This is a genomic window from Streptomyces sp. NPDC088350 (genome assembly GCF_044753545.1).
GTDB lineage: Bacteria > Actinomycetota > Actinomycetes > Streptomycetales > Streptomycetaceae > Streptomyces.
Window position 1 is genome coordinate 106418 of the sequence record NZ_JBIVNL010000016.1, and the last position, 56101, is coordinate 162518.

The following is a 56101-nucleotide window of genomic DNA, read 5'->3' on the forward strand; positions in this document are numbered from 1 at the left end:
CCCGCGCGGCCGGGGGGGCCCCCCGCGGCGGGGGGTCCCCCGGGCCCCCCCCGGGGCCCCCCCCCCCCCGGGGGGGGGGCCCCCCCCGGCCCCCCCCCCCCCCCCCGGGCGCCACGTTTCTGCTGAGACGGGGAGCGGCTCAGTTCTCCTCGTGGGAGACCGCGCGACGCGCGTCCGCGTCCAGCACTCCCCAGCTGATCAGCTGCTCGGTGAGGACCGAGGGCGACTGGTCGTAGATGACGGCGAGTGTGCGCAGGTCGTCCTGGCGGATCGAGAGCACCTTGCCGTTGTAGTCGCCGCGCTGGGACTGGATCGTGGCCGCGTACCGCTGCAGCGGGCCGGCCTTCTCGGCGGGCACGTGGGCCAGCCGCTCCAGGTCCAGGACCAGCTTCGGCGGCGGCTCGGCGGCCCCGCCCGGCGTGGTGCCCGGCAGCAGCTCCTGCACCGGAACCCCGTAGAAGTCCGCCAGCTCGGCGAGGCGCTGCACGGTGACGGCGCGGTCGCCGCGCTCGTACGACCCGACCACGACCGCCTTCCAGCGTCCCTGGGACTTCTCCTCGACACCGTGGAGGGATAGGCCCTGCTGGGTGCGGATGGCCCGGAGCTTGGCCCCGAGCTGTTTGGCGTATTCGCTGGACATATAGCTCCCCGGACACTGTGTCGACGCGGCAACAGTGTTTCCGCGCCGCGCGGCTGGTAACTCACTGTGAGGTTACGCAGCGTTACACTTCCGCGTCAAGCCGAATGGTCCGCACCGGCACTTCCGCGGCAGCGGTGGCCGATTACTCCATAGGGGTGATCAGGGACGTCGTCCCGGCCTGCTACCGTGGATGGCGCAAATCCGACGTCCTTTAAGGTCCGTCCCGTGAGGCGGAGAAGGAGGTCCGTTTCTTATGGACACCCAGCAGTACGAGTCCGATGCCCGGCCGGTTCTCGAAGCCCCCGACATCGCGCGGGTCCTGACCCGCATCGCCCACGAGATCGTCGAGCGCGCCAAGGGCGCCGACGACGTGGTGCTCCTCGGCATCCCGACCCGGGGTGTCTTCCTCGCCCAGCGGCTCGCCGTCAAGCTGGAGGAGATCACCGACCGCAAGATCCCGGTCGGCTCCCTCGACATCACCATGTACCGCGACGATCTGCGCATGCACCCGCCGCGCGCGCTGGCCCGCACTGACATCCCCGGTGACGGGATCGACGGCCGCCTCGTCGTCCTCGTCGACGACGTGCTCTTCTCCGGCCGCACCATCCGCGCCGCCCTGGACGCCCTGAACGACATCGGGCGCCCCCGCGCCGTGCAGCTCGCGGTCCTGGTCGACAGAGGCCACCGCGAACTGCCCATCCGCGCCGACTACGTCGGCAAGAACCTCCCCACGTCGCTGCGGGAGACGGTCAAGGTCCAGCTCGCCGAGGAGGACGGTCGCGACACCGTGCTGCTCGGCGCCAAGCAGACCCCGTAGCGGGCCGAGGGGCGTACGCCGGCTCGGCGTGCCCCCGTCTGCCCGGAATCTCCCTCTTTCGCGAACTGCCCTACGGAGCCTGACAGATGCAGCGTCATCTCATCTCGGCCGCCGACCTCACCCGCGACGACGCCGTCCTGATCCTCGACACCGCCGAGGAGATGGCCAGGGTCGCCGACCGGCCGATCAAGAAACTGCCGACCCTGCGCGGCCGTACCGTCGTCAACCTCTTTTTCGAGGACTCCACGCGCACGCGTATCTCCTTCGAGGCCGCCGAGAAGCGCCTCTCCGCCGACGTGATCAACTTCACCGCCAAGGGGTCGAGCGTCTCCAAGGGTGAGTCCCTGAAGGACACCGCGCAGACCCTGGAGGCCATGGGCGTCGACGCGGTCGTCATCCGGCACGGCGCCTCCGGGGCGCCGTACCGGCTCGCCACCTCCGGGTGGATCGACGCGGCCGTCATCAACGCCGGTGACGGCACCCACCAGCACCCGACGCAGGCCCTGTTGGACGCGTTCACCATGCGCCGCCGCCTGGTCGGCCGGGACGCCGGGCTCGGGCAGGACCTGGCCGGCAAGCGGATCACCCTCGTCGGCGACATCCTGCACAGCCGCGTCGCCCGTTCGAACGTCGACCTGCTGCACACCCTCGGCGCCGAGGTCACCCTCGTCGCCCCGCCCACCCTGGTGCCGGTCGGCGTCGAGGCGTGGCCCTGCGAGGTCTCCTACGACCTCGACAGCACGCTCTCCAAGTCCGACGCGGTGATGCTGCTGCGCGTGCAGCGCGAGCGCATGAACGCGGCGTTCTTCCCGACCGAGCGCGAGTACTCGCGGCGCTACGGCCTCGACGGGGACCGCATGGCGAAGATGCCCGAGCACGCCATCGTGATGCACCCCGGGCCGATGGTCCGGGGCATGGAGATCACCGCCGAGGTCGCCGACTCGGACCGCTGCACCGTCGTCGAGCAGGTCGCAAACGGAGTGTCCATCCGGATGGCCGTGCTCTATCTGCTTCTGGGCGGCAACGAACCCGCCGTCAGCCACGCCCGCATCGAGGAGAAGTAAGTCACATGAGCAAGATCCTGATCCGTGGTGCGAAGATCCTCGGCGGCGAGCCGCAGGACGTGCTGATCGACGGTTCGCAGATCGCGGCCGTGGGCGTCGGTCTGAGTGCCGAAGGTGCCGACATCGTCGAGGCCGACGGCAAGGTGCTGCTGCCCGGTCTCGTCGACCTGCACACCCACCTCCGCGAGCCCGGCCGCGAGGACTCCGAGACCGTCCTGACCGGTACCCGTGCCGCCGCGAGCGGCGGTTACACGGCCGTGTTCGCCATGGCCAACACCTTCCCCGTCGCGGACACCGCCGGTGTCGTCGAGCAGGTCTACCGGCTCGGCCAGGAGCACGGCTACTGCGATGTGCAGCCCATCGGCGCCGTCACCGTCGGCCTGGAGGGCAAGAAGCTCGCCGAGCTGGGCGCCATGCACGAGTCGGCCGCGGGCGTCACCGTCTTCTCGGACGACGGCAAGTGCGTCGACGACGCGGTGATCATGCGCCGCGCCCTGGAGTACGTAAAGGCATTCGGGGGAGTCGTCGCCCAGCACGCGCAGGAGCCGCGCCTCACCGAGGGCGCCCAGATGAACGAGGGCGTCGTCTCGGCCGAACTCGGGCTCGGGGGCTGGCCGGCGGTGGCCGAAGAATCGATCATCGCCCGGGATGTCCTGCTCGCCGAGCACGTCGGCTCCCGCGTCCACATCTGCCACCTCTCGACCGCAGGGTCCGTCGAGATCGTCCGCTGGGCCAAGTCCCGGGGCATCGACGTCACCGCCGAGGTCACCCCGCACCACCTCCTCCTCACGGATGAGCTGGTGCGCTCCTACAACCCGGTCTACAAGGTCAACCCGCCGCTGCGCACCGAGCGCGATGTGCTGGCCCTCCGGGAGGCGCTCGCCGACGGCACGATCGACATCGTCGCCACCGACCACGCCCCGCACCCGCACGAGGACAAGGACTGCGAGTGGGCCGCCGCCGCCATGGGGATGGTCGGCCTGGAGACCGCGTTGTCAGTGGTGCAGGAGACCATGGTGGACACCGGGCTCCTCACCTGGGCCGGGGTCGCCGAGCGCATGTCCGCCAAGCCCGCCGAGATCGGGCGGGCGGTCGGGCACGGCCGTCCCGTCTCGGCTGGTGAGCCCGCCAACCTCACGCTCGTCGACACGGAATACCGTGGGTCGGTGGACCCCGCGGGCTTCGCTTCGCGCAGTCGCAACACCCCGTACGAGGGGCGTGAGCTGCCGGGCCGTGTGACGCACACCTGGCTCCGGGGCAAGGCCACGCTCGTCGACGGGAAGCTCACGTGACACCACTGCAACTGACCCACCTCGCGGCCGGGGAGAAGTCCGCCCCGGTGACCGACTGGGCGGCCCGTATCGGCTGGGTCGTCGGCCTGGCCCTGTTCATCGCGCTCCTCTACTGGCTGATGCGCGAGGGCTGGAAGTGGCGCGGCACGCTCCAGGGCGACCTGCCGGACCTTCCCACCGCGCCGACCGACCCCGGTCCGGCGAGACTGACGATGAGTGGCCGCTACCACGGCTCCACCACCGCCGGGCAGTGGCTCGACCGCATCGTGGCGCACGGCCTGGGCACCCGCAGCCGGGTCGAGCTGACCCTGACGGAGGCCGGCCTGGATGTCGTACGACCGGGAGCCACCGACTTCTTCATCCCGGCCGGGGCGCTGCGCGAGGCGCTGCTCGGCAAGGGCATCGCCGGGAAGGTCCTCAGCGAGGGCGGCCTGCTGATAGTGACGTGGGCGCACGGCGACCGGCTGATCGACTCCGGGTTCCGCTCGGACTACGCGGCGGAGCACACGGAGTGGGTCGACACCCTGAACAGCATGATCAACAAGAGTCTCGAAACGATCGACACGGAAGGCGCACGATGACCACCTCCATCCAGGGAGCAGCCTCGAAGAGGCAAAAGGCAGTTCCCGCCGTACTCGTCCTGGAGGACGGCCGGATCTTCCGCGGCCGTGCCTACGGGGCCGTGGGGGTGACCTTCGGCGAGGCCGTGTTCTCCACCGGCATGACCGGCTACCAGGAGACCCTGACCGACCCGTCGTACCACCGCCAAGTCGTCGTCATGACCGCCCCGCACGTGGGCAACACCGGCGTCAACGACGAGGACCCCGAGTCGGCCCGCATCTGGGTGGCCGGTTACGTGGTGCGCGACCCCGCGCGCGTGCCGTCCAACTGGCGCTCCCGCCGCTCCCTCGACGAGGAACTGCGCAACCAGGGTGTCGTCGGGATCTCCGGCATCGACACGCGCGCGTTGACCCGTCATCTGCGCGAGCGCGGCGCGATGCGCGTCGGCATCTTCTCCGGCAACGCGCTGCCCGACGACGGCACCATGCTCGCCGAGGTGCGCCAGGCCCCCGAGATGGCGGGCGCCGACCTGTCCGCGGAGGTCGCCACCAAGGAGACGTACATCGTCCCCGCGATCGGTGAGAAGAAGTACACCGTCGCCGCCGTCGACCTCGGCATCAAGGGCATGACCCCGCACCGCATGGCCGAGCGCGGCATCGAGGTGCACGTGCTGCCGGCCACGGCCACCGTTGAGGACGTCTACGCCGTCCAGCCCGACGGTGTGTTCTTCTCCAACGGCCCCGGCGACCCCGCCACCGCCGACCACCCGGTCGCCGTCATGCGGGCAGTCCTGGAGCGCGGCACCCCGCTCTTCGGGATCTGCTTCGGCAACCAGATCCTGGGCCGCGCACTCGGCTTCGGCACGTACAAGCTGAAGTACGGCCACCGGGGCATCAACCAGCCCGTGCAGGACCGTACGACGGGCAAGGTCGAGGTCACCGCGCACAACCACGGCTTCGCCGTCGACGCGCCCCTCGACAAGGTCTCCGACACGCCCTACGGCCGCGCCGAGGTCTCGCACGTCTGCCTGAACGACCAGGTCGTCGAGGGGCTGCGGCTGCTCGACCGGCCGGCGTTCAGCGTCCAGTACCACCCCGAAGCGGCGGCGGGCCCGCACGACGCCGCCTACCTGTTCGACCGCTTCACGTCTTTGATGGACACAGCTCTGATGGACACAGCTCTGATGGAGGGCCAGCGTGCCTAAGCGCTCCGATATCCAGTCCGTCCTGGTCATCGGCTCCGGCCCGATCGTCATCGGCCAGGCCGCCGAGTTCGACTACTCCGGCACCCAGGCGTGCCGCATCCTGCGCGCCGAGGGCCTCCGCGTCATCCTGGTCAACTCCAACCCGGCGACGATCATGACCGACCCGGAGATCGCCGACGCCACCTACGTCGAGCCGATCACCCCGGACTTCGTCGAGAAGATCATCGCCAAGGAGCGCCCGGATGCCCTGCTGCCCACCCTTGGTGGTCAGACGGCGCTCAACACCGCGATCTCGCTGCACGAGGCGGGCACCCTGGAGAAGTACGGCGTCGAGCTGATCGGCGCCAACGTCGAGGCCATCAACAAGGGCGAGGACCGCGACCTCTTCAAGGGCGTCGTCGAGGCCGTGCGCCAGAAGATCGGGCACGGCGAGTCCGCCCGCTCGGTGATCTGCCACTCCATGGACGACGTGATCGGGGGCGTCGAGACGCTCGGCGGCTACCCGGTCGTCGTCCGCCCCTCCTTCACCATGGGCGGCGCGGGCTCCGGCTTCGCGCACGACGAGGAGGAGCTGCGCCGCATCGCCGGCCAGGGCCTGACCCTCTCGCCGACCACCGAGGTGCTCCTGGAGGAGTCCATCCTCGGCTGGAAGGAGTACGAGCTGGAGCTGATGCGCGACAGGAACGACAACGTCGTGGTCGTCTGCTCCATCGAGAACTTCGACCCCATGGGCGTGCACACCGGCGACTCGATCACCGTCGCCCCGGCGATGACGCTGACCGACCGCGAGTACCAGACCCTCCGTGACATCGGCATCGCGATCATCCGCGAGGTCGGCGTCGACACCGGCGGCTGCAACATCCAGTTCGCGATCGACCCGGTCGACGGCCGGGTGATCGTCATCGAGATGAACCCGCGCGTGTCCCGCTCCTCGGCGCTCGCCTCCAAGGCGACCGGCTTCCCGATCGCCAAGATCGCCGCCAAGCTGGCCGTCGGCTACACCCTCGACGAGATCCCGAACGACATCACGCGCGAGACCCCGGCCTCCTTCGAGCCGACCCTCGACTACGTGGTCGTGAAGGCCCCGCGTTTCGCCTTCGAGAAGTTCCCGAGCGCCGACTCGACCCTCACCACCACCATGAAGTCGGTCGGCGAGGCCATGGCCATCGGCCGCAACTTCACCGAGGCCTTCCAGAAGGCGCTGCGCTCCCTGGAGAAGAAGGGCAGCCAGTTCACGTTCGTCGGCGAGCCCGGCGACAAGGCCCAGCTGCTGGAGGAGGCCGTACGGCCCACCGACGGCCGGATCAACACCGTCATGCAGGCCATCCGCGCGGGCGCCACCCAGGAGGAGGTCTTCGAGTACACGAAGATCGACCCCTGGTTCGTCGACCAGCTCTTCCTCATCAAGGAGATCGCGGACGAGCTGGCCGCCGCCGACAAGCTGGACCCGGAGCTGCTCGCCGAGGCCAAGCGGCACGGCTTCTCGGACCAGCAGATCGGCGAGATCCGCGGTCTGCGCGAGGACGTCGTCCGCGAGGTCCGGCACGCGCTCGGCATCCGCCCGGTCTACAAGACGGTCGACACCTGCGCCGCCGAGTTCGCCGCGAAGACCCCGTACTTCTACTCGTCCTACGACGAGGAGAACGAGGTCGCCCCGCGCGAGAAGCCCGCGGTCATCATCCTGGGGTCGGGCCCCAACCGCATCGGCCAGGGCATCGAGTTCGACTACTCCTGCGTGCACGCCTCCTTCGCGCTCAGCGACGCGGGCTACGAGACCGTGATGGTCAACTGCAACCCCGAGACCGTCTCCACGGACTACGACACCTCCGACCGCCTGTACTTCGAGCCGCTCACGCTCGAGGACGTGCTGGAGATCGTCCACGCGGAGTCCCTGGCCGGTCCGATCGCGGGCGTGATCGTGCAGCTCGGCGGCCAGACCCCGCTGGGCCTGGCGCAGGCACTGAAGGACAACGGCGTGCCGATCGTGGGCACGCCCCCCGAGGCGATCCACGCCGCCGAGGACCGCGGCGCCTTCGGCCAGGTCCTCGCGGAGGCGGGCCTCCCGGCCCCCAAGCACGGCACCGCGACCACTTTCGTGGGCGCCAAGGCCATCGCCGACGAGATCGGCTACCCGGTCCTCGTCCGCCCGTCCTACGTCCTCGGCGGACGCGGCATGGAGATCGTCTACGACGAGACCCGGCTGGCGTCCTACATCGCCGAGTCGACCGAGATCAGCCCGTCCCGGCCGGTCCTGGTCGACCGCTTCCTGGACGACGCCATCGAGATCGACGTCGACGCCCTCTACGACGGCCAGGAGCTCTACCTCGGCGGTGTCATGGAGCACATCGAGGAGGCCGGCATCCACTCCGGCGACTCGGCCTGTGCCCTGCCGCCGATCACCCTGGGCGGCTTCGACATCAAGCGCCTGCGGGCCTCGACGGAGGCCATCGCCAAGGGAGTCGGCGTCCGCGGACTGATCAACATCCAGTTCGCGATGGCCGGCGACATCCTCTACGTCCTGGAGGCCAACCCGCGCGCGTCCCGCACGGTCCCCTTCACCTCGAAGGCGACCGCCGTGCCGCTCGCGAAGGCCGCCGCCCGCATCTCGCTGGGCGCGACCGTCGCCGAACTGCGCGCCGAGGGGCTGCTCCCGGCCCACGGCGACGGCGGCGAACTCCCGCTGGACGCGCCGATCTCCGTCAAGGAGGCCGTCATGCCGTGGTCGCGCTTCCGCGACATCCACGGGCGTGGCGTCGATACCGTCCTCGGTCCGGAGATGCGCTCCACCGGCGAGGTCATGGGCATCGACTCCGTCTTCGGCACGGCGTACGCCAAGTCCCAGGCGGGCGCCTACGGCCCGCTGCCCACCAAGGGCCGCGCTTTCATCTCGGTCGCCAACCGCGACAAGCGCTCGATGATCTTCCCCGCACGCGAACTGGTCGCCCACGGCTTCGAGTTGCTCGCCACCTCCGGCACCGCCGAGGTCCTCAGGCGCAACGGCCTCAACGCGACGGTCGTCCGCAAGCAGTCCGAGGGCACCGGCCCGAACGGCGAGAAGACCATCGTCCAGCTCATCCACGACGGCGAGGTCGACCTCATCGTCAACACCCCGTACGGCACCGGAGGCCGCCTCGACGGCTACGAGATCCGTACGGCGGCTGTGGCGCGGTCCGTCCCGTGCCTGACCACGGTCCAGGCGCTCGCCGCCGCCGTCCAGGGCATCGACGCCCTCAACCACGGTGACGTGGGCGTGCGTTCACTCCAGGAACACGCCCAGCACCTGACCGCGGCCCGCGACTAGCAGCCAAGAGGGGGACACCGGAAACGGTGTCCCCCTCTTCATGAGGACACCATGTACAAGATCTTCTTCACTCTCGTCTTCAAGCACATGGACCCCGAGAAGGCCCACCACCTCGCCTTCCGCTGGATCCGGCTCGCCGTCCGCATCCCCGTACTGCGCACGTTCGTCGCCGCCGCCCTCGCCCCCCGGTTCGAGGAGTTGCGCACGGAGGCCTTCGGGCTACGGATGCACGGCCCGTTCGGGCTCGCCGCCGGCTTCGACAAGAACGCGGTCGCGATCGACGGCATGTCGATGCTCGGCTTCGACCACGTCGAGATCGGCACGGTCACGGGGGAGCCGCAGCCCGGCAACCCCAAGAAGCGGCTGTTCCGCCTGGTGCCGGACCGGGCGCTGATCAACCGCATGGGCTTCAACAACGAGGGCTCCGCGGCCGTGGCGGCCCGGCTGGCGGCCCGTGAGGCGGTCTTCCGGACCGTCGTGGGCGTCAACATCGGCAAGACCAAGGTCGTACCCGAGGAGGAGGCCGTCGGCGACTACGTGAAGTCGACCGAGCGACTCGCCCGGCACGCCGACTACTTGGTCGTCAATGTGTCGTCGCCCAACACGCCCGGGCTGCGCAACCTCCAGGCGACCGAGGCACTGCGCCCGCTGCTGACCGCCGTGCGCGAGGCCGCCGACCGCGCGGTGACCGACCGCCGCGTCCCGCTGCTCGTGAAGATCGCCCCGGACCTCGCCGACGAGGACGTGGACGCCGTCGCCGACCTCGCCGTGGAACTCGGCCTGGACGGCATCATCGCCACGAACACGACCATCGCGCGCGATGGACTCGGTCTGACCTCCGAACCGTCCCTCGTCAAGGAGACCGGCGGACTGTCCGGGGCGCCTCTGAAGGCTCGCTCCCTGGAGGTACTGCGCCGCCTCTACGCGCGCGTGGGCGACCGCATCACCCTCGTGGGCGTCGGCGGCATCGAGAACGCCGAGGACGCCTGGCAGCGCATCCTCGCCGGCGCCACCCTCGTGCAGGGCTACAGCGCCTTCGTCTACGAAGGTCCCTTCTGGGGCCGCGCCCTCCACAAGGGCCTCGCCGCACGTCTGCGCACGAGCCCCTACGCCACCCTCGCCGACGCGGTCGGCGCCGACGCAAGGAAGCCGGTATGAGCCCTCTCGAACCCTTCGGCGCACGTCTTCGCCACGCGATGGACGAGCGCGGTCCGCTCTGCGTCGGCATCGACCCCCATGCCTCGCTGCTCACCGAGTGGGGACTGAACGACGACGTCGCCGGGCTGGAGCGGTTCAGCCGCACGGTCGTCGAGGCGCTGGCCGACCGGGTCGCCGTCCTCAAGCCGCAGAGTGCCTTCTTCGAGCGCTTCGGCTCGCGCGGGATCGCCGTCCTGGAGAAGTCCGTCGAGGAGGCGCGGGCGGCCGGCGCGCTGGTCGTGATGGACGCCAAGCGCGGCGACATCGGCTCGACCATGGCCGCGTACGCCGAGTCCTTCCTCCGGAAGGACTCCCCGCTGTTCTCCGACGCGCTGACCGTCTCGCCCTATCTCGGCTACGGCTCGCTCGCCCCGGCGATCGCACTGGCCCGTGAGAGCGGCGCCGGGCTCTTCGTGCTCGCGCTGACCTCGAACCCGGAGGGCGGCGAGGTGCAGCACGCGGTCCGCGCGGACGGCCGGAACGTCGGAGCGACCATGCTGGCCCACCTCGCTGCCGAGAACGCGGGGGAGGAGCCCCTGGGGTCCTTCGGTGCCGTCGTCGGCGCCACCCTGGGCGACCTGTCGTCGTACGACCTCGCCGTCAACGGTCCGATCCTCGCGCCGGGCATCGGGGCTCAGGGGGCCACTCCGGCCGATCTTCCCGGGGTCTTCGGGTCGGTGCTGCGCAATGTCGTTCCGAACGTCAGCCGGGGTGTTCTACGTCACGGTCCCGACGTGGGAGCGCTCCAGGCGGCCTCGGATCGCTTCGCGGAGGAGATCCGCGTCGCCTTTGCGACCGTCTGAGGTGTTCGAACGGGTCGATCGAGTCCTCCGATGAGTGGCTCGACGGGCGGCTCCGGAGCGACTTGAGTCTGAATACATCCTCAAATCCGGGGCGTTATGTCGGAAATGTCCGGCCTGGCGCAGGCTGACCAGGACTTTTCCTCTGTTCTCGCTGACTCTGGCCTCCTTGGCCGCTAGTCTCCGAGCAGAGTCAACGGGCAAGCGTGTTGCTCGTAGCTCCCCAGGTGTGGGGCGACTAGGTTCCTCACCGGTCCGTATCCGACAGTTCGACATCCGAGGTGACGTAGGCGTGGCTCTTCCGCCCCTTACCCCTGAACAGCGCGCAGCCGCGCTCGAAAAGGCCGCCGCGGCTCGCCGGGAGCGGGCCGAGGTCAAGAATCGACTCAAGCACTCCGGCGCCTCCCTGCATGACGTGATCAAGCAGGGCCAGGAGAACGACGTCATCGGCAAGATGAAGGTCTCCGCGCTGCTTGAGTCCCTGCCGGGCGTGGGCAAGGTCCGCGCCAAGCAGATCATGGAGCGACTCGGCATCTCCGAGAGCCGCCGAGTGCGTGGCCTCGGCTCCAACCAGATCGCTTCCCTGGAGCGTGAGTTCGGCAGCACTGGTTCCTGAGTCCGGGTACTCCGGACCGGGAGTCCCGGGCACACCGGGATTGCTGGAATAATCACTGCATGGCTGCAACATTCCGGGGGACGACCCCCGAGCCCCCGGACGTACGTCCGCGGCTGACCGTGCTCTCCGGCCCCTCTGGGGTCGGCAAGAGCACGGTCGTCGCCCATATGCGCAAGGAACACCCCGAGGTGTGGCTCTCGGTGTCGGCGACGACCCGCAGGCCCCGCCCCGGCGAGAAGCACGGGGTCCACTACTTCTTCGTCTCCGACGAGGAGATGGACAAGCTGATCGCCAACGGCGAGCTGCTGGAGTGGGCCGAATTCGCCGGCAACCGCTACGGCACGCCGCGTGACGCCGTGCTCGAGCACCTGGAGTCCGGTGTGCCGGTCCTGCTGGAGATCGACCTCCAGGGTGCCCGTCAGGTCCGCGAGTCGATGTCCGAGGCCCACTCGGTGTTCCTGGCTCCTCCCTCCTGGGAGGAGCTGGTGCGCCGGCTCACCGGACGGGGCACCGAGCCGCCCGAGGTGATCGAGCGCCGCCTGGACGCGGCCAAGGTCGAGCTGGCGGCGGAGCCCGAGTTCGACGCGACCCTGGTCAACACCTCCGTCGAGGACGTAGCGCGCGAGCTGCTAGCCTTGATGGAAGTTGTGTGATCGTTTTTCCGATCTCATCCCATCTTTCGGAAGGCAGAGCGTGTCCTCTTCCATCACCGCTCCCGAGGGCATCATCAACCCTCCGATCGACGAGCTCCTCGAGGCCACCGACTCGAAGTACAGCCTCGTGATCTACGCCGCCAAGCGTGCCCGTCAGATCAACGCGTACTACTCGCAGCTCGGCGAGGGCCTGCTCGAGTACGTCGGTCCGCTCGTCGACACGCACGTCCACGAGAAGCCGCTCTCCATCGCCCTGCGCGAGATCAACGCGGGTCTGCTGACCTCCGAGGCCGTCGAGGGCCCCGCGACCTGAGACGCGGCAGCTTCATCCACAGGCTCAGCTTTGTCCACAGGCCCGGCAGCGACTGTCGGGCCTGTGGTGTGTCATGGAGTCGTACGGGTCGCACGAGTCGCATTCACGTTTCCGAACTCGGGGAGAGACGGTGGACAAGCCCAAGGTCGTTCTGGGAGTCAGTGGTGGCATCGCCGCGTACAAGGCGTGTGAACTGCTGCGCAGACTGACGGAGTCGGGCCACGACGTCCGTGTCGTCCCCACCGCGTCCGCCCTGCACTTCGTCGGCGCGGCCACCTGGTCCGCGCTCTCCGGGCACCCCGTCTCGACCGAGGTGTGGGACGACGTCCACGAGGTCCCGCACGTGCGCATCGGTCAGGGCGCCGACCTGGTGGTCGTGGCCCCCGCGACGGCGGACACGCTCGCGAAGGCGGCCCACGGCCTCGCCGACGACCTCCTCACCAACACCCTCCTCACCGCCCGCTGTCCGGTCGTCTTCGCGCCCGCCATGCACACCGAGATGTGGGAACACCCGGCCACCCAGGAGAACGTGGCGACGCTGCGCCGCCGGGGTGCCGTGGTGATCGAACCGGCCGTCGGCCGGCTGACCGGCGTCGACACCGGCAAGGGCCGCCTGCCCGACCCCGCCGAGATCTTCGAGGTCTGCCGCCGGGTGCTCGCGCGGGGCGTCACCGAACCCGACCTCAAGGGCCGGCACGTCGTCGTCAGCGCCGGCGGCACCCGCGAGCCCCTCGACCCGGTCCGCTTCCTCGGCAACCGCTCCTCCGGCAAGCAGGGCTACGCCCTGGCGCGCACCGCCGCCGCCCGGGGCGCCCGCGTCACACTGATCGCGGCGAACACGGGACTGCCGGACCCGGCCGGTGTGGACGTCGTCCCGGTCGGGACCGCCGTACAGCTGCGGGAGGCGGTGCTGAAGGCCGCCGCGGACGCGGACGCGGTCGTCATGGCCGCGGCGGTCGCGGACTTCCGCCCGGCCCAGTACGTGGCCGGGAAGATCAAGAAGAAGGGCGACAAGGAACCCGACCCCATCGTCCTGGTGCGAAATCCGGACATCCTCGCGGAGATCTCCGCCGACCGGGCCCGTCCCGGACAGGTCGTCGTCGGGTTCGCCGCCGAGACGGACGACGTCCTCGCCAACGGCCGCGAGAAGCTGGCACGCAAGGGGTGCGATCTGCTGGTGGTGAACGAGGTGGGGGAGCGCAAGACATTCGGTTCCGAGGAGAACGAGGCGGTCGTGCTGGGTGCCGACGGCAGTGAGACCGCCGTGCCCCACGGTCCGAAGGAAGCCCTGGCCGAGACGGTGTGGGACCTGGTGGCACACCGTCTGGCCTGATTTGTTTCAGCCATTTGTCAGTTCGCCGAAACCTCACATTGGTGCGTGGCGGCTCTGGCCAACGGCACTCGGCATTCGGCAAAATGCGCGTGCCGCAGGTCACAGCGGTTCCCGAGAGACGAGACAGGGGGACCGTCTGGCGACCGCGACCGATAAACTGTTCTCGGACGACGTCGGGCGCAGCTCCCGTCCCGTCCGCCAATGATCAGCCAGCAGCCGCTGCAACCTCAGGGAGCGTTGTGTCCCGTCGCCTTTTCACCTCGGAGTCCGTGACCGAAGGTCACCCCGACAAGATCGCTGACCAGATCAGCGACACCATTCTCGATGCGCTTCTGCGGGAGGACCCGACATCCCGGGTCGCCGTCGAGACGCTGATCACGACCGGCCTGGTGCACGTGGCCGGCGAGGTCACCACCAAGACCTACGCGCCCATCGCGCAGCTCGTCCGCGACAAGATCCTGGAGATCGGCTACGACTCCTCGAAGAAGGGCTTCGACGGCGCCTCCTGCGGCGTCTCGGTGTCCATCGGCGCGCAGTCCCCGGACATCGCGCAGGGCGTCGACACGGCGTACGAGAAGCGGGTCGAGGGTGCCGCCGCAGGTGAAGAAGGGGACGAGCTCGACAAGCAGGGCGCGGGCGACCAGGGCCTGATGTTCGGCTACGCGACGGACGAGACGCCGACGCTGATGCCGCTCCCGATCTTCCTGGCGCACCGCCTCGCCAAGCGCCTCTCCGAGGTCCGCAAGAACGGGACCATCCCGTACCTGCGCCCCGATGGCAAGACCCAGGTCACCATCGAGTACGACGGCGACAAGGCCGTCCGCCTCGACACGGTCGTCGTCTCCTCGCAGCACGCGTCGGACATCGACCTGGAGTCGCTGCTCGCCCCCGACATCCGCGAGTTCGTGGTCGAGGCCGAGCTGAAGGCGCTGGTCGAGGACGGCATCAAGCTCGACACCGACGGCTACCGCCTCCTGGTCAACCCGACCGGCCGCTTCGAGATCGGCGGCCCGATGGGCGACGCCGGTCTGACCGGCCGCAAGATCATCATCGACACGTACGGCGGCATGGCCCGCCACGGCGGCGGCGCCTTCTCCGGCAAGGACCCGTCCAAGGTGGACCGCTCCGCCGCCTACGCGATGCGCTGGGTCGCGAAGAACGTGGTGGCCGCGGGTCTCGCCTCGCGCTGCGAGGTCCAGGTCGCGTACGCGATCGGCAAGGCCGAGCCGGTGGGCCTGTTCGTCGAGACCTTCGGCACGGCCAAGGTCGACACGGACAAGATCGAGAAGGCGATCGACGAGGTCTTCGACCTCCGCCCGGCCGCCATCATCCGCGACCTCGACCTGCTCCGCCCGATCTACGCCCAGACCGCCGCGTACGGTCACTTCGGCCGTGAGATCCCCGACTTCACGTGGGAGCGCACAGACCGCGTGGACGCGCTGCGGAAGGCCGCGGGGCTGTAACCCGCGTTTGTCGTCGCGAGGCCCGGTTTCCCTTCGGGGGAGCCGGGCCTCGCCGTTTCGTCAGGGCGCGGGTTCGTCACCCGGGGACGGGGCCGAGTCGTCAGGCGGCTCCTGTGGGGCGTGGCCGAAGCGGCGCCTGATCTCGTCGACGGCATCGGTCTTGCCGTGCACCGACGCGAGGTTGATCAGACGTTCCGCGAACAGGTCGGCATCCGGATCGGCGACGGAGAAACCGAACCACTCCAGCAGCGAGTCGACGGACAGACCCTCGCCCGAGCCGTTGCCGGACGCCGTCGCGTCCCCGCTGTCGTACGGCTGCCGCCGGTCGGCCGATGCGCGGCAGTCCGGGACGCCGTCCGCGAAGACGGTCCTCGGCGGGGACACCAGGTGCTCGAACGGTGGCGCGACCGGCTCGTTCTTGGCCGCGGCGGAGAGCTGCGCGAGCAGACCGATCCGGTCGACCGCGCCCTCCACCTCCTTCTCGTTGCGGGAGAGCCACCACACCACGGCGCTGCCCGTGTCCTTGTCGAACAGCATCCGTGAGGCGTCCGCGAAGGTCTCGGTCCCCTCAAGGGAGAACGAGCACGGATCGTCCGTGTGCATGCTCAGCACCGAGGCGGCGCCGACGGTGATCAGCCCGCGGCGGGTCACGGGCTGGAACGAACTCGAACCGTCCTTGCGCAAGTGCATCAGCCACACCTCGTCGTCGTTTCCGGGGGCGGGCAGAGGTGGTTCGGAGGGCCGGACGGGCACGAGCCGGCTGAGCGCGCCGTCGGCACCCAGCTCGGTGTCGCACAGCCGGGCCAGTTCGGGCGTCGGGCGCTTGATTCCCCGTTCCACCTTGCTCAGTTGGCTCTTGCTGTAGTGCACGCGCTGTCCCAGTTGGTGCAGGGAGAGCCGGGCGGCGAGGCGCCTCCTGCGCAGTTCCGGCCCGAAGTCGTGCGACTGCTCCGGCACTTCGACCTCCGTCGCTCCTCGGCCGTCAGCCGATGAGCGCCGCGATTCAGCGTGGGGCAGCCGGCTGGGCCGAACAAGGCGAAACGGGCGTTTCCCGTTTCCTCATCCGGAGCGAAGCCGAGGTGAACTGCCTTGTCGAGTAAGCGGTTTCGGCCAGGGGCGGTCGCAAGTCGGCGGCTGCCGGGCCCTGTTCGGGCGAGTCAGCGGCGGACGCGGCGGCGCGACACGAGGCGCGCCGCCGCTGTGATGGCCGCGATCACCGCCGTCGAGTGCGCGTAGGCGCGGGTGTCGCTGGTGACGGTCGCCTGGAAGCCGTGCAGGGCCCAGTGGCCCGGGGTGGCGGGGGCGACCGCGGAGAGCCAGTGGGGGAGGACGGCGAGGGGGACCAGGAAGCCGCTGAGGCAGGTGATCGTGAGGGCGCCGATGTCGGAGGCGGCGGCCAACTGGCCCTGACTGCGGGCGTGTACGCCGAGGGCGAGGCCGCAGGAGGTGAGGCAGGCCGCCCACAGGAGGGCCGGCACGGGTACGCGCCAGGTGCCGGCGCCGAGGGGGAAGGATCCCGCGGGCCCAGCGGCTGCTGTCCACCTTCATGCTCGGGTTCGCGGCCTCCGAGGCCGGGGGACGGTTCCGCGACAGCGACCCGGACGAGGACATGGCCGTCGCGGAACAGCTCGTCGTCCGGCTCCGCGCCGAGGGCTGGACGACCGTGCGTACGGCGGTCGGCGGCCGTTGTCAGTCGCGTTTGGTAAGAATGCAGGCGTGAGCAGCGAGAACGGGGAACGGGGCGGCGGCGCGGAGGGTGCGCCGCCCGAGCAGCTTGCGCTGATCCGGGAGAGCGTGCGGCAGGCGAAGGTGCCGAAGGCCAAGCCGCGCACGTGGCGGGGGGCCGCGCTGGCCGGGGAGTTGCCCGTCGCGCGGGTGCTGGTCGACAAAGGCGTGCTGCATCTCGACCGGTACTTCGACTACGCCGTGCCCGAGGAACTCGACGCCGACGCGCAGCCCGGGGTGCGGGTGCGGGTGCGGTTCGGGGCCGGGCGGCACCGGGTGCGGGACGGGCGGCGCGAGGGCGGGGGGCTGATCGACGGGTTCCTGATCGAGCGGCTGGCCGAGTCGGACTACTCCGGGCCGCTCGCCGCGCTGGCCCAGGTCGTGTCGCCGGAACCGGTGCTGAGCGCGGAACTGCTCGGGCTGGCCCGGGCCGTCGCCGACCGGTATGCCGGAAGCCTCGCCGATGTGCTGCAACTGGCCGTGCCGCCGCGCAGCGCGCGCGCCGAGCAGAAGCCGTCGCCCGCGCCGCTGCCGCCGCCAGGGGTGCCGGATGTGGGGTCCTGGGCGCGCTATGAACGCGGGGCCGGGTTCCTGGAGGCGCTGGCTTCGGGGGGCGCGCCGCGCGCGGTGTGGAACGCGCTGCCGGGACCCGAGTGGAGCGAGGAGATCGCGCGGGCCGTCGCCGCGACGCTCGCCTCCGGGCGCGGGGCGCTCGTCGTCGTACCGGACGGGCGGGCCGCCGGGCGGGTCGACGCCGCGTTGACGGCGCTGCTGGGTGAGGGGCGGCATGCGCTGCTCACCGCCGACGCCGGGCCCGAGAAGCGGTACCGGCAGTGGCTGGCCGTGCGGCGGGGGTCCGTGCGCGCGGTGGTCGGGACGCGGGCCGCGATGTTCGCGCCCGTTCAGGACCTCGGGCTCGTCGTGATCTGGGACGACGGGGACGACAGCCACAGCGAGCAGCACGCGCCGCAGCCGCATGCGCGGGAGGTGCTGCTGCTGCGGGCCGCGCTGGACAAGTGCGGTTTCCTGCTGGGGAGTTGGAGCTGCACGGTGGAGGCCGCGCAGCTTGTGGAGAGCGGTTGGGCGCGGCCGTTGGTCGCTTCGCGCGAGCAGGTGCGGGGGGCCGCTCCGCTCGTACGGACCGTGGGGGACGGGGACTTGGCGCGGGACGAGGCCGCTCGGGCCGCGCGGTTGCCGACGCTGGCCTGGCAGGCCGTGCGGGAGGGGCTGAAGCACGGGCCTGTGCTCGTGCAGGTGCCTCGGCGGGGGTATGTGCCGCGGATGGCCTGTGCCCAGTGCCGGGCCGCCGCGCGGTGTCGGCACTGTGCGGGGCCCTTGGAGGGGCAGGACGCGGGGGTGTTGCGGTGTGGGTGGTGCGGGGTCGAGGAGGCCGCTTGGCACTGTCCCGAGTGCGGTGGGTTTCGGTTGCGGGCTCAGGTGGTGGGGGCGCGGCGGACGGCTGAGGAACTCGGGCGGGCGTTTCCTGCGGTGCCGGTGCGGACGTCCGGGCGGGAGCAGGTGCTCGACACGGTGCCGGGGACCCCTGCGTTGGTCGTGAGTACGCCGGGGGCCGAGCCTGTTGCCGACGGTGGGTATGCGGCGGCGTTGCTGCTGGACGGGTGGGCGATGCTCGGGCGGCCCGATCTGCGGGCCGGGGAGGACGCGTTGCGGCGGTGGATCGCGGCGAGTTCGTTGGTGCGGCCGCAGGGGGGTGGGGGGACCGTGGTCGTGGTCGCGGAACCCACCTTGCGGCCTGTGCAGGCGTTGGTGCGGTGGGATCCCGTGGGGCATGCGGTGCGGGAGCTGGCGGAGCGGGCGGAGTTGGGGTTTCCGCCGGTGTCCCGGATGGCTGCGGTTGCCGGGGCGGCGGAGGCGGTCGCGGAGTTTCTCGCCGCCGTTGAACTGCCTTCTGACGCCGAGGTGTTGGGGCCTGTGCCGGTGCCTGCTGCTTTGGTGGGGGGGCCTCGGCGGGTGGGGGGGCCGCCGGTGGGGGAGCGGTGGGAGCGGGCGTTGATTCGGGTGCGGCCGGGGAGTGGGAGTGCGTTGGCTGCCGCGTTGAAGGCTGCGCAGGCTGCTCGGATGGCTCGGGGTGGGGGGGATGTGGTGCGGGTGCGTGTCGATCCGCCGGACATCGGGTGAGGCCTCGGCCTTCGGCCTCGGCTCGTCTCCCACCCGCGCACCGCGCGTCAACGTCCGTTGAGAAGTGGACCTTTGCCGTCGGGATTCCCGCCGTTGGCGGCGGCCGGCGGTGAGTGGTTCGGACATACAGCTGCCTCCCGGTCGTCGTCCGGGAGGCAGACAAGGTTCGGTTCGGTTGTGGGGTCAGCCGTTGCGCGGGCCAGGGAAAGCCGTGGGCCTGGCCTCGTCGCGGAGGGTGGGGCTGCCTGCTGTGGGCTGGGTCGGCATGGAGCGGGCCGCCGGGACCGTCGGCAGGGCGGGCATCGTGGGGAGGCCCGTGTTCACGGTGACCGGGCGGGAGGTCGCCGCCTCGGTCGTGCGCTCGGCGTCGGCCGCGGCCTGGGTCGCGGCGCGGCGCGCGCCGTAGCGGCGGTGGACGGCCTGCTTGGTGACCCCGAGGGCCGAGCCCACCGCGTCCCACGAGAAACCGAGTGAGCGGTCGAAGTCCACGGCGGCCGTGACCAGGGTCTCGACACTGTCCCGCAGTTCCTGCGCGAGGCGGACCGTCGGGGCGGGAGCGCGTCCGTAGACGACGAAGCCCGTGGACGGGCCGGAGCGGCGCGGGCGGTAGACGTTGCCCAGCTGGGCGGTGAGCGTGCGCAGTGCGTCCACCTGCCGGCGGACCCGCTCGATGTCCCGCACCAGCAAGTGCAGGCTGGCCCGAGCCTGGGCGTCGTGGGTTGCGTGGTCGGCCATGAACAAGCCTCTCGAACCGGCGTTGAAAAGGATCGGGCCGCGCGAATGCGGCCCATAGTGGTCAACTCTTTCTTGACCAACGCGTGCGCGCTCCGCTGGTCACGCGAAGGGGGCGTAAGGGCATATGCGTACGCCCCCGGTGAACCGGTGTGCGCTGACGGCGTCGGCGAGTTGACGGACACGACCTGGTGCCGGGACGCGCCATAGACTGGTGCGCTGCCCGTCCACCTCCGCCCGAGAGGCCCGAACCCTCCCATGAAGCTCGTCTTCGCCGGTACCCCCGAGGTCGCCGTTCCCGCCCTGGACGCCCTGATCGCCTCCGGGCGGCACGAGGTGGCCGCCGTCGTCACGCGGCCCGACGCGCCGGCCGGGCGTGGGCGCAGGCTGGTGGCGAGTCCCGTCGCCGAGCGGGCCGAGGAGGCGGGCATCGAGGTGCTGAAGCCCGTCAAACCGCGCGACCCGGAGTTCCTGGAGCGGCTGCGGGAGATCGCACCCGACTGCTGTCCCGTCGTCGCCTACGGCGCCCTGCTGCCGCGCGTCGCTCTCGACATCCCCGCCCACGGCTGGGTCAACCTGCACTTCTCGCTGCTCCCCGCCTGGCGCGGCGCAGCCCCCGTGCAGCACTCCGTCATGTCCGGTGACGAGATCACCGGCGCCTCCACCTTCCTCATCGAGGAAGGACTCGACTCCGGGCCCGTCTACGGCACCGTCACCGAGGAGATCCGCCCCACCGACACCAGCGGCGACCTGCTCACCCGGCTCGCGTTCGCCGGCTCGGGCCTGCTCGCCGCGACCATGGACGGCATCGAGGACGGCACCCTGAAGGCCGTACCGCAGCCGAACGACGGCATCACCCTCGCCCCGAAGATCAACGTCGAGGACGCGGAGGTGACGTGGGCGGCTCCCGCTCTGCGCGTGGACCGGGTGGTGCGTGGGTGCACGCCCGCGCCCGGGGCCTGGACCGTCTTCCGGGGCGAGCGGCTCAAGCTCATTCACGTCGTGCCCGTGCCGGAGCGGACCGACCTCGCGCCCGGGGAGCTGTCCGTCGGCAAGAACAACGTGTACGTGGGCACCGGTTCGTACGCCGTCGAGCTGCTGTGGGTGCAGGCGCAGGGCAAGAAGCCGATGCGGGCGGCGGACTGGGCGCGCGGGGCACGGATCGGTGCCGGGGAGACCGTAGGGGCCCTCGGGACTCCCGGGGCGTGACGTCCCGCGCGCGGGTGCGCCGGTGCGACGTAGGCTGTGTGCACATATCGGCCAGAAATCCGGAGCACCTTTTTCGTGAGCGAGCAGTCCCCGCGACCCCGTAAGCCCGGCAAGCCCTACCGTCGGCCGCAGAAGGACCCCGTCCGCATCCTCGCCTTCGAGGCGCTGAGGGCCGTGGACGAGCGGGACGCGTACGCCAACCTCGTCCTGCCCCCCTTGCTGCGGAAGGCGCGCGAGAAGGGCGACTTCGACGCCCGGGACGCGGCCCTCGCCACCGAGCTGGTCTACGGGACGCTGCGCCGGCAGGGGACGTACGACGCGATCATCGCCTCGTGCGTCGACCGGCCGCTCCGTGAGGTCGACCCGCCGGTGCTGGACGTGCTCAGCCTCGGCGTGCACCAGCTGCTCGGTACCCGGATCCCGAGCCACGCGGCCGTGTCCGCCTCCGTGGAACTCGCCCGGGTCGTCCTCGGCGACGGACGGGCCAAGTTCGTCAACGCCGTGCTGCGGAAGGTCGCGCGGGACGACCTCGACACCTGGATCGAACGGGTCGCGCCGCCCTACGACGACGACCCCGAGGACAACCTCGCCATCGTGCACTCGCACCCGCGCTGGGTCGTCTCCGCGCTGTGGGACTCGCTCGGCGGCCCACGTGCCGGTATCGAGGACCTGTTGGAGGCCGACAACGAACGGCCCGAGGTGACCCTGGTCGCCCGGCCCGGCCGGTCCACCACCGAGGAGCTGCTCCGCGAGGAGGCCGCGGTGCCGGGGCGCTGGTCGCCGTACGCCGTGCGGCTCAGCGAGGGCGGCGAGCCCGGGGCCGTGGCGGCCGTGAAGGAGGGCCGGGCGGGCGTCCAGGACGAGGGCAGCCAGCTGGTCGCGCTCGCCCTCGCGAACGCGCCCCTCGACGGGCCGGACGAGAAGTGGCTCGACGGGTGTGCGGGCCCCGGGGGCAAGGCCGCGCTTCTCGCCGCCTTGGCCGCCGAGCGCGGGGCGATGCTCCTCGCCTCCGAGAAGCAGCCGCACCGGGCCGGACTCGTGGCGAAGGCGCTCGCCGGGAACCCCGGGCCGTACCAGGTCGTCACCGCCGACGGGACCCGGCCGCCGTGGCGGCCCGGCAGCTTCGACCGCGTCCTGATGGACGTGCCCTGCACCGGACTCGGCGCGCTGCGCCGTCGCCCCGAGGCCCGCTGGCGGCGCCGCCCGGAGGACCTCGAAGGATTCGCACCCCTCCAGCGCGACCTGCTGCGCACCGCCCTCGAATCCGTGCGCGTCGGCGGTGTGGTGGGCTACGCGACCTGCTCACCGCACCTCGCCGAGACCCGCGCCGTCGTCGACGACGTGCTCAAGCAGTACCCGCACACCGAACTGATCGACGCCCGGCCGCTGTTGCCGGACGTCCCGGCACTCGGTGAGGGTCCCGACGTACAGCTGTGGCCGCATCTGCACGGGACCGACGCGATGTATCTGGCGCTGATCCGCCGGACCGGGTGACCTGCGGTCCGCGGTGGTCGGAGTCTCGGCAACGGGCCGGTCGGGTCGTACCTGACGAGGTCCTGCGCGAGCCGCCGGCCGAGAGGCGCGGTGGTCCGGCGCGGTGGTCCGAGGAGGGACTGCCGTCGGGCCGTCGGCGCTGCGCTCCGCTCCGATGACGGACTGCCGACCGCCGGGGTGGTGCGGAGGTTCCGGGGGCTGCTGATCGCCGGGGTGGCGCAGCGCGCAGCGCGCAGCGGCCTGCCGACCGCTGCGGTGGTGCAGCACGCTGCGGCCTGCGGCCTGCGGCCTGCGGCCTGCGGCCTGCGGCCTGCTGACCGCCTGAGCGACTGCCCGCCGGGCCGACCGACCGACTGCCTGTCTGCCTGCCTGCCGGGCCGACCGACTGGCTGCCTGCCCGGCGCCTGCGCCCGCCCGCGCCTGCCCGCCTGCCCGCCTGCCTGCCCGGCGCCCGCCCGCCCGCCCGCCCGGCGCCCGCCCGTCTGCCTGCCCGGCGCCCGCCTGCCCGCCTGCCTGCCCGGCGCCCGCCCGCCCGCCCGCCCGGCGCCCGCCTGCCCGCCTGCCTGCCCGGCGCCCGCCCGCCCGCCCGGCGCCCGCCCGTCTGCCTGCCCGGCGCCCGCCTGCCCGTCTGCCTGCCCGGCGCCCGCGCCCCGCCGCCCGCTCGGTCTCGCCCCCGGTCCTACGGACCTCGTGGACGGCCCCAGTCGGGCAAGCCGCCCCTCCTCTTGCCTGAGGTGCCTGCACCCCCCCCGCCCACTCCGACCCGGCCGTCACACCACGCGCCGGAGTGCCTCCGCCGTGAGATCGGCGAGCCTCGGATATCCGTCCACGGCCATGATCAGGTCCGTCTCCGCGAGGAGTGAGCGCAGGACGTGCACGATGCCGTCCGTGCCGCCGAGGGCGAGGCCGTAGGCGTACGGGCGGCCGATGCCCACGGCGGTGGCGCCCAGAGCGATCGCCTTGACGATGTCGGCGCCGCTGCGGACGCCCGAGTCGAACAGGACCGGGAGGCCGTCCGCCGCCTCGACCACGGCCGGGAGCGCGTCGAGGGCGGGGAGGCCGCCGTTGGCCTGGCGGCCGCCGTGGTTCGAGCAGTAGACGCCGTCCACGCCGCCGTCCTTGGCCCGGCGTACGTCCTCGGGGTGGCAGATGCCCTTGATGATGAGGGGGAGCGTGGTGAGGGAGCGCAGCCAGGGCAGGTCGTCCCAGGTGAGAGGGTTGCCGAAGAGCTGGGTCCAGAGCAGGATCGCGGACTGGGGGTCCTCCTCCGGGGTGCGGGCGAGGCGGGCGCGGAAGACCGGGTCGCCGGTGTAGTTGGCGAGGCAATGGCCGCGCAGCTGGGGGAAGTTGGCGGTGGACAGGTCGCGGGGGCGCCAGCCGGTGACCCAGGTGTCCAGGGTGACCACGATGCCCTTGTAGCCGGCCTGCTCGGCCCGGTGGACGAGGCTCGCGGCGAGGTCGCGGTCGGTGGGGGTGTACAGCTGGAAGAGGCCCGGGGTGTCCCCGAACTCGGCGGCGACCTCCTCCAGCGGGTCGACCGTCAGCGTGGAGGCCACCATCGGCACGCCGGTGCGCGCGGCGGCCCGTGCGGTCGCCAGGTCGCCGTGCCCGTCCTGGGCGCAGAGACCGATGACACCGACCGGTGCCATGAACACGGGGGACGGCAGCCGCATCCCGAACAGGTCGACGGACAGGTCGCGTTCGGCCGCGCCGACGAACATACGGGGGACCAGACCCCAGTGGTCGAAGGCGGTCACGTTGGCCCGCTGGGTACGTTCGTCACCGGCGCCGCCCGCGACGTACGACCACACGGAGGGCGGCAGCGCCGAGCGCGACCGGTCCTCCAGCTCCGCGAAGGCCATCGGGAAGGGCGGGACGATGCCGCCGAGCCCGTTCAGGTAGATCTCGTTCTGATAGGCGCCGAAGGGTTGTCCCATGGCATCTCATCTCCCTCTTCGCTCGCGCACGCGGCCTGAGGGAGATCGTCGCCGCTCGACGCGGGTGAGCGCTGCCGAACCTCACTGAAGTACGGGATTTTCACATCGGGCCCGCCTCTTCCACACCGCCCCACTCAGCGCCCCGAAGGGGCGCGGGGAACTGCGCGCCCAGCCACAGCGGACCCGCACCAGCCACAGCGGACCCGCACCAGGCAAAGCACCGCATCCTCGACGGACCGATGCGGCCAACCCCTGGAGGGCATGGCAGGCTTGGGGCATGGCCGTGCAGATCAACCCCAGCATCCTGTCCGCCGACTTTGCCCGTCTCGCCGAGGAGGCGAAGGCGGTGGAGGTCGCCGACTGGCTCCACGTCGACGTCATGGACAACCACTTCGTCCCGAACCTCACGCTCGGTGTGCCGGTCGTAGAGTCACTGGCGCGGGCGACGGACATTCCGCTGGACTGCCATCTGATGATCGAGGACGCCGATCGCTGGGCGCCCCAGTACGTCGAGGCGGGTGCCTCCTCCGTCACCTTCCACGTGGAGGCGGCCGGCGCGCCGGTGCGGCTCGCCCGGGAGATCCGGGCCAAGGGCGCCCGCGCCTCCATGGCGCTGAAGCCCGCGACGCCCATCGAGCCGTACGAGGATCTGCTGCCCGAGCTCGACATGCTGCTGATCATGACCGTGGAGCCGGGCTTCGGCGGTCAGCCGTTCCTCGACATCATGCTGCCGAAGATCCGCCGTACCCGTGAGTTGATCAGGAAGCACGGGCTGGAGCTGTGGCTGCAGGTCGACGGCGGAGTTTCGGCCTCCACGATCGAGCGCTGCGCGGAGGCCGGCGCGGACGTGTTCGTCGCCGGTTCGGCGGTGTACGGGGCATCCGACCCGGCCCAGGCGGTACGTGCACTGCGCACGCAGGCGGAGACGGCCACCGGCAAGGCATCCTGGGCGTGCGACCACTGAGCGGCAGGTATGTGAACGGCGGCCATCAAGGCTGATCAAGTACGCCGGATCTGCGAGGATGAACGGCGAACCCAGAGTGTGAACAGCAGTGAGGAGAACGCCGTGTCGGGTATGTCGGCGGGCCGGTCAGCCATGCGGATGGGACCCGCAGAGCTGGTGCAGGCGGCGGCCATGGCCCGCCGCTTCTACCTCGAGGGCAAGTCCAAGATCCAGATCGCGGAGGAGTTCGGCGTCAGCCGCTTCAAGGTGGCCCGGGTCCTGGAGACCGCCCTCGAACGGGATCTCGTACGCATCGAGATCCGAGTACCGGCCGAGCTGGACGCGGAGCGCTCGGACGCGCTGCGCGCCCGGTACGGCCTGAGGCACGCCGTCGTGGTCGAGTCCCCGGCCGAGGTCAGCGAGGAGTCGCCCGACCCCGAGAACCTCGGGGAGGTCGCGGCCGACCTGCTCGGCGAGCTGGTCAACGAGGGCGATGTGCTCGGCCTCGCGTGGGGCCGGTCCACCATCCACATGGCGGCGGCCCTCGACCGGCTGCCGCCCTGCACGGTGGTCCAGCTGACGGGTGTGTACGACGCCGGGACCGCCGAGCGCGGCTCGGTCGAGGCCGTACGGCGGGCCGCGCAGGTGTCGGGCGGCGACGCCCACCCCATCTACGCGCCGATGCTGCTGCCGGACGCCGCCACCGCGGAGGCGCTGCGCCACCAGACGGGGATCGCCCGGGCCTTCGAGTACTTCGACAAGGTCACGGTCGCCTGTGTCTCCATCGGCTCCTGGGAGCCGGGCATCTCGACGGTCTACGACATGCTCAGCGACGAGGAGCGGGCGCACTACTCGTCCCTCGGTGTCGCCGCCGAGACGTCCGCGCACCTCTTCGACGCCGAGGGCCGCCGGGTCGGCCGGGACCTGGGCGAGCGGTGCATCACCGTCAAGGCGGACCAGCTGCGCCGTATCCCCGAGGTCGTCGCGATCGCGGGCGGGCAGCGGAAGGCGGCGGCGATCGACGCGGTGCTGCGGTCCGGTCTGGTCACCAGCCTGGTGACGGACACCGCGGCGGCGGACTATCTGATGACGGCCGGGGCGTCGCCGAAGTCGGCGCTCAGCCGGACGGACCCCGACGGGATCTGAAGGGATCCGAGGGGCCCTGACAGCAGGTCATGAAGGGGCGGCCGTGGCAGCATCGGGCGCATGCTGCTGCGGTCCGTCTCCCGAGTGCTCCTCGTCTGTCTCGCCCTGCTGCTGCCGGTCGGCTGTTCGTCCGCGGACACGAGCGGCGGTACGAGCGGCGGTACGGGCACCGTCAAGGCGTCCCAACTCCCCGCCGAGGCACGGCGGACGCTCGCCCTCATCGATCGGGGCGGCCCCTTCCCGTACGCCAAGGACGGGGTCGTCTTCGGGAACTACGAGAAGCTGCTGCCCCAGCAAAAGCGCGGCTACTACCACGAATACACCGTCAGGACGCCGGGCTCGCGCGATCGCGGGGCCCGGCGCATTGTCACCGGGCAGGGCGGCGAGATCTACTACACCGATGATCACTACAAGTCGTTCAGGACGGTACTGAGATGACACAGCTCGCGGTCACGCTGGACCTCGACGGGGTCACGGACAAGGCCGGCCTGATGGACCGCTGTGCCCGCGCGCTGTCCCTGCCCGACTGGTTCGGCCGCAACTGGGACGCCCTCGCCGACAGCCTCGGCGACCACACGGTGTGGCCCGACGGCGCCGTGGAGCGGGGGCTGCTGGTCGTCGTACGGAACTGGCAGTCGTACGCCAAGGCCCGGCCGGACGAGTGGGAGACCGCCGTCGACGTCTTCGGTGACGCGGTCGACGGCACGCCGAACCTCTCGGTGGTGCTCGCGCTCGGCGGACTCGGCCGCTAGCCCGATTGTCCGAGGCGGCTGGCAGAGTGTTCGGTATGGAGCAACAGGAGCAGCGCACGTCCGTCCGTCTCGTGGTCGTGGACCCGGACCTCGACGCGCAGTGCGACCGGGTGGAGGAACACTTGCTGGCGCCCCTGGCCGAGACCGCCGGCGGGGCGAGTGGGCATGCGCTCTTCGCGGACGGGCTCGCGGCCTTCCGGCGGGTGCGGGAGACACTCGCCGACGCGGTGGCGCGGGGCCCCAAGGTGTGGACGCCGAACGGCCGTTGGGAACACGAGGGCCTGCGCATCGTCGAACTCCCCACGGAGGACACGGACTTGCTGTACGCCCTGCTGCGCGAGCTGTCCGGGCTCCTCGTGGCACCGCCGGACCTGCCCGACCCCTCGGGCGTCGTGGCCGCCGTCCGCGGCACCGTCCTGACCCCGGAGAAGACCGCCGTCGGTCTGGTCGGCGCGCTGGCGCGGGTGCTGTCCCTGGTGGACCTCACGCCCGACGCCGACACGGCCACCCTCTTCGCGGCGATCGAGGCGGCCGACGGCGAGGACGTGAGACTCGGCTACGGGCAGGACGAGGCGTGGCAGCGCCTCGCCCACCGGCTCACGATGCTGCTGACGGAGTCGGCTCCGCTGCACCGCTTCCTGTACTGATCCGGCCGCCGCTCAGCGGGAGCGGCGCCCGCGGCGGGCGACGACCAGGGCTGCCGAGCCCAGCAGCGCGGCTCCGGCCGCCGCGGTGGCGACGAGTGCCAGGGGGCCCGTGCCGGTGTGGGGCAGTGTGCCGCCCGAGGATGCCTCCGCGGTCGGTGTGGCCGACGCGGCGCCGCCCGATGCTCCCGATGCGGGCGATGTGCCCGGCGTGGGTGACGTTCCGGACGTGCCCGACGTCGGTGACGCGGTCGATGTGTCCAGGGCGAACGTGACGCTGTCGTTGGCCGCGTTCGGGTCGTGGAGCGGGATGCCGGCCGGGCCGGGGAGCACGGTCGCCGTGCCCTTGGCGCCGTCGTAGTCCTTGGTGGCCTTGCCCCACAGCACGAAGAGCTGGCTCTTGCCGGCGGCGAGACCGTGCGGCACGGGGCACACGTAGTGCCGGTGGCCCGCCTTGAAGGGAGCCGTCTGCGTGCTGCTGACCCAGAGGAGGCATTCGCCGTAGGGGCCGTCCTCCCCCTCCTCGAAGGCGTTGCCGGTCGCGACCGTGCCCTGGGGCAGGACGACGTCGACGAGGGCGACGGCCTTGTTGTCCGCGCTGAACACGGAGGCCGGACCGTGGTCCACGGCGTTGAGCTCCAGGGTCCATGCGCCCGTCTCGCGGCCGGGTTTCACGGCCGCCGTGGCGGCGAGGTCGGCGGAGCTGTCGGCCGAGACGGTGACCCGGCCCGTGGCACCGCTCTCGAAGCCGTCCCCCGCTCCGGACGCGGGCACCAGGGCGAGTGCCGGCCCGGTGCCCCGGTCGGAGCCGCCGCCGGGTTGCTCGCCGGGCTTCAGCAGTTCGGCCGAGTAGTCGGTCACGGCGGTCAGGACGTGGGCGCCGACCGTGGCGGTCAGCGGGCTGCTCAGCTCCACGGTGGCGCCGGCGGCCACCGGGGCCGTGAAGACGCAGGTGACGGACGACTGGTTGCCGGGTTCGACGAGGTCGTCGCCGATGCCGTACATGCAGTTCGAGAACTTCCGGTCGAAGACCAGACCGCCCACCGACTCCCAACGAAGCATGATGCGCCGGTCGGTGGCCAGGTCGCCGGTGTTGCGGAGCCGGAGCGGAAGGCCGATCCGGGACCCGACCTTGGCGTGCGTGACGTCCGGGACCTTGCCGACGACCAGGTTCGGGACGCCGACGACCACCTTGGTCCGCGCGGTGGCGCCGGTGCCGTGGTCGGCGGTGACGGCGTACTTGAGGGCGCCGCTGTCGCCGAGGACGGCGCCGGTGGCCGCGCGGAGGGTGAAGTCGACCGACTCCTGCTGGTAGACGTCCTTGTTGACGCAGGTGAAGACCCGCCCGTCGGCCGTGCAGCGCGGATCGGCGACCGTGAGGCTCGCGACGCCCGCCAGGTCACGTGCGTCGATGACGAGAGAGATGTTCGTGGGCAGCGGGACCTGCGCACCGCCGTCCCCGAAGCTCCAGCTCACGGTGGCCGACTGTGCCGCCGCCCCCACGTTGAGCTGTGGCTCGGCGCTGATCGTCGCGTAGGCCTGGGTCGGAAGCGGGGACGGACCGGCGGCCACGGCGGCCGATCCGGGTGCCAGGGCGAGCGCCGCGGCAGCGAGCGCCGCGCCGAACACCGTGCGGTGGGATGTCATGCACGGTTCGACAGCAGAGGTGTCCCGAAGGTTGCCCACAAATGAATCACCGGTTCGTTCGGGCGTTCCTCCAGGGAGGCCGTCGGCCTGCTTGGACAATGATCCGAGGCTTGGCATTCCGCCCGACATGGGACAATGAAGTACGTGCTCTTCCCCCTGGCTGACCTGTCCGGGGGTCACCTCGATCGACTGGGATGTGCGGCACGTGCGTTTCCTCAACGACATCCAGCCCCCGTACGACCTGACGTACGACGACGTCTTCATGGTGCCGCGCCGCAGCGCGGTCGGCTCGCGTCAGGGCGTGGACCTCAGCTCCCCGGACGGCACGGGCACCACGATCCCGCTGGTCGTCGCCAACATGACCGCCATCGCCGGGCGGCGCATGGCCGAGACGCTGGCCCGGCGCGGCGGGCTCGTGGTCATCCCGCAGGACATCCCGATCGAGGTCGTCACCGAGGTCGTCGCCTGGGTGAAGAGCCGCCACCTCGTCCTGGACACCCCGATCCGGCTGGCCCCGCACCAGACCGTCGCCGACGCGCTGGCCCTGCTGCCCAAGCGCGCGCACAACGCGGGTGTCGTCGTGGACGAGGACCAGCGGCCCGTCGGTGTCGTCACCGACGCCGACCTCACCGGGGTGGACCGCTTCACGCAGCTCGCCGAGGTCATGTCCCGGGACCTGCTGCTGCTCGACGCTGACATCGACCCGCGCGAGGCGTTCAACAAGCTGGACGGCGCCAACCGCCGCTATGCCCCCGCCGTCGACAAGGACGGCAAGCTGGCCGGCATCCTCACCCGCAAGGGCGCCCTGCGCGCCACGCTGTACTCGCCCGCTGTCGACGCGGACGGCAAGCTGCGGATCGCCGCCGCCGTCGGCATCAACGGCGACTTCGTCCAGAAGGCCAAGCAGTTGCTGGACGCGGGCGTGGACACGCTCGTCATCGACACGGCCCACGGCCACCAGGAGTCGATGATCAGCGCGATCAGGCAGGTGCGGGCCCTCGATCCGCGGGTACCGATCGTGGCCGGCAACATCGTCGCCGCCGAGGGTGTCAAGGACCTCATCGACGCGGGCGCCGACATCATCAAGGTCGGCGTCGGCCCCGGCGCGATGTGCACCACCCGCATGATGACCGGCGTCGGCCGCCCGCAGTTCTCGGCGGTCATGGAGTGCGCCGCCGAGGCGAAGAAGTACGGCAAGCACGTGTGGGCCGACGGCGGTGTCCGGCACCCGCGCGATGTGGCGATGGCCCTGGCGGCCGGCGCGTCCAACGTCATGATCGGCTCGTGGTTCGCGGGGACGTACGAGTCGCCGGGCGACCTCCAGCAGGACGCCAACGGGCGCCTCTACAAGGAGTCGTTCGGCATGGCGTCCGCGCGCGCGGTCCGCAACCGCACGTCGGACGAGTCGGCCTACGACCGCGCCCGCAAGGCGCTGTTCGAGGAGGGCATCTCCACCTCCCGCATGTTCCTCGACCCGGCCCGCCCGGGCGTCGAGGACCTGATCGACTCGATCATCGCGGGCGTCCGCTCCTCCTGCACCTACGCCGGCGCCGCCTCCCTGGAGGAGTTCGCCGAGCAGGCCATCGTCGGCATCCAGAGCGCGGCCGGCTACGCGGAGGGCAAGCCGCTGCACGCCAGCTGGAGCTGAGCAACTTCCTTTCCGGCTGGTCGGGCACGCGGAGGTGATCCGGGGCGGGTGCGCGGCCCCGGTGGTCCGGGCCACTCTGCGCGGCCCCGGTGGTCCGGGCCGCCGTGCGCGGCTGCCCGGAGAGCAACGGTCTCGCCGTCTGGCCCCCGCGACTGCGCTCGCGCAGCATCGGCGGCGCGCTGATCCGGCGTGCCGAGGAACTGGCCCGGGACCACGGCCGTACCGTCGTCGGCCTGGGCGTCGCGGCCGACAACCCGAGGGCCGCGGCCCTCTACGCGAGGCTCGGCTACCGGCGCCTGACGGACTGCGTGGACCGCTGGTCGTACGCGGGCCGCGACGGGGTGATCCGCGAGTGCGTGGACCCCTGCACCTTCCTCGCCAAGGAACTGCCGTCAGGCCCCCTTGACGTCAAGGGGGCCTGACGCAACGCTGAACCCATGACGACACCCCAGAGCATCGAACCCGAGCACACCCTCCTCACCGCCGTCGCCCGCCTCGACCACCTCCGCACCCGCGAGTCCCTCGCCGGCTTCGGCAGCGACGCCGAGGCCCTCGACCGCACCGAGATGCTGGAGCTGCTCGCCCTGAGCGAGGTAGTCGCCCGCAAGGCGGCCTACGGCCGTCAGCTCACCGTCCGCGCGGCCCGTGAGGCCGGTGCCTCCTGGACGCAGATCGGGGCCGCGCTCGGCATGAGCAAGCAGGCCGCGTGGGAGGCGCACACCCGCTGGATCGACGCACAGGCGGAGGCCTTCGGGCAGCCCGGGCGGATGGGCTTCGACGAGGGCGACGTGGCCGAGGCACGGGCCCTCGCGGGGGAGCCGGACGAGGGCTGAACCATGTTCTACTTCGTACACGGCCACCGCCGCTCCCGACCGGCACCACCCACACCGCCCGAGAAGTGATCGACCCATCGTGCTGAACCAACTCGACGAACGCATCGTGCACGCCCTCGCCGAGGACGCCCGCCGCTCCTTCGCGGACATCGGGCAGCTGGTCGGCCTGTCCGCGCCCGCCGTGAAACGGCGCGTGGACCGGCTGCGGGCCACCGGCGCCATCACCGGCTTCACCGTTCGGGTCGACCCGTCGGCGCTCGGCTGGGAGACCGAGGGGTTCGTCGAGATCTACTGCCGGCACAACACCTCCCCGGACACCATCCGGCGGGGCCTGGAGCGCTACCAGGAGGTCGTGGCCGCGTCCACCGTCACCGGCGACGCGGACGCGGTCGTCCAGGTCTTCGCCGCCGACATGCGCCACTTCGAGCGGGTGCTGGAGCGGATCGCGGGGGAGCCGTTCGTGGAACGGACCAAGTCCGTTCTGGTGCTGTCCCCGCTGCTGCGCCGCTTCTCGTCCGGCTCGCCCACATAAGCGCGACGCAGGCGCGACGCAGGTGCGACTCAGGCGCGCAGGGCCGATTGTCAGTGCCGCGCCGTACGGTCGGGGGCATGGCAGCACGAATCGATCTCACCCTCGACTGCGACGACGCCCCGCTCCTCGCCGCGTTCTGGAAGACGGCCCTCGGCTACGTCGACGAGCCACCGCCCGCGCCCTTCGCCACGCGTGCCGAGTGGATCGCCCACTACGACCCGGAGGACGACGGCGCCGAGGGCGACGGCGCGTGGCTCTGCGACCCCGACGGCGTCGGGCCGCGCCTGTCCCTCCTGAAGGTCCCCGAGCCCAAGACCGCCAAGAACCGGCTGCACCTGGACATCCGGGTGCCCGTGCGGGGCGGACCGGACGGGAGATGGGCCGCGATCAGAGCCGAGGCCGAGCGGCTGGTGGAGGCGGGCGGCCGGGTGCTCACGGAGTTCGACGGACACCATGTGGTGATGGCCGATCCCGAGGGCAACGAGTTCTGCGTGGCGGCCGGTTGAGCCCCACCCAAAGACCCTGCGCTCACTCCGCCGTCTTGCGTGCCAGCGCGTTGTTCCCTATCGAGTTGTGCACGCTGAAACTCACCGCGTCCGAGCGGTAGCGGTCGTCCGACCACTCGACAGGGCGTCCTTCGCGGGTGGTCGTGACCCGGCGGACCCGCAGCAGCGGGCTGGTCCGGCGGATGCCCAGCAACTCCGCGTCCTGCGCGCCCGCGGCGACCGCGTCGATGACGTGCTCGCCGTAGGCGAAGACCAACCCCGTGTCGTCGTACAGGCGTTGGGTGACCGAGGGGCAGTCGGGCTCGATCGCCTCGACGGCGGGGGAGATCCAGTCGGCGTACACCGTCCGCTCCAGGAGGACCGGCTCGCCGTCCAGTCCGCGGACCCGCAGGACGTGCAACACCGGGGTGTTCTCGGGGAGTTGGAGGCGTACGGCGTCCTCGGCCGTGGCCGGGCGGTACGCCTGCTCGACCACGTGTCCGGTCGCCTCGCGCTCCATCGCGCGCGCCCACTCGGCGAAGCTGCGCAGCTCGGCGAAGCTCTGGCTGCGGCGGCTGGCCAGCACCACCCGGCGGGCGCCCTGACGGGAGCCGATCAGCCCCTCGGCGGTGAGGGCGGCGACGGCCTGGCGGACCGTGCCACGCGAGACGCCGTACTGGGCCGCGAGGTCCGTCTCCGCGGGCAGCCGGCTGCCGACTGTGTACTCCTCGCGGTCGATGGCTTTTCGCAGCTCGTCGGCGATCTCCTCGTGTCGCGCCGTCATGCTTCCCCTCTGAGTCGGTCACTGTGCACAGCGTGAGCAGCGTAGTCGAGTTCCCCCGGTGATCCGTGTCAGCCGGGAGTGTGCAGGGAATAGGGGGTCACGGTTTCGCCAATGTTTACGAACAAGACACCATTGGCGGGCGTACTGAGGCCAACTTGTTCAGACAAGTTCTCCGCTCTGCTCTAACCCTCGTGCGCACCCCTGGAGAGACCGTGACCGTGTCCCCGCCGAGAAACGCCGTCCTGGGTGGTTCCCTCGCCGTCGTCGCCGCGCTCGCCCTCAGCGCCTGCGGCGCCGCTCCCACCAACTCGTCGACCACCGCCGACGGCAAGAACGCCGCGACCGCCGCCTCCGCCGCCGACTTCGGCGGCATGGACGCCCTGGTGAAGGCCGCCAAGAAGGAGGGCGCGCTGCACATCATCGCGGTGCCCCGTGACTGGGCCAACTACGGCGCCCTCATCGACGGCTTCACCAAGAAGTACGGCATCAAGATCACGGACGAGAACCCGGACGGCTCCAGCCAGGACGAGATCAACGCCGTGACGTCGAGGAAGGGCCAGGACCGCGCGCCCGACGTCCTCGACCTCGGCTCCTCCTTCGCGCTCAGCGCCGCCCAGCAGGGCCTGCTCGCGCCGTACAAGGTCGCCTCCTTCGACCAGATCCCCGAGGGCCAGAAGGACCCGAAGGGGCAGTGGTTCAACGACTACGGCGGCTACATCTCCATCGGCTGCGACGCCAAGCGCGTCAAGACCTGTCCGACGACCTTCGCGGACCTGCTCAAGCCGCAGTACAAGGGCCAGGTCGCCCTCAACGGCAACCCCACCAAGTCGGGTTCGGCCTTCGGCGGCGTGTACGCGGCGGCGCTCGCCAACAAGGGCTCCTTCGACGACATCCAGCCCGGCCTGGACTTCTTCGCCAAGCTGAAGAAGAACGGCAACTACACGCCCGTCGAGTCGACCCCGGCCACCGTCGAGAAGGGCGAGACGCCCATCTCCATCGACTGGGACTACCTCAACGCCGGTTACGCCGACGAGTTCAAGTCCAAGGGCCTCGACTGGAAGGTCTCCATCCCGAGCGACGGCCAGTACGCGCAGTACTACTCGCAGGCCATCAACAAGGACGCCCCGCACCCGGCGGCGGCCCGCCTGTGGCAGGAGTACCTGTACAGCGCCGAGGGCCAGAACCTGTGGCTCAAGGGGTACGCGCGTCCGGCGCTCATGACGTCCATGGAGGCGGCCGGCACGCTCGACAAGACCGCCGCCGCCAAGCTCCCCAAGGTCTCCGGTACGCCGTCCTTCCCGACCGAGGCCCAGCAGAGCAAGGCCAAGACCGTCATCGCGCAGGGCTGGGCGAAGGCCGTCTCCGGATGACGGCCACGCTCACGCGGGCCGACGTGGTCGCCGCCGCTTCCTCGAAGCGGCGGCGGCGCGTCCCCGGCTGGATCGCCGTGGTCCCGCTGCTGGTGTTCGTCGCGGTCGCCTTCGGGGTGCCCGCCCTCGCGATGCTGAACGGCGCCTTCACCGTCAAGAACCAGACAACGGGCGCCACTTCGTACAGCACCGCCAACCTGACCGACTCGCTCCAGGGCGCCTATCTCACCGCGCTGGTCGGCAGCGTCAAGCTGTCCGCGATCTCGGGTGCCCTCGGCACGCTGCTCGGGCTGCCGCTCGCGCAGGTCGTCGTCACCTCCCGGTTCCGCGCGCTGCGCGAGGCCGTGCTCACCGCGTCCGGCGTCCTCGCCAACTTCGGCGGGGTCCCCCTCGCCTTCGCGTTCGTCGCCACGCTCGGCAACGCCGGTGTGCTGACCACCCACCTGGGCCTGAAGGACAAGGGCTGGGACCTCTACAGCTTCTGGGGCCTGGTCATCGTCTACCTGTACTTCCTCATCCCGCTGATGGTCCTCACCATCACCCCGGCGCTTGAGGGCCTGCGCACCCAGTGGCGCGAGGCCGCCCAGAACAACGGCGCCACCGGCGTCCAGTACTGGCGGCACGTCGCCCTGCCCGTCCTCGCGCCCTCCCTGCTCGGCGGATTCGTCCTGCTCTTCGGCAGCGCCTTCGCCGCGTACGCCACCGCAGCGGCCATGGTGGGCAGTTCCATCCCGCTGGTCACCCTCCAGATCGCCGACGCCATCTCCGGCAATGTGCTGGTCGGCCAGGAGAACGTGGCCCTCGCCCTCAGCCTCGACATGGTCCTGATCGCGGGCCTGGTCATGGCCGTCTACCTGCCCCTGCAACGACGGAGCGCGCGATGGCTGGACGCCTGAACCCCTGGCGGTGGGTCGTCCTCGGCCTCGCCGCCCTGTACTTCCTGGTGCCGCTCGCCGCGTCCGTGATCTTCACGGTCGACGTGCCCGGCCAGGGCGTCACCTTCGACGCCTACACCCAGATCGTCTCCGCCGACGGCTTCACCTCCAGCCTGGTGCTCTCGCTGGAACTCGCCGCCGCCACCATCGCCGTCGTCCTGCTCCTGATGGTCCCCGCCATGGTCGCGCTACGGCTCGGCGCGCCCCGGCTGCGCCCGGTCGTCGAGGTGATCTGCTCGCTGCCACTGGTGGTGCCGCCGATCGCGTTCGTCGCGGGTATCGCCACGGTCCTCAAGTGGGGCCCCGACTACCTGTCCCGCACCCCGCTGTTCGAGACCTTCGTCGCCATCCAGAACCCGAGCTTCCCCTTCGTGCTCGTCCTCGCCTACGTCGTGATGGCGCTGCCGTTCGTGTACCGGGCGCTGGACTCCGGGCTCCGGGCCATCGACGTGAAGACGCTCGTCGAGGCCGCCCGCAGCTGCGGCGCCGGCTGGCCGCAGGCGCTGGTGCGGGCCGTACTGCCCAACCTGCGCGGGGCGTTGCTCAACGCGTCCTTCCTCACGCTGGCGCTGGTGCTCGGCGAGTTCACCGTGGCCCAACTGCTCGGCTTCCAGCCCTTCGCCGTGTGGATCTACAGCGTCGGCGGGTCCAACGCCCAGCTCTCCGTCGCCGTCTCCGTGCTCAGCCTGGTCGTCACCTGGGCACTCCTCCTCACGCTCGCCGGTGTCGGCGGGCGCGACAAAACCGCTTCGTCCCGGGGATGAACCATGACCGCCACCACGCTTGAGAAGACCGCCACGGAGAACGCCGCCACCGTCGAATTCCGGGGCCTGCGCCGGGAGTTCGGCCCCACGGTCGCCCTCGACGGACTCGACCTGACCGTCCGGCCCGGCGAGTTCCTGGCCCTGCTCGGCCCCTCCGGCTGCGGCAAGACCACCGCGCTGCGCATGCTCGCCGGCTTCGAACACCCCACCTCCGGCGAGGTGTTGGTGGACGGCAAGGACGTCACCGGCGTCCCCGCCCACCGCCGCGACGCCGGGATGGTCTTCCAGTCGTACAGCCTCTTCCCGCATCTCAACGCCCTCGACAACGTCGCCTTCGGCCTGCGCATGCGCAAGGTGGGCACGGCCGAACGACGGTCCCGCGCGGCCGAGTTGCTCGACCTCGTCGGGCTCGGGGACAAGGGCGAGCGCTTCCCGCACCAGCTCTCCGGCGGCCAGCAGCAGCGCGTCGCGCTGGCCCGCGCGCTCGCCCTGCGCCCGCGCGTGCTGCTCCTGGACGAACCGCTGTCGGCGCTCGACGCCAAGGTGCGCCTCAACCTGCGCGAGGAGATCCGCCGCCTCCAGCAGGAACTCGGCATCACCACACTGTTCGTGACGCACGATCAGGAAGAGGCACTGTCCATCGCCGACCGGGTCGCCGTGATGCGTGCCGGAAAACTCGAACAGTGCGCCGCACCGGCCGAGTTGTACGGCCGCCCCGCGACCGCGTTCGTCGCCGAGTTCGTCGGCACGATGAGCCGGCTCCCGGGGCACCTCAAGGACGGGGTCGTCGAAGTACTCGGCCAGCGGCTGCCGGTCGACGGTGAGGCGCCGGCCGGACCCGAAGTCGACGTGCTCGTACGGCCCGAGGCGATCCACGTGAACGCCGACGACGCCGGAGACGCGCGTGTCGTCGGCACGGCTTTCCTGGGCGCGGTCGTCCGTGTCACCGTACGGCTCGGCGACGGCACCGAGGTCAAGGCCGACCTCCCCACGCACGAGGCCACCACCCTGGGCGCCGGAGTCGCCGTACGCGTGTCGCTGCCGGAGCGGCCGGTACTCGTGGCAGAGCGCGTCAACCCGTAGGGCCCACGGGCCCGTTGTGAACCCGCAGTGAAAGAGAGAGACGTGACCCCCCACACCCAACTCCCGCTCCAGGCCGTCCTGTTCGACATGGACGGCACGCTCGTCGACACCGAGCGGCTGTGGTGGGAGGCGGTGGAGCAGGTCGCGGGCAGAACCCTGACCGAGGCGGACCAGCCGGAGGTGCTCGGCCGCCCGGTCGAGCACACCGCCGACTGGCTCGCCACGACCACGGGCGCGTCGGCGACGGACCTCGCGGCCGAACTGCACCGGGAGTTCGCCGTCCGCGTCCGCACCGGCATCGTGCCCCGCCCCGGCGCGCTCGACCTCCTCGACGCCCTCGCCCGCGACGGCGTCCCCACCGCCCTGGTCACCGCGTCCCCCCGCGCGGTCGCCGACACCGTCCTCGACGCCCTCGGCGCGAGCCGCTTCGCCGTCTCCGTCACCGCCGACGACACCGGGCCCACCAAGCCCGCCCCGGACCCCTACCTCGCCGCCTGCCGCGCCCTCGGCGTCGACCCGGCGGCCTGCGTGGCCGTCGAGGACACCCAGACCGGCGTCAGCTCCGCCGAGGCGGCCGGCTGCGCGGTCCTCGCCGTACCGTCGCTGGCCCCGATCGACACGGCCCCCGGCCGGACGGTCCGGGCGAGCCTGGTCGGGGTGACCCCGGCGGACCTGCGCGCGATGGTGGCACACGAATCGCCGTACGAGCTACGCGTGTTGACCTGGAACCTCTGGCTCGGCGGCAGCAAGGTCGACGACCACCGGACCAAGCAGCTCAAGGCCATCGCGGAGACCGGCGCCGACGTGGTCGGCCTCCAGGAGACGGGCGGCACCGCCGCCGGGGAACTCGCCGAGGCGCTCGGCTGGCACCACCACCGCGCGGGCGAGAACCTCGGCGTCATCAGCCGCCACCCGATCACCGCCCGTTTCGGCGACCCGGACGTCGGCTTCTACGGAGCCGCCGGGGTACGGATCGCCGTCGCCGAGGGCCACGAGATCGACCTGTGGACCTGCCACCTCGACTACACGCCCTACGGCCCCTACGAATCCGCCTTCGACGGGCTCCCGGCCGCCGACCTGATCGCCCACGAGAAGGTACGGCTCGCCCAGATGCGGGACACCCTCGGCCGGATCGCGGAGGTGGCCGAGGACGCCGTACCCGTAGTCCTCGTCGGCGATTTCAACAGCCCCTCGCACCTGGACCGGCCGGACGTGGAATGGCCGGTGACGAAGGCGGCGCAGGACGCCGGCCTGCGCGACAGCTACCGCGAAGTCCACCCGGACCCGGCCGCCGCCCCCGGTCACACCTGGTCGCCGATCCACCCCCTGCACGAGGACGGCAGCGGACGCCCCGAGCCGCAGGACCGCATCGACTACGTCCTGCACAGAGGGCTGACCGTGCTCGACTCCCGCACGTTCGTCACCGGCACCCCGAGCCCCTGGCCCGACGTGTCCGCGAACTGCTGGCCCTCCGACCACGCGGCCGTCCTCACGGTCTTCGCCCTGCCCCGGCCGTAGGGACACGCAACGAATCGCCGCCGCACCCCACCCGCACGCAACGAACCGCTCACCGGCGCGCAACGGCTCCTTCTTGTCCGGTCCCGTCCCTCGGTCGTACCGTCTAGGTGGGCCCCGATAGGTGGCTCTTCAACCTTTTCGTACCGGTGAGGACCACACATGCGCACCGCCCTGCTCCAGAGCTCCGGCCGTCCCGGCTCCCTCGTCGAGAACCTCAAGGTCCTCGACGAGGCCGCGGGCCGGGCCGCGGCCGGCGGCGCCGGGCTGCTCGCCGCGCCGGAGATGTTCCTCACCGGGTACGCGATCGGCGACGACATCGGCCGCCTCGCCGAACCCGCCGACGGCGACTCCGCCGACACGGTCGCCGAGATCGCCGGCCGCCACGGACTCGCGATCGCCTACGGCTACCCGGAGCGCGACGGCGACAGCGTGTACAACGCGGCCCAGCTGATCTCCGCCGACGGCACCCGCCTCGCGAACTACCGCAAGACCCACCTCTTCGGCGACTTCGAGCGCGCCCACTTCACCCCCGGCGAACAGCCGGTCGTCCAGGCCGAGTTGGACGGCCTGACCATCGGCCTGATGATCTGCTACGACGTCGAGTTCCCGGAGCCCGTCCGCGCCCACGCCCTCGCCGGCACCGACCTGCTCCTCGTCCCGACGGCGAACATGCACCCGTTCCAGTTCGTCGCGGAGTCACTCGTCCCGGTGCGCGCCTGGGAGAACCAGATGTACGTGGCGTACGTCAACCGCATCGGCCAGGAAGGGGAGTTCGACTTCTACGGCCTCTCCACACTCGCCGGCCCCGACGGAGTCGCCCGCATCCGCGCGGGCCGCGGCGAGGAACTCCTCCTCACGGACGTGGACCCGGAGCTGCTCGCCGACTCCCGTGCGGCGAACCCGTATCTGACGGACCGGCGCCCCGGCCTCTACGGGTCCCTCGCCTGAATCCCCTGTCTTCCCCTGAAAGCTTTGTCGCAAGGAGTCCGTACCCCATGACGTCCACGGTGCCCAACGCCGTCCAGCACGCCGACGAGCGGCAGCCGCCGATCACCATGTTCGGGCCGGACTTCCCCTACGCGTACGACGACTTCCTCGCCCACCCGGCGGGCCTCGGCCAGATACCGGCGACCGGGCACGGCACCGAAGTCGCGGTGATCGGCGGCGGGTTGTCCGGCATCGTGGCCGCCTACGAGCTGATGAAGATGGGCCTCAAGCCCGTCGTCTACGAGGCCGACCGGATCGGCGGCCGGCTGCGCACCGTCGGCTTCGAGGGCGCCGGCACCGAGGAACTGACCGCCGAGATGGGCGCGATGCGCTTCCCGCCCTCCTCCACCGCCCTCCAGCACTACATCGACCTGGTGGGACTTGAGACCAGGCCATTCCCCAACCCCCTTGCGGAGGCGACCCCTTCGACCGTCGTCGACCTCAAGGGCGAGTCGCACTACGCGACCACCGTCGACGACCTCCCGCAGGTCTACCGCGACGTGATGCACGCCTGGAACACCTGCCTCGAAGAGGGCGCGGACTTCTCCGACATGAACCGCGCCATGCGCGAACGCGACGTCCCGCGCATCCGCGAGATCTGGTCGAAGCTCGTCGAGAAACTCGACAACCAGACCTTCTACGGCTTCCTCTGCGACTCGGAGTCCTTCAAGTCCTTCCGGCACCGCGAGATCTTCGGCCAGGTCGGCTTCGGCACGGGCGGCTGGGACACCGACTTCCCCAACTCGATCCTCGAAATCCTGCGCGTCGTCTACACCGAGGCCGACGACCACCACCGCGGCATCGTCGGCGGCTCCCAGCAACTCCCGCTCCGCCTCTGGGACCGCGAGCCGGAGAAGATCGTCCACTGGCCCTACGGCACCTCGCTGGCGTCCCTGCACGTGGGCGGCGAACCCCGCCCGGCCGTGACCCGGCTGGACCGCACGGCCGGCAACCGGATCACCGTCACCGACGCCAACGGCGACATCCGCACCTACCAGGCGGCGATCTTCACCGCCCAGTCCTGGATGCTGCTCTCGAAGATCGCCTGCGACGACTCGCTCTTCCCGATCGACCACTGGACCGCGATCGAGCGCACCCACTACATGGAGTCCTCGAAGCTGTTCGTGCCCGTCGACCGGCCGTTCTGGCTCGACAAGGCCGCCGACGACAGGGGAAATCCGACCGGCCGGGACGTCATGTCGATGACCCTCACCGACCGTATGACGCGCGGGACTTACCTCCTCGACGACGGCCCCGACAAGCCGGCCGTCATCTGCCTCTCGTACACCTGGTGCGACGACAGCCTCAAGTGGCTGCCGCTGTCCGCGAACGAGCGGATGGAGGTCATGCTGAAGTCGCTCGGCGAGATCTACCCGAAGGTCGACATCAGGAAGCACGTCATCGGCAACCCGGTGACCGTCTCCTGGGAGAACGAGCCCTACTTCATGGGCGCGTTCAAGGCCAACCTGCCCGGCCACTACCGCTACCAGCGGCGCCTGTTCACCCACTTCATGCAGGACCGGCTGCCCGCGGACAAGCGGGGCGTCTTCCTCGCCGGTGACGACATCTCCTGGACGGCCGGCTGGGCCGAGGGCGCCGTCCAGACCGCGCTGAACGCGGTCTGGGGCGTCATGCACCAGCTCGGCGGCACGACCGACCCGACCAACCCCGGGCCGGGGGACGTCTACGACGACCTCGCCCCGGTCGAACTCCCCGAGGACTGACGGGAGTTCAGTCGGCCGGAGGTGAGCCGGCCGGAGTTCAGACCCCGGCCGCCCGTGCCTTCTCGTACACCTCGGCGGCGACCTCCTTGAGTTCCTGGGCGTCCCGCGGGGTGGTCTGGAGGTCGATCAGGATCTCCTCCAGGCCGACCGCCGCGTGGGCCACCAGATCCTCGACGATCTGGTCGGTGCTGCCCTGGAACGGCTGGCGGTCCGGTCCGTCATACGGCTTTGCCGTGTACACGGTGTTGACCCGTACCACTGTCCGGATCGGTTCGGTACGGCCGCGCTCGGCCGCCAGGTCCTGCAACTCCCGCCACTGGGCGGCGAGTTGATCCGGTCCCATGCCCACCGGCAGCCAGCCGTCGGCGTGGTCGACCAGTCGTCGCTGGGCCTTCTTGTTTCCCGCGGCCAGCATGATCGGGATCGGCCGGGCGGGCTTGGGACCGACCACGGCGGAGGCGATCTTCGTCAACTGCCCGTCGTACGTCACCGGGTCGGGGCCCCAGACCGCCCGGCACACCTCGATCAGCTCGTCGAGCACCTTGCCGCGCTCCTCGAATGGCCGGATACCGGCGGCGGCGTACTCGTCGAGCGACCAGCCGGTGCCCAGGCCCGCGATCACCCGGCCGCCGCTCGCCGCGTCCAGCGTGGCCAGGGACTTGGCCAGCTGGAAAGGGGTGTGCAGCGGCGCCACCAGCACGCTGCTGCCCAGCTCCGCCCGCTCGGTGGCCGCGGCGGCGAGGGCGAGGGTGACCAGGGGTTCGGCCACGTTCCGGTACGAGTCCGGCCAGGGGAGGCCCGGAATGCCGTACAGCCCCTGGGTGGCGGGCTCCGGGAAGAGGGCCCGCTCGAAGACCCACAGGCTGTCGTAGCCGATCTGCTCGGCGGTGCGGGCCACGTCCGGAACGTCCGTGCCGATCGTGTACTGCCGCATCTGGGGAAGGCCGAGGCCGAGCCGAGTCGTCATTCCGGTACTCCTTCGTATTCGGGTGGGTCCCGTCAACGTAAGGCGATCACAAGGGGATTCCGAGGCGGCTCGCGAGGCGGTCGGATCAGGCCACCTCAGTCGGGCAGCGGGGTGAGCAGCATCCGGCCCGCAAGACCCACCGCCGCGTCCAGCCGTTCGGTGAACTCCTCGGCGACATCGGGCAGTCCGCGCAGCGCCCACAGGGCCCGCGCCGCCGTCCAGGTCGCCTCCCGGGCCCGCTCCAGACTCCACGAGCCGAGCAGATGCGTGAGCGGGTCGGCGATCTGGAACAGGTCGGGCCCCGGCATCAGATCCTCGCGGATACGCTCCTCCAGCGACGCGAGGAGATCGCCCACGCGGTCGAACTCGTCCTCCAGCTCGGCGGGTTCGCAGTCGAGCGTACGACAGGCGTCCACGACGGCGAGCGCGAGATCGTGGCCGATGTGCGCGTTGATGCCGGACAGGGCGAACTGCAGAGGTCGTACGCCCGGATGCCGGCGCAGCTGGAACAGCGGGCGCCAACAGGCGGGCGGACGGCGCCCGTTCGCCACCGTGTCCACGGCGGCGAGGTACCGCTCCGCGAACCGCACGTCCAGCGTGATCGCGGCCCGCGCGTCGGCGAACCGCCCGGCGTCGACACTCCGGTCGACCGCCTCCGTGACGGCGAGGTAGACGCGGTTGAACACCGCGATCCCGTCCCGCGCGGGCAGGCACTCGTCGAGGGCGCGCAGACGGGAGACGACGGAGTCCACGGAAGTGTCCACGGGTGCGTCTACAGATGTGGTGAAGTGCTCCAATTGCGGCATGGGGGCAGGGTCCCAGTCCTAGGCTGGCCGAGGTGCCGGCGGGACCGATGCTTCCCCAGAACGGGGGAACGCGTCCGTCGCAGGGGAGCACGGGAGGGGGAACCGCGCGGTGGCAGGCCTACGCGCCCAACGGCTGGCCGTACGCAAGGCCGAGCGCAGGCGTGCCGCACGGCGCGGGGTGATGGTCGCGGCGGCCTCGGTCGTGGTCGCGGTCGGCACGGTGACCGGGATGGTCAACGCGCTGGACGGCGGGCGTGGTTCGGACGCGGCGAGGCCCGACGCGAGCGGCGCGACGCTGCTGGTGCCCCTGCCTGACGTACCGTCAGGATCCGCGTCCGCGAAGGCCGGTGCCTCCGCCTCCGCGAAGCCGAAGAAGAGCACGGTGCCCTCGCCGGGGAAGGCGGCGAAGGCGGGGAAGGCGGCGAAGGCGGGGAAGAAGACACAGGAGGCCGCCGCCGTCTCCCCGCGCCTCTACCGCCACCCCGACTCCCAGGTCCTCGACTGGGTCCGCGCCCACCCCGACGACCCGCGCACCGAGGTCATAGAGTCGCGGATCGCCGACCAGCCGGCGGCGGTGTGGTTCGCCGACTTCACGCCGTCGACGATCACCTCCCGGGTCCGCGCGGTCACTTCGGGCGCCGCCGCGCAGGGCCGGGTGCCGGTCGTCGTGCCGTACGCGATCCCGGACCGGGACTGCGGCGGGGCCTCCGAGGGCGGGGCGTCCGACTTCGACGCGTACGACGGGTGGATCGACGACTTCGCGGCGGGGCTGGGTTCCGGCGAGGTCGTCGTCATCCTGGAACCGGACTCCATAGCGCAGGCCGACTGCCTCTCCGACGCCCAACGTGCCGACCGTTTCGCGGCGTTGGCCCGCGCGGGCCGCGTTCTGAAGGCCGCCGACCCGAAGGCCCGTGTGTACTACGACGCGGGCCACTCCGACTGGAACCCGGCCGCACAACAGGCGGCCCTGCTGAAGCGGGCGGGCGCGGCCTCCGCCGACTCCTCCGACGGGATCTTCAGCAACGTCTCCAATTTCCACGCCACTTCGGCCGAGATCGCCTACGACCGTCAGGTCCTCGACGCCCTCGGCGGCCCCGCGGGCCTCGGCGCCGTCATCGACACCAGCCGCAACGGCAACGGCGCCCCGGCCGACGGCCAGTGGTGCGACCCGGCCGGCCGGAAGATCGGCCGCGCGCCGACCCTGGACACCGGCGAGGCCCGGATCGACGGCTACCTGTGGGTGAAACTCCCGGGGGAGTCGGACGGCTGCAAGGGCGCCGCCGGCACGTTCTCGGCGTCGTACGCCTACGACTTGGCCCGCTGACCGTCATCTCCCTATGTGAATCCGGTCCGGACCATTGTCACCACTCTCGCATGGTCTTACGCTCGCACGGTTCCATTCATGAACTGCGTTCATATCCATGATTGGAGTTGGTGCATGAGTGCCAGACCTCGCCTCGGCGTCCTTCTCGCCGCCGTGGCCACGCTGACAGCCGTGCTCGTCCCCACCGCCTCCGCGCACTCGGCGCCCGCCGCCCCTCATACCGCCGTCCTCGACGGCACCCGCCTCCAGCAGACCAAGCTCCGTCTGGATCACGGCGACCCCCAACTGCGCCGCGCCCTCCAGCAGTTGACGACCCGCGCCGACAACTGGCTGCACCAGGGCCCCTGGACGGTCGTCGACAAACCAAGACCCGCCCCCGGCGGCGATGTTCACGACTACCTGAGCCAGGCCCCCTACTGGTGGCCCACGACCACCCCGACCGCCGACAACCCCTGGGGCTGCCCGTATGTCCAGCGCGACGGACAGCGCAACCCCGAGGTCGACACCGGAACCGACCGCCAGGACGTCGAGAAGGTCTTCGACTCGACGTACGACCTCTCGCTCGCCTGGTACTACACCGGCGACCGGCGCTACGCCGAGAAGGCCGACCAGGTCCTGCGCACCTGGTTCCTCGACCCGGCCACACGGATGAACCCCAACCTGAACCACGCCCAGTTCATCCCGTGCACGTACGACGGCCGCGCCATCGGCATCATCGACTTCTCCCAGTCGTACACCAGCGTCCTCGACGCCCTCGCGATCCTCGGCACCGGCGCCCCCGGCTGGACCAGGACCGACCGCACGGCGATGGACCGGTGGAACTCCGACTTCCTGGGCTGGCTGAAGAACAGCGACTTCGGCAAGGCGGAGGGCGCCGCAGTCAACAACCACGGCACCTTCTACGACCTGCAACTCGCCGCCCTCGCCTACGCGACCGGCGACAAGGCGCTGGCGAAGCGGACCGTGCTGGACGCGCGCGCCAAACGCGTCGACCCGCAGATCGCGGCCGACGGCAGCCAGCCGCAGGAGCTCGCGCGGACGCGGAGTTGGCACTACTCGACCTTCGACCTCGTCGCGTACACCCGGCTCGCCGCGATCGGCCGGCACGTCGGCGTGGACCTGTGGACCTTTCAAGGCCCGGACGGGCAGGGCCTGTTGAAGGCCGTGGACTATCTGCTGCCCGCCGCGACCGGGGCCGCCGCGTGGTCGCACCCGGAGCTGGAGTTCCACCGGTACGCGGCGAGCGACGTCGTCCACGCGGCGGCCGACGCGGGCGACGCGCGGGCGACGGCCGCCGTACCGAAGCTGGAGGCGCCGCCGGGTGGTGATCTGTGGGCGCTGCGTCCGGCGGCGGAGCAGTTGGACTCGATCGCCGGGTGACCAGGCCCTGTGGGCCCGCCTGACCGGTCCCGGCGGATCCGCCGGGACCGGTGCCTGCGGGCCCGCCTGAGCAGGGCCTTCCCGGACAGGGGTTCCTGAGCGGTTGCTTAGAATGGGGCGTCCCCACAGCCTCCACCGCCCCATCAGCACCGCTCGGGAGCCCCGCCGTGACCGTCGAAAGCCCGCCCGCCACCGCCCTGTCCCACGGCCGGCTCATACCCGTCACCGTCCACTTCGACGACCTCGACGCACTCGGCATGCTCCACAACGCCCGCTACCCGCTCCTCGTCGAGCGGGCCTGGACCGAGCTGTGGCAGGGGCACGGCGTCCGCTTCGACGGCGACTGGGCGAGCGCCGGCGACGCCTGCAACGTGGTGAAGGAACTGCTGATCAGCTACGAGGCACCGGTCACCAGGCCCGGCGCCTACGCCGTCCACCTGTGGCTCGACCGGCTGGGCACCACCGGCCTGACCTACGGCTTCCGGCTCTGCTCGACGGACGGCGAGGTGACGTACGCGACCGGCACCCGGGTGCTGGTCCGGCTGGACTCCCGGACGCTGCGTCCCGCGCCCTGGAGCGAGGGGTTCAGGGCCGTGGGCCGGACACTGCTGCGCTCGGCGGGCTGACCTTCGGGCGGTTCCGGTCCCCGGCGCGCAGTACGCCCGCGAAGACCACGAGCCCGCCAGCCAGCACGGTGACGAGGCAGAACGACACGACCAGGCTCGTCGCCTGCGCCACCCCGCCGATCAGGCTCGGCGCGACAAGACCCGAGGTGTAGGTGATCGTCGCCACGCCCGCGATGGCCTGGCTCGGGTTGGGTCCGCTGCGGCCGGCGGCGGCGAAGCACAGCGGTACGACCACGGCGATGCCCAGACCGAGCAGCCCGAAGCCGCTCATCACCAGCGCCGGGCTGTCCGCGAGGACGATCAGCAGCCCCCCGAGCACGGCAAGGGCACCGCCCGCGCGGACCGTACGCACCGACCCGAAGCGGTTCACCACCGCGTCGCCGACCAGCCTGGCCACCGCCATCGTCAGCATGAAGCCGGTCGTCGAGGCCGCCGCCAGCCCGGCCGACGTGTCCAACTGGTCCCGCAGGAACACCGCCGACCAGTCCAGGCTCGCCCCCTCCGCGAACACCGCGCAGAAGCCCACCGCGCCGATGAGCAGCGCCGACCTGGGCGGCAACGTGAACCGGGGTGGCGCCTCCTCCTCCACGCCCGGCTGGATGTCGAGCACCCAACGGCAGGCGGTCACGCCGAGCAGGGTGAGGATCGCGGCCGCGAGGAGATGGTGCACGCGCGCGTCCGAGCCGAGATGTGCGGCGAGGGTGCCGCCCGCCGAACCGATCAGGGCGCCCGCGCTCCACATGCCGTGCAGCCCGGACATGATCGACTTGTCGAGCAGCCGCTCGATCTCGACGCCGAGCGCGTTCATGGCGACGTCGGCCATGCCGGCGCTCGCGCCGTAGGTGAACATCGCCAGGCACAGGGTGACGAGGTTCGGCGCGAGGGACGGCAGGACCAGGGACGTCGTCCACAGGGCGATCAGCCCGCGCAGGGCCGCGCGGCTGCCGAAGCGGTGGGTGATCCAGCCGGCCAGCGGCATCGAGCAGGAGGCGCCGAACGCTCCGAAGGCGAGGGCGAAACCGAGCAGGCCGGTACCCACGTGCGCGTGGTCCTGGATCCACGGCACCCGGGTCGCGAACGAGCCCGTGACCGCGCCGTGCACGGTGAAGACGGCCGCCACGGCGTACCGGGCGCGCTTCACCTCGTGTCGGTCGTAGACCACTTCGCTCATCGTCCGGCCCCTCCTGCTGTTCGGATCCCGCTGTTCGGATCCCCGTCCCCACTCGCGCCGCGTAAACTATCAGGAACCCTGCCTGATAGATAGAGACTTACCGGCCGCCCGCCGCACCCCCTCGATCTGGGAGGATTCCCGGCATGCCCGCATCCCCGAGCACCGCCCGGGCCATCAACGACCGGCTCGCCCTGCGGCTGCTGCTCCGCGAAGGCCCCCTGACGGCAGGGCAGTTGAAGCAGCTCACCGGACTGTCCCGGCCCACCGTCGCCGACCTCGTCGAACGCCTCACGGCCTCCGGGCTGATCGCGACAGCCGGCGAGTCCGGCGCCCAACGGCGCGGCCCGAACGCCCGGTTGTACGGCATCGTCGCCGACCGCGCGTACCTGGCCGCGCTGGATGTCCGCATGGAGGGCGTCTCCGTACTCGTCTCCGATCTCGTCGGCCGGGTGCTCGCGGAGGCGTCCGTGCCGATCGACGGCGACTCGGGCACGGGCCCGGCGGTCGAACAGGCCGTGGCCCTGGTGGAAAGGGCGGCGAAGGAGGCGGGAGCGGAGAGCCTGCACACGGTGGGCATCGGTGCCCCCGGCCTGATCGACCCGGCCACCGGCGAACTCCGCGACACCACAGGCCTGCCCGCTTGGCACCGCCGCCTGGTCGCCGCCCTCCAGGAACGACTCCCCGACGCCCGCGTCGTCGTCGAGAACGAGACCAACCTCGCGGCCGTGGCGGAACAGCGCGACGGCGCGGCCCATGACCGCGACACCTTCGTCCTCCTCTGGCTCGGCATGGGCATCGGCGCGGCGATCGTCCTGGACGGGGCGTTGCGCAGGGGGGCGTCCGGGGGTGCGGGCGAGATCGGGTTCCTGCCGGTGCCGGGAACGCGGGGGTTGCCTTCGGCGACGGACTGCGAGGGGGGTTTCCATTCACTGGCGGGAGCCGGCGCGGTGCTCGAACTGGCCCGGGAATGCGGGGTGTTGGGCATCGCGGGTGCGGGGGAGGGGGCCGGCGCCGCGGAGCTGGTGCGGTGGGCGGTCGCGGCGGTGGCCGGTGCCGGTGCCGGTGTCGACGCAGGGCGGCCGGACCCCGCGCGAGCGGCCACCCTCGGCAACGCCCCCGCCGCCCGCTTCCTGGACACCCTCGCCGACCGCCTCGCCCTCGGCGTCGCCTCCGTCGTCGCCCTGCTGGACCCCGGATGCGTGGTCCTCGGCGGCGAGGTCGGCCAGGCCGGCGGCGACGAACTCGCCGTACGGGTGGCCGAGCGGATCGCCCGGATGTCCCCCCTGCCCGCGGAGGTACGGCCCAGCGCCCTCGGTGGCGCCGCGGTCCTGCGCGGGGCGCTGCTCACCGCGCAGGACGGCGCGCAGGGCGAGCTGTTCGGCTGAGAGTGAGAGGCCCGGCGGTGGGCAAGGGCCGTCGTCACCACCGCCGGGCCGGTTCATGGAGATCCAAAAAGGACTAGACCATATGATCCAGCAGGCGGGGGCTGATTGAGAAGTCCAGCGGCACGGTCTGTGAGCCACCCCACACAACTCACCTGGATGGACCCTTGCCGGGCGTGGCACACTGGCCGTGTACCAGAAGCAGCGCACTCCGGGGTCGGTGAAAGTCCGAACCGGCGGTTATAGTCCGCGACCCGTCCGTGTTGTTCAGCGGCCGGTTGACCAGGTGAAATTCCTGGACCGACGGTTAAAGTCCGGATGGGAGGCAGTGCGCGGCGGGCGGGCATTCGTGCGCGCCGCCGTATCGGCTCGTCCTGCGTGGGCGGGTTCTGTCCGGCGTCGTCCTCGGTGCTTCCGTTCGTTTCATTCTGTCGTCTTCGACAGGCCCCGGAGTCCGTGCCCCGATGTGGCAGGAGGACCCGGGAAGTGTTCACCGGAATCGTCGAAGAGCTGGGTGAGGTCACCGCCGTCGAGAATCTCGACGACGCCTCCCGCTTTCGTCTGCGCGGCCCCGTCGTCACCGAGGGTGCGAAGCACGGCGACTCCATCGCCGTGAACGGCGTCTGTCTCACCGTCGTCGAGCACGAGGGTGACGAGTTCACCGCCGACGTCATGGCCGAGACCCTGAACCGCTCCAGCCTCGGCGTCCTCGCCGTCGGCTCCCGCGTCAACCTCGAACGCCCCATGGCCCTCGGCGCCCGCCTCGGCGGACACATCGTGCAGGGCCATGTCGACGGCACCGGCGCGGTGTTGGAGCGCAAGCCGTCCGAGAACTGGGAGATCGTGAAGATCTCGCTCCCGGCCGACCTCACGCGCTATGTCGTCGAGAAGGGCTCCATCACCGTCGACGGCATCAGCCTCACCGTCGTCGACGCGGGCCCGGACTACTTCACGGTCAGCCTCATCCCGACCACCCTCGACCTGACCACCCTCGGCCTCAAGCAGCCCGGCGATCCGGTCAACCTGGAGGTCGACGTCATCGCCAAGTACGTCGAGCGGCTCATGGGCGCACAGGGGGCGGCCCAGTGAACTGGCTCAACTCCGAGGCGTTCGTCCTGTTCGGCCAGCACATCAAGTGGTCGGACATGATCGGCAACGTGATCGGCCTGATCGCCCTCGCGCTCGGCTGGCGGCGCTCCCTGTGGAGCTGGCCCGTCCAGTTCCTGTCCGGCGTGATCCTCTTCGCCGCCTTCGCCACCGCCCACCTCTCCGGCAGCGCGGGCAAGCAGGTCGTCGTCATGGTCGTCGCCGTCTACGGCTGGTGGCAGTGGAACCGCCGCAAGGGCGGCTCCGCCGACGGCCACATCACCCCCCGCTTCGCCACCTGGCGCGAGCGCGCCGTTCTGGTCGGCTCCGCCGCCGTGGGAACGGTCGCGGTCGCCGCCCTCTTCAAGGCCTACCCGTCCCTCTCCTGGGACCCGTGGCCCGACGCCTACATCTTCGTCGGCACGATCGTCGCCATGTACGCCCAGGCCCGCGGCATGGTCGAGTTCTGGTTCGCCTGGCTCCTCGTCGACCTGGTCGGCGTCCCCCTCAACTTCGCCAACGGCTTCGCGTTCTCCGGCTTCGTCTACGTCATCTACGGCGCACTCGTCCTGTGGGGCATGCGCGACTGGTGGCTGCGCTCCCGCAAGGCACCGCAGCCCGTCCTGGAAGGAGCGCCGGCATGACAGCCCGCCCGTCACCCACCACCGCCCTGAACGAGGCGCTTCGCGCCACCCCCTCTATCCCGCCGGTCCTGTACAGCACCGACGGTTTCGAGGACTTCGCGCTCGACCCGGTCGAGCAGGCCATCGCCGACATCGCGGCCGGCCGGCCGGTCGTGGTCGTCGACGACGAGGACCGCGAGAACGAGGGCGACCTCGTCATCGCCGCCGAGAAGGCGACCCCCGAGATCGTCGCCTTCATGATGAGCGAGTGCCGCGGCCTCATCTGCGCCCCGATGGAGGGCGACGAGCTGGACCGGCTCCGGCTCCCGCAGATGGTCGAGGACAACACCGAGTCGATGAAAACCGCGTTCACCGTGTCCGTGGACGCATCCGCCGTTCACGGTGTGACCACCGGTATCTCGGCCGCCGACCGCGCGACCACGCTCCGGCTCCTCGCGAGCGGCACCACCGAGGCCGACGACTTCGTCCGCCCCGGTCACGTCTTCCCGCTGCGCGCCCGGTCCGGCGGCGTACTGACGCGCAACGGCCACACCGAGGCCGCCGTCGACCTCGCCCGCCTCGCGGGCCTGCGCCCGGCCGGCGCGATCGTCGAGATCGCGGGCGAGGACGGCCGTATGCTCCGCCTCCCCGAACTGATCCCGTTCGCCCGCAAGCACGGCCTGACGATCATCTCCATCGAGGACCTGATCGCCTACCGGCAGACCGCCGAACCCACCGTCCGCCGCGAGGCCGAGGTCCAACTCCCCACCCGCCACGGCCAGTTCACGGCCTACGGCTACCGCTCCACCGTCGACGGCGTCGAGCACGTCGCCCTCGTCCACGGCGAGATCGGCGCCGGCGAGGACGTCCTCGTCCGCGTCCACTCCGAGTGCCTCACCGGCGACGTCTTCCACTCCCTGCGCTGCGACTGCGGCCCCCAGCTGGAGGCCTCCCTGGAGCGCATCCAGGAGGAGGGCAGGGGAGTCGTCGTCTATCTGCGCGGCCACGAGGGACGCGGTATCGGCCTGCTCTCCAAGCTCCGGGCGTACGAACTCCAGGAGCGCGGCCGGGACACCCTCGACGCCAACCTGGAGCTCGGCCTGCCCGCCGACGCCCGGGACTACGGCGCCGGCGCGCAGATCCTGGAGGACCTCGGCGTCCACAGCCTGCGCCTGATGACCAACAACCCCGACAAGACCGACGCGCTCGTCCGCCACGGGCTCAAGGTCACCGGCCGCGAGCCGATGCCCGTACAGGCGGGCGAGCACAACCTCCGCTACCTGCGCACCAAGCGGGACCGGATGGGACACGACCTGCCCTGGCTGGACCCGGCCCCCGTGTCCACCTGCGGCAACCAGTAACCAGCAAGAGAGCGACGAGGAGAGACGTACGTGAGCGGCAAGGGTGCACCGGAACTGTCCGTACGCAACGTCGGAGACCTGCGGGTCGCCGTCATCGCGGCACAGTGGCACGAAAAGGTGATGGACGGTCTGGTGGACGGCGCCCTGCGCGCCCTGCACGACCTCGGGATCGACGAGCCGACCCTGCTCCGGGTCCCCGGCAGCTGGGAACTCCCGGTCGTGGCAAAGGTGTTGGCGGGCCGGGGCTATGACGCGATCGTCGCCCTCGGCGTCGTCATCCGGGGCGGCACCCCGCACTTCGAGTACGTGTGCCAGGGCGTGGTCCAGGGCCTCACCCAGGTCTCGGTCGAGACCGGCGTCCCCGTCGGCATGGGCGTCCTGACCTGCGACACCGAGGAGCAGGCCCTCGACCGGGCCGGCCTGGAGGGCTCGAACGAGGACAAGGGGCACGAGGCGGTGACGGCGGCCGTGGCGACGGCGGCCACCCTCCGCTCAGTATCTGAACCCTGGCGATGAGGTGTGCCCGCAACTCTGTAGTGTTGGGACATCATGTCCAATAAGACGTTCGAGGAGCTCTTCACCGAGCTCCAGCAGAAGGCCGCCACCGGCGACCCCGCCACTTCCCGCACCGCAGAACTGGTCGGCAAGGGCGTCCATGCCATCGGCAAGAAGGTCGTCGAAGAGGCCGCCGAGGTCTGGATGGCCGCCGAGTACGAGGGCAAGGAAGCGGCTGCCGAGGAGATCTCGCAGCTGCTCTACCACGTCCAGGTGATGATGGTCGCCCGCGGAATCTCGCTGGACGACGTCTACGCCCACCTGTAAAACCGAGTTCCGACACTTCACCCCATTTCACTCGAAGGAAGCCGACCTCATGCTGCGCATCGCCGTCCCCAACAAGGGTTCCCTGTCAGGACCTGCGGCGGACATGCTGCATGAGGCCGGCTACCAGCAGCGCCGGGAGTCCAAGGAACTGCGGATCGTCGACCCGGTCAACGAGGTCGAGTTCTTCTACCTCCGCCCCCGCGACATCGCGATCTACGTCTCCTCCGGCCGCCTCGACATCGGCATCACCGGCCGCGACCTGCTGATCGACTCCGCCGCGAGCGCCGAGGAGATCCTCCCGCTCGGCTTCGCCCGCTCCACGTTCCGCTTCGCCTCCAAGCCCGGCGCGGCGAGCAGCATGGCCGACCTCAAGGGCAAGACGGTCGCCACCTCCTACGAGGGGATCGTCGCCGGGCACCTCGCGGACAACGGCATCGACGCCTCCGTGGTCCACCTGGACGGCGCCGTGGAGACCGCCATCGAGCTGGGCGTCGCCGAGGTCATCGCGGACGTCGTCGAGACCGGCACCAGCCTGCGCAACGCGGGCCTGGAGGTCTTCGGCGACCCGATCATGAAGTCCGAGGCCGTCGTCATCCGCCGCAAGGGCGCCGACGTCGAGGAACCGAAGGTCCAGCAGTTCCTGCGCCGCCTCCAGGGCGTCCTGGTCGCCCGCACGTACGTGATGATGGACTACGACTGCCGGGTCGAGCAGCTGGAGAAGGCCGTCGCGCTCACCCCCGGCCTGGAGTCCCCGACCGTCTCCCCGCTGCACAACGAGGGCTGGGTCGCCGTCCGCGCGATGGTCCCCGCCAAGGAAGCGCAGCGGATCATGGACGACCTGTACGACATCGGCGCCCGGGCCATCCTGACGACGGCCATCCACGCCTGCCGGCTCTGAGAAACACGTTGAGGAACACGCCGAGGATCACGCCGACCATGTCCGAACTTCCCGCCCTGCCGGTCACGTTCCGGCCAGGCCGCACCCGGGCCGTGCTGCTCACCGCGGGCGTCGCGATCTTCGTCGTCATCACGACCGTCGCGATGCTCCTGCAGCAGCTCACCCCGGGGGAGAAGCTCAGCTTCGTCTTCACCGGTGCCGTCCTCTTCGCTGTGCTGGCCCTGCTCGCACGGGTGAAGGTCGTCGCCGACGAGTCCGGTGTCACCGTCGTGAACATCGTCAGCAGGCGCCGTCTGGAGTGGGCGGAGATCCTCCAGGTGAATCTCCGCCCCGGCGACCCCTGGGTGTTCCTCAACCTCAGCGACGGCACCAGCCTCCCCGTGCTCGGCATCCAGCCCGGCATCGCCAAGGAGCGGGCCATCGCCGACGCGCGCACTCTGCGGGCGCTCACCGAGGACCGGTCGACAAGGGATCTGCCGTAGATGGCCATGTCTTGATTAATCTGTTGTCGGTGGCGTTTTTCCTCACGCCTCCGCCACCGGTGTTCCCCCCTGTCTTCTGAGGCCCCCTGCTACCCGAGGAGTGACTCCCTCCAGCGATGGACGGATCGTCCTGTAGTACCTGCGCCGCCCCCTCCCGACATATCGAGGCGGCGGCATGACCATCCCCTTGTTGCTCCTCGGAGCGGCGATCCTGCTGATTCTGGCCAACGGCTTCTTCGTCGCCGCAGAGTTCGGGCTCGTCACCGTGGAGCGCCCCGAGGCCGAGAAGGCCGCCGCCGAGGGCGACCGACGGGCCGCCACGGTCGTCGAGTCGCTCAAGGAGCTGTCCTTCCAGCTCTCCGGCACCCAGCTCGGCATCACCATCACCTCCCTGGTCGTCGGCATGCTCGCCGAACCGGCCCTGGCGGAACTGCTGCACGGCCCGTTCAGCGCGATCGGCATCCCCGAGGGCGCCGTCTCCGGTGTCGCCGTGGTCGTCGGCATGCTGCTCGCCTCCGCCGTACAGATGGTGATCGGCGAACTCGTGCCCAAGAACTGGGCGGTGTCGCGGCCCTTGCAGGTCGCGCGCTTCGTAGCCGCGCCGCAGCACGCCTTCGCGAAGCTCTTCCGTCCGGTGATCTCCGCGCTGAACACCGTCGCCAACCGGCTCGTCCGCGCCCTGGGCGTGGAGCCCACCGAGGAGCTGGCCTCGGCCCGCACCCCCGGCGAACTCGTCTCCCTCGCCCGGCACTCGGCGCAGGCCGGCGCCCTGGAACAGGACACCGCGGACCTCTTCGTACGGACGCTGTCACTGGGCGAGCTGACCGCGCAGCACGTCATGACCCCGCGCGTGAAGGTCAGCGCGCTCCAGTCGTCGGCGACCGCCGA

General features: G+C 71.2%; 56 protein-coding genes and 1 riboswitch (1 of these 57 only partly in view). Of the genes, 46 read left to right on the plus strand and 10 right to left on the minus strand.

What is annotated here, in order from left to right:
- Positions 1 to 139: 139 nt before the first annotated feature.
- On the minus strand, positions 140 to 640 hold the full coding sequence (gene bldD, locus ACIQBL_RS41860; RefSeq protein ID WP_019059743.1) for a transcriptional regulator BldD: 501 nt from the start codon (positions 638 to 640) through the stop codon (positions 140 to 142).
- A 253-nt stretch (positions 641 to 893) separates the two neighbouring features.
- Here bldD and pyrR point away from each other — a divergent pair, with 253 nt between their 5' ends.
- The 13 genes from pyrR to metK all read left to right on the plus strand — a co-directional run bounded on the left by pyrR (position 894) and on the right by metK (position 15254).
- On the plus strand, positions 894 to 1457 hold the full coding sequence (gene pyrR, locus ACIQBL_RS41865; protein WP_019066396.1) for a bifunctional pyr operon transcriptional regulator/uracil phosphoribosyltransferase PyrR: 564 nt from the start codon (positions 894 to 896) through the stop codon (positions 1455 to 1457).
- A gap of 86 nt (positions 1458 to 1543) precedes the next feature.
- Positions 1544 to 2521, plus strand: a complete 978-nt coding sequence (locus ACIQBL_RS41870) for an aspartate carbamoyltransferase catalytic subunit (protein ID WP_043683948.1) — start codon at positions 1544 to 1546, stop codon at positions 2519 to 2521.
- 5 nt (positions 2522 to 2526) lie between these two features.
- Positions 2527 to 3813, plus strand: a complete 1287-nt coding sequence (locus tag ACIQBL_RS41875; protein WP_401952450.1) for a dihydroorotase — start codon at positions 2527 to 2529, stop codon at positions 3811 to 3813.
- Positions 3810 to 4394 carry a hypothetical protein gene (locus tag ACIQBL_RS41880; RefSeq protein ID WP_401952452.1) on the plus strand — a complete coding sequence of 195 codons (585 nt, stop codon included), beginning with the start codon at positions 3810 to 3812 and terminating at the stop codon, positions 4392 to 4394. Before ACIQBL_RS41875 ends, ACIQBL_RS41880 begins: the two co-directional genes overlap by 4 nt.
- Positions 4391 to 5578 carry a glutamine-hydrolyzing carbamoyl-phosphate synthase small subunit gene (gene carA / locus ACIQBL_RS41885; RefSeq protein ID WP_401952455.1) on the plus strand — a complete coding sequence of 396 codons (1188 nt, stop codon included), beginning with the start codon at positions 4391 to 4393 and terminating at the stop codon, positions 5576 to 5578. The genes ACIQBL_RS41880 and carA overlap by 4 nt, the downstream gene beginning before the upstream one ends.
- Positions 5571 to 8879 carry a carbamoyl-phosphate synthase large subunit gene (gene carB / locus ACIQBL_RS41890; RefSeq protein WP_401952458.1) on the plus strand — a complete coding sequence of 1103 codons (3309 nt, stop codon included), beginning with the start codon at positions 5571 to 5573 and terminating at the stop codon, positions 8877 to 8879. Before carA ends, carB begins: the two co-directional genes overlap by 8 nt.
- 51 nt (positions 8880 to 8930) lie before the next feature.
- Positions 8931 to 10037 carry a quinone-dependent dihydroorotate dehydrogenase gene (locus tag ACIQBL_RS41895; RefSeq protein ID WP_401952460.1) on the plus strand — a complete coding sequence of 369 codons (1107 nt, stop codon included), beginning with the start codon at positions 8931 to 8933 and terminating at the stop codon, positions 10035 to 10037.
- Positions 10034 to 10879: an orotidine-5'-phosphate decarboxylase gene (pyrF, locus tag ACIQBL_RS41900; protein WP_401952463.1), complete on the plus strand. Its 846-nt coding sequence runs from the start codon at positions 10034 to 10036 to the stop codon at positions 10877 to 10879. The genes ACIQBL_RS41895 and pyrF overlap by 4 nt, the downstream gene beginning before the upstream one ends.
- Before the next feature lie 289 nt (positions 10880 to 11168).
- The gene (locus ACIQBL_RS41905; protein ID WP_019059734.1) at positions 11169 to 11492 is read left to right on the plus strand and encodes an integration host factor; all 324 of its coding nucleotides are present in this window, start codon (positions 11169 to 11171) and stop codon (positions 11490 to 11492) included.
- A 59-nt stretch (positions 11493 to 11551) separates the two neighbouring features.
- The gene (gene gmk, locus ACIQBL_RS41910) at positions 11552 to 12145 is read left to right on the plus strand and encodes a guanylate kinase (protein WP_078651760.1); all 594 of its coding nucleotides are present in this window, start codon (positions 11552 to 11554) and stop codon (positions 12143 to 12145) included.
- 40 nt (positions 12146 to 12185) lie between these two features.
- Positions 12186 to 12458 (plus strand): DNA-directed RNA polymerase subunit omega, encoded by a 273-nt coding sequence (rpoZ, locus tag ACIQBL_RS41915; RefSeq protein ID WP_019059732.1) that lies wholly within the window; start codon positions 12186 to 12188, stop codon positions 12456 to 12458.
- 130 nt (positions 12459 to 12588) lie between these two features.
- Positions 12589 to 13791, plus strand: a complete 1203-nt coding sequence (gene coaBC / locus ACIQBL_RS41920) for a bifunctional phosphopantothenoylcysteine decarboxylase/phosphopantothenate--cysteine ligase CoaBC (protein ID WP_401952468.1) — start codon at positions 12589 to 12591, stop codon at positions 13789 to 13791.
- Positions 13792 to 14030: 239 nt separating this feature from the next.
- Positions 14031 to 15254, plus strand: coding sequence for a methionine adenosyltransferase (gene metK / locus ACIQBL_RS41925; protein WP_401952471.1), 1224 nt, complete (start codon positions 14031 to 14033; stop codon positions 15252 to 15254).
- Between the two features lie 60 nt (positions 15255 to 15314).
- Here the strand turns inward: metK and ACIQBL_RS41930 are convergent, their stop codons facing one another.
- On the minus strand, positions 15315 to 16211 hold the full coding sequence (locus ACIQBL_RS41930) for a helix-turn-helix domain-containing protein (protein ID WP_401952473.1): 897 nt from the start codon (positions 16209 to 16211) through the stop codon (positions 15315 to 15317).
- A gap of 200 nt (positions 16212 to 16411) precedes the next feature.
- Complete coding sequence (locus ACIQBL_RS41935; protein WP_401952476.1) at positions 16412 to 16732, minus strand: ABC transporter permease; 321 nt, start codon at positions 16730 to 16732, stop codon at positions 16412 to 16414.
- A 68-nt stretch (positions 16733 to 16800) separates the two neighbouring features.
- On the opposite strand from ACIQBL_RS41935, the gene ACIQBL_RS41940 reads away from it, so the two are divergent.
- Both ACIQBL_RS41940 and ACIQBL_RS41945 read left to right on the plus strand, forming a co-directional pair.
- Positions 16801 to 16974: a hypothetical protein gene (locus tag ACIQBL_RS41940; RefSeq protein WP_401952479.1), complete on the plus strand. Its 174-nt coding sequence runs from the start codon at positions 16801 to 16803 to the stop codon at positions 16972 to 16974.
- The gene (locus ACIQBL_RS41945) at positions 16971 to 19118 is read left to right on the plus strand and encodes a primosomal protein N' (RefSeq protein ID WP_401952482.1); all 2148 of its coding nucleotides are present in this window, start codon (positions 16971 to 16973) and stop codon (positions 19116 to 19118) included. Before ACIQBL_RS41940 ends, ACIQBL_RS41945 begins: the two co-directional genes overlap by 4 nt.
- Before the next feature lie 183 nt (positions 19119 to 19301).
- Here the strand turns inward: ACIQBL_RS41945 and ACIQBL_RS41950 are convergent, their stop codons facing one another.
- Complete coding sequence (locus tag ACIQBL_RS41950) at positions 19302 to 19853, minus strand: hypothetical protein (protein WP_401952484.1); 552 nt, start codon at positions 19851 to 19853, stop codon at positions 19302 to 19304.
- A gap of 255 nt (positions 19854 to 20108) precedes the next feature.
- Here ACIQBL_RS41950 and fmt point away from each other — a divergent pair, with 255 nt between their 5' ends.
- Both fmt and ACIQBL_RS41960 read left to right on the plus strand, forming a co-directional pair.
- Positions 20109 to 21059 (plus strand): methionyl-tRNA formyltransferase, encoded by a 951-nt coding sequence (gene fmt, locus ACIQBL_RS41955; protein ID WP_401952487.1) that lies wholly within the window; start codon positions 20109 to 20111, stop codon positions 21057 to 21059.
- 75 nt (positions 21060 to 21134) lie between these two features.
- The gene (locus ACIQBL_RS41960; RefSeq protein WP_401952490.1) at positions 21135 to 22553 is read left to right on the plus strand and encodes an RsmB/NOP family class I SAM-dependent RNA methyltransferase; all 1419 of its coding nucleotides are present in this window, start codon (positions 21135 to 21137) and stop codon (positions 22551 to 22553) included.
- Between the two features lie 770 nt (positions 22554 to 23323).
- Here the strand turns inward: ACIQBL_RS41960 and ACIQBL_RS41965 are convergent.
- Positions 23324 to 24490 carry an alpha-hydroxy-acid oxidizing protein gene (locus ACIQBL_RS41965; RefSeq protein ID WP_401952492.1) on the minus strand — a complete coding sequence of 389 codons (1167 nt, stop codon included), beginning with the start codon at positions 24488 to 24490 and terminating at the stop codon, positions 23324 to 23326.
- Between the two features lie 277 nt (positions 24491 to 24767).
- Between ACIQBL_RS41965 and rpe the strand changes: the two genes are divergently transcribed.
- The 5 genes from rpe (at position 24768) to ACIQBL_RS41990 (ending at position 27978) form a co-directional block, all read left to right on the plus strand.
- Positions 24768 to 25454: a ribulose-phosphate 3-epimerase gene (gene rpe / locus ACIQBL_RS41970; RefSeq protein WP_401952495.1), complete on the plus strand. Its 687-nt coding sequence runs from the start codon at positions 24768 to 24770 to the stop codon at positions 25452 to 25454.
- A 78-nt stretch (positions 25455 to 25532) separates the two neighbouring features.
- Positions 25533 to 26579: a sugar-binding transcriptional regulator gene (locus tag ACIQBL_RS41975; protein ID WP_401952497.1), complete on the plus strand. Its 1047-nt coding sequence runs from the start codon at positions 25533 to 25535 to the stop codon at positions 26577 to 26579.
- Positions 26580 to 26639: 60 nt separating this feature from the next.
- Entirely contained in the window at positions 26640 to 27017 is a 378-nt protein-coding gene (locus ACIQBL_RS41980; RefSeq protein WP_401952500.1) for a ribonuclease domain-containing protein, read from the plus strand.
- Entirely contained in the window at positions 27014 to 27331 is a 318-nt protein-coding gene (locus tag ACIQBL_RS41985) for a barstar family protein (protein ID WP_401952503.1), read from the plus strand. The genes ACIQBL_RS41980 and ACIQBL_RS41985 overlap by 4 nt, the downstream gene beginning before the upstream one ends.
- A gap of 35 nt (positions 27332 to 27366) precedes the next feature.
- A complete protein-coding gene (locus ACIQBL_RS41990; RefSeq protein WP_401952505.1) occupies positions 27367 to 27978 on the plus strand; it encodes a hypothetical protein in 612 nt (203 codons plus the stop codon).
- A 12-nt stretch (positions 27979 to 27990) separates the two neighbouring features.
- Here the strand turns inward: ACIQBL_RS41990 and ACIQBL_RS41995 are convergent, their stop codons facing one another.
- Positions 27991 to 29622, minus strand: coding sequence for a hypothetical protein (locus tag ACIQBL_RS41995; protein ID WP_401952507.1), 1632 nt, complete (start codon positions 29620 to 29622; stop codon positions 27991 to 27993).
- A gap of 205 nt (positions 29623 to 29827) precedes the next feature.
- On the opposite strand from ACIQBL_RS41995, the gene ACIQBL_RS42000 reads away from it, so the two are divergent.
- The 5 genes from ACIQBL_RS42000 to ACIQBL_RS42020 all read left to right on the plus strand — a co-directional run bounded on the left by ACIQBL_RS42000 (position 29828) and on the right by ACIQBL_RS42020 (position 33141).
- Positions 29828 to 31270: a GuaB1 family IMP dehydrogenase-related protein gene (locus ACIQBL_RS42000; RefSeq protein WP_401952510.1), complete on the plus strand. Its 1443-nt coding sequence runs from the start codon at positions 29828 to 29830 to the stop codon at positions 31268 to 31270.
- Positions 31271 to 31359: 89 nt separating this feature from the next.
- The gene (locus tag ACIQBL_RS42005) at positions 31360 to 31692 is read left to right on the plus strand and encodes a GNAT family N-acetyltransferase (RefSeq protein ID WP_401952512.1); all 333 of its coding nucleotides are present in this window, start codon (positions 31360 to 31362) and stop codon (positions 31690 to 31692) included.
- A gap of 15 nt (positions 31693 to 31707) precedes the next feature.
- Positions 31708 to 32103 (plus strand): hypothetical protein, encoded by a 396-nt coding sequence (locus ACIQBL_RS42010; protein WP_043683388.1) that lies wholly within the window; start codon positions 31708 to 31710, stop codon positions 32101 to 32103.
- 79 nt (positions 32104 to 32182) lie between these two features.
- A complete protein-coding gene (locus tag ACIQBL_RS42015; protein ID WP_401952515.1) occupies positions 32183 to 32635 on the plus strand; it encodes an Lrp/AsnC family transcriptional regulator in 453 nt (150 codons plus the stop codon).
- Positions 32636 to 32712: 77 nt separating this feature from the next.
- Complete coding sequence (locus ACIQBL_RS42020; protein WP_401952518.1) at positions 32713 to 33141, plus strand: VOC family protein; 429 nt, start codon at positions 32713 to 32715, stop codon at positions 33139 to 33141.
- A gap of 22 nt (positions 33142 to 33163) precedes the next feature.
- Here ACIQBL_RS42020 and ACIQBL_RS42025 read toward each other — a convergent pair whose 3' ends face one another.
- Positions 33164 to 33904 (minus strand): GntR family transcriptional regulator, encoded by a 741-nt coding sequence (locus ACIQBL_RS42025; RefSeq protein WP_401952521.1) that lies wholly within the window; start codon positions 33902 to 33904, stop codon positions 33164 to 33166.
- Positions 33905 to 34116: 212 nt separating this feature from the next.
- Between ACIQBL_RS42025 and ACIQBL_RS42030 the strand changes: the two genes are divergently transcribed.
- The 7 genes from ACIQBL_RS42030 (at position 34117) to ACIQBL_RS42060 (ending at position 42285) form a co-directional block, all read left to right on the plus strand.
- A complete protein-coding gene (locus tag ACIQBL_RS42030) occupies positions 34117 to 35274 on the plus strand; it encodes an ABC transporter substrate-binding protein (RefSeq protein ID WP_401952524.1) in 1158 nt (385 codons plus the stop codon).
- Positions 35271 to 36170 (plus strand): ABC transporter permease, encoded by a 900-nt coding sequence (locus ACIQBL_RS42035; RefSeq protein ID WP_401952527.1) that lies wholly within the window; start codon positions 35271 to 35273, stop codon positions 36168 to 36170. Before ACIQBL_RS42030 ends, ACIQBL_RS42035 begins: the two co-directional genes overlap by 4 nt.
- On the plus strand, positions 36155 to 36973 hold the full coding sequence (locus tag ACIQBL_RS42040) for an ABC transporter permease (protein WP_401952530.1): 819 nt from the start codon (positions 36155 to 36157) through the stop codon (positions 36971 to 36973). The genes ACIQBL_RS42035 and ACIQBL_RS42040 overlap by 16 nt, the downstream gene beginning before the upstream one ends.
- Before the next feature lie 3 nt (positions 36974 to 36976).
- Complete coding sequence (locus ACIQBL_RS42045; protein ID WP_401952533.1) at positions 36977 to 38056, plus strand: ABC transporter ATP-binding protein; 1080 nt, start codon at positions 36977 to 36979, stop codon at positions 38054 to 38056.
- 42 nt (positions 38057 to 38098) lie between these two features.
- Positions 38099 to 39574, plus strand: coding sequence for an HAD-IA family hydrolase (locus tag ACIQBL_RS42050; RefSeq protein WP_401952535.1), 1476 nt, complete (start codon positions 38099 to 38101; stop codon positions 39572 to 39574).
- Between the two features lie 159 nt (positions 39575 to 39733).
- Positions 39734 to 40522, plus strand: a complete 789-nt coding sequence (locus ACIQBL_RS42055) for a carbon-nitrogen hydrolase family protein (RefSeq protein ID WP_401952538.1) — start codon at positions 39734 to 39736, stop codon at positions 40520 to 40522.
- Between the two features lie 47 nt (positions 40523 to 40569).
- Positions 40570 to 42285: a flavin monoamine oxidase family protein gene (locus tag ACIQBL_RS42060; protein ID WP_401952540.1), complete on the plus strand. Its 1716-nt coding sequence runs from the start codon at positions 40570 to 40572 to the stop codon at positions 42283 to 42285.
- Between the two features lie 37 nt (positions 42286 to 42322).
- On the opposite strand, the gene ACIQBL_RS42065 is transcribed toward ACIQBL_RS42060, so the two are convergent.
- Both ACIQBL_RS42065 and ACIQBL_RS42070 read right to left on the minus strand, forming a co-directional pair.
- On the minus strand, positions 42323 to 43252 hold the full coding sequence (locus ACIQBL_RS42065) for an LLM class F420-dependent oxidoreductase (protein WP_401952543.1): 930 nt from the start codon (positions 43250 to 43252) through the stop codon (positions 42323 to 42325).
- Positions 43253 to 43347: 95 nt separating this feature from the next.
- On the minus strand, positions 43348 to 44058 hold the full coding sequence (locus tag ACIQBL_RS42070; RefSeq protein WP_401952545.1) for a DUF5995 family protein: 711 nt from the start codon (positions 44056 to 44058) through the stop codon (positions 43348 to 43350).
- A 178-nt stretch (positions 44059 to 44236) separates the two neighbouring features.
- Here ACIQBL_RS42070 and ACIQBL_RS42075 point away from each other — a divergent pair, with 178 nt between their 5' ends.
- The 3 genes from ACIQBL_RS42075 to ACIQBL_RS42085 all read left to right on the plus strand — a co-directional run bounded on the left by ACIQBL_RS42075 (position 44237) and on the right by ACIQBL_RS42085 (position 47388).
- Positions 44237 to 45382 (plus strand): glycoside hydrolase family 6 protein, encoded by a 1146-nt coding sequence (locus ACIQBL_RS42075; protein ID WP_401952698.1) that lies wholly within the window; start codon positions 44237 to 44239, stop codon positions 45380 to 45382.
- A 114-nt stretch (positions 45383 to 45496) separates the two neighbouring features.
- Positions 45497 to 46762: an alginate lyase family protein gene (locus ACIQBL_RS42080; RefSeq protein ID WP_401952548.1), complete on the plus strand. Its 1266-nt coding sequence runs from the start codon at positions 45497 to 45499 to the stop codon at positions 46760 to 46762.
- A 167-nt stretch (positions 46763 to 46929) separates the two neighbouring features.
- A complete protein-coding gene (locus ACIQBL_RS42085) occupies positions 46930 to 47388 on the plus strand; it encodes an acyl-CoA thioesterase (RefSeq protein ID WP_401952550.1) in 459 nt (152 codons plus the stop codon).
- Here the strand turns inward: ACIQBL_RS42085 and ACIQBL_RS42090 are convergent.
- Positions 47348 to 48559, minus strand: coding sequence for an MFS transporter (locus tag ACIQBL_RS42090; RefSeq protein ID WP_401952553.1), 1212 nt, complete (start codon positions 48557 to 48559; stop codon positions 47348 to 47350). The genes ACIQBL_RS42085 and ACIQBL_RS42090 overlap by 41 nt on opposite strands.
- Before the next feature lie 143 nt (positions 48560 to 48702).
- On the opposite strand from ACIQBL_RS42090, the gene ACIQBL_RS42095 reads away from it, so the two are divergent.
- The 9 genes from ACIQBL_RS42095 to ACIQBL_RS42135 form a co-directional block, all read left to right on the plus strand.
- On the plus strand, positions 48703 to 49944 hold the full coding sequence (locus tag ACIQBL_RS42095; RefSeq protein ID WP_401952556.1) for an ROK family transcriptional regulator: 1242 nt from the start codon (positions 48703 to 48705) through the stop codon (positions 49942 to 49944).
- A gap of 199 nt (positions 49945 to 50143) precedes the next feature.
- Positions 50144 to 50277, plus strand: a riboswitch (FMN riboswitch).
- A gap of 150 nt (positions 50278 to 50427) precedes the next feature.
- On the plus strand, positions 50428 to 51030 hold the full coding sequence (locus ACIQBL_RS42100; protein WP_401952559.1) for a riboflavin synthase: 603 nt from the start codon (positions 50428 to 50430) through the stop codon (positions 51028 to 51030).
- Positions 51027 to 51671, plus strand: coding sequence for a nicotinamide riboside transporter PnuC (locus ACIQBL_RS42105; protein ID WP_401952561.1), 645 nt, complete (start codon positions 51027 to 51029; stop codon positions 51669 to 51671). Before ACIQBL_RS42100 ends, ACIQBL_RS42105 begins: the two co-directional genes overlap by 4 nt.
- A complete protein-coding gene (locus tag ACIQBL_RS42110) occupies positions 51668 to 53011 on the plus strand; it encodes a bifunctional 3,4-dihydroxy-2-butanone-4-phosphate synthase/GTP cyclohydrolase II (RefSeq protein WP_401952563.1) in 1344 nt (447 codons plus the stop codon). The genes ACIQBL_RS42105 and ACIQBL_RS42110 overlap by 4 nt, the downstream gene beginning before the upstream one ends.
- A 30-nt stretch (positions 53012 to 53041) precedes the next feature.
- Positions 53042 to 53527 (plus strand): 6,7-dimethyl-8-ribityllumazine synthase, encoded by a 486-nt coding sequence (gene ribH / locus ACIQBL_RS42115; protein ID WP_019059681.1) that lies wholly within the window; start codon positions 53042 to 53044, stop codon positions 53525 to 53527.
- Positions 53528 to 53560: 33 nt separating this feature from the next.
- A complete protein-coding gene (locus ACIQBL_RS42120; RefSeq protein WP_018534786.1) occupies positions 53561 to 53833 on the plus strand; it encodes a phosphoribosyl-ATP diphosphatase in 273 nt (90 codons plus the stop codon).
- A gap of 49 nt (positions 53834 to 53882) precedes the next feature.
- The gene (gene hisG, locus ACIQBL_RS42125; protein WP_401952567.1) at positions 53883 to 54731 is read left to right on the plus strand and encodes an ATP phosphoribosyltransferase; all 849 of its coding nucleotides are present in this window, start codon (positions 53883 to 53885) and stop codon (positions 54729 to 54731) included.
- A gap of 38 nt (positions 54732 to 54769) precedes the next feature.
- Positions 54770 to 55213, plus strand: a complete 444-nt coding sequence (locus ACIQBL_RS42130; protein ID WP_401952569.1) for a PH domain-containing protein — start codon at positions 54770 to 54772, stop codon at positions 55211 to 55213.
- Positions 55214 to 55388: 175 nt separating this feature from the next.
- A protein-coding gene (locus tag ACIQBL_RS42135) for a hemolysin family protein (protein WP_401952571.1) crosses the window boundary here: on the plus strand, positions 55389 to 56101 show its 5' portion. The gene runs 622 nt beyond the window's last position; only the first 713 of its 1335 coding nucleotides appear in the window; it begins with the start codon at positions 55389 to 55391; its stop codon lies off the right edge, out of view.

Bases quoted from the DNA above. Each gene is read 5' to 3' on its own strand.
- bldD (WP_019059743.1), bottom strand. From the start codon at position 640: ATGTCCAGCGAATACGCCAAACAGCTCGGGGCCAAGCTCCGGGCCATC.
- pyrR (WP_019066396.1), top strand. From the start codon at position 894: ATGGACACCCAGCAGTACGAGTCCGATGCCCGGCCGGTTCTCGAAGCC.
- ACIQBL_RS41870 (WP_043683948.1), top strand. From the start codon at position 1,544: ATGCAGCGTCATCTCATCTCGGCCGCCGACCTCACCCGCGACGACGCC.
- ACIQBL_RS41875 (WP_401952450.1), top strand. From the start codon at position 2,527: ATGAGCAAGATCCTGATCCGTGGTGCGAAGATCCTCGGCGGCGAGCCG.
- carA (WP_401952455.1), top strand. From the start codon at position 4,391: ATGACCACCTCCATCCAGGGAGCAGCCTCGAAGAGGCAAAAGGCAGTT.
- ACIQBL_RS41895 (WP_401952460.1), top strand. From the start codon at position 8,931: ATGTACAAGATCTTCTTCACTCTCGTCTTCAAGCACATGGACCCCGAG.
- pyrF (WP_401952463.1), top strand. From the start codon at position 10,034: ATGAGCCCTCTCGAACCCTTCGGCGCACGTCTTCGCCACGCGATGGAC.
- gmk (WP_078651760.1), top strand. From the start codon at position 11,552: ATGGCTGCAACATTCCGGGGGACGACCCCCGAGCCCCCGGACGTACGT.
- ACIQBL_RS41940 (WP_401952479.1), top strand. From the start codon at position 16,801: ATGCTCGGGTTCGCGGCCTCCGAGGCCGGGGGACGGTTCCGCGACAGC.
- ACIQBL_RS41950 (WP_401952484.1), bottom strand. From the start codon at position 19,853: ATGGCCGACCACGCAACCCACGACGCCCAGGCTCGGGCCAGCCTGCAC.
- fmt (WP_401952487.1), top strand. From the start codon at position 20,109: ATGAAGCTCGTCTTCGCCGGTACCCCCGAGGTCGCCGTTCCCGCCCTG.
- ACIQBL_RS41965 (WP_401952492.1), bottom strand. From the start codon at position 24,490: ATGGGACAACCCTTCGGCGCCTATCAGAACGAGATCTACCTGAACGGG.
- rpe (WP_401952495.1), top strand. From the start codon at position 24,768: ATGGCCGTGCAGATCAACCCCAGCATCCTGTCCGCCGACTTTGCCCGT.
- ACIQBL_RS41980 (WP_401952500.1), top strand. From the start codon at position 26,640: ATGCTGCTGCGGTCCGTCTCCCGAGTGCTCCTCGTCTGTCTCGCCCTG.
- ACIQBL_RS41985 (WP_401952503.1), top strand. From the start codon at position 27,014: ATGACACAGCTCGCGGTCACGCTGGACCTCGACGGGGTCACGGACAAG.
- ACIQBL_RS41990 (WP_401952505.1), top strand. From the start codon at position 27,367: ATGGAGCAACAGGAGCAGCGCACGTCCGTCCGTCTCGTGGTCGTGGAC.
- ACIQBL_RS41995 (WP_401952507.1), bottom strand. From the start codon at position 29,622: ATGACATCCCACCGCACGGTGTTCGGCGCGGCGCTCGCTGCCGCGGCG.
- ACIQBL_RS42010 (WP_043683388.1), top strand. From the start codon at position 31,708: ATGACGACACCCCAGAGCATCGAACCCGAGCACACCCTCCTCACCGCC.
- ACIQBL_RS42020 (WP_401952518.1), top strand. From the start codon at position 32,713: ATGGCAGCACGAATCGATCTCACCCTCGACTGCGACGACGCCCCGCTC.
- ACIQBL_RS42025 (WP_401952521.1), bottom strand. From the start codon at position 33,904: ATGACGGCGCGACACGAGGAGATCGCCGACGAGCTGCGAAAAGCCATC.
- ACIQBL_RS42035 (WP_401952527.1), top strand. From the start codon at position 35,271: ATGACGGCCACGCTCACGCGGGCCGACGTGGTCGCCGCCGCTTCCTCG.
- ACIQBL_RS42040 (WP_401952530.1), top strand. From the start codon at position 36,155: ATGGCTGGACGCCTGAACCCCTGGCGGTGGGTCGTCCTCGGCCTCGCC.
- ACIQBL_RS42045 (WP_401952533.1), top strand. From the start codon at position 36,977: ATGACCGCCACCACGCTTGAGAAGACCGCCACGGAGAACGCCGCCACC.
- ACIQBL_RS42055 (WP_401952538.1), top strand. From the start codon at position 39,734: ATGCGCACCGCCCTGCTCCAGAGCTCCGGCCGTCCCGGCTCCCTCGTC.
- ACIQBL_RS42060 (WP_401952540.1), top strand. From the start codon at position 40,570: ATGACGTCCACGGTGCCCAACGCCGTCCAGCACGCCGACGAGCGGCAG.
- ACIQBL_RS42065 (WP_401952543.1), bottom strand. From the start codon at position 43,252: ATGACGACTCGGCTCGGCCTCGGCCTTCCCCAGATGCGGCAGTACACG.
- ACIQBL_RS42070 (WP_401952545.1), bottom strand. From the start codon at position 44,058: ATGCCGCAATTGGAGCACTTCACCACATCTGTAGACGCACCCGTGGAC.
- ACIQBL_RS42080 (WP_401952548.1), top strand. From the start codon at position 45,497: ATGAGTGCCAGACCTCGCCTCGGCGTCCTTCTCGCCGCCGTGGCCACG.
- ACIQBL_RS42090 (WP_401952553.1), bottom strand. From the start codon at position 48,559: ATGAGCGAAGTGGTCTACGACCGACACGAGGTGAAGCGCGCCCGGTAC.
- ACIQBL_RS42095 (WP_401952556.1), top strand. From the start codon at position 48,703: ATGCCCGCATCCCCGAGCACCGCCCGGGCCATCAACGACCGGCTCGCC.
- ACIQBL_RS42110 (WP_401952563.1), top strand. From the start codon at position 51,668: ATGACAGCCCGCCCGTCACCCACCACCGCCCTGAACGAGGCGCTTCGC.
- ACIQBL_RS42120 (WP_018534786.1), top strand. From the start codon at position 53,561: ATGTCCAATAAGACGTTCGAGGAGCTCTTCACCGAGCTCCAGCAGAAG.
- hisG (WP_401952567.1), top strand. From the start codon at position 53,883: ATGCTGCGCATCGCCGTCCCCAACAAGGGTTCCCTGTCAGGACCTGCG.
- ACIQBL_RS42130 (WP_401952569.1), top strand. From the start codon at position 54,770: ATGTCCGAACTTCCCGCCCTGCCGGTCACGTTCCGGCCAGGCCGCACC.